Genomic DNA, 42,444 nt, shown 5'->3' with positions numbered 1-42,444 from the left:
TTCTTTTCACGGTAATGGCCACCCAAAGCAGGGTGGCCATTACTCGTTAACAGGAGGAACCAGAGCCGATGGCTGACGACGACGACCGCGAGCGCCCTCGTCGCCCTCGCTACACCTCGAATGACCGGAACACGCCCGCTCGTGGCGATCGGAAGCCGTATCAGAATCGTGATGGCGACCGCTCGTACGGCAAGCGGGATGACCGGAAGCCGTATCAGAAGCGTGATGGCGACCGCTCGTACGGGAACCGGGATGACCGGAAGCCGTATCAGAAGCGCGAGGGCGACCGCTCGTACGGCAAGCGGGATGACCGGAAGCCGTATCAGAGGCGCGATGGCGACCGCTCCTACGGCAAGCGCGAAGACCGTGGTCCTCGCCGTGACGCCGAGCCGCGGGAGCCGCGCGCGCCGCGCCGCGACGTGCCCGAGATCCCCGAGGAGATCACAGCACGCTCGCTGCCGAACGCGGCGCGGAACGACCTGAAGACACTGAGCAAAGAGAACGCCGACGCGGTCGCACGGCACCTCGCCATGGCGGGTCTGCTGATCGACGACGACCCGGCATTGGCTCACCGCCACGCGCTCGAGGCGAGTCACCGTGCCGGTCGGATCGCGGTCGTGCGCGAGACCGTCGCCATCACCGCATACGCCGTCGGCGACTACGCTCTGGCCCTGCGCGAACTGCGCACGTACCGACGAATCAGCGGCAAGGACGACCAGATCGCGCTGCAGGTGGACAGCGAGCGCGGGGTCGGACGCGCCGACCGCGCGCTCGAAGTGGGACGTTCGGTCGATCGCGACAAGCTGCCGACGGCGGCGCGAGTCGAGCTCGCGATCGCGATGTCGGGCGCGCGTCTCGATGTCGGCGAGACGGAGCGCGCGCTCCTCGAACTCGACATCCCCGAACTCGACCCCGACCGTGCGTTCGAGTGGAGCCCGGCGCTGTTCGCGGCCCGCGCGGCCGTTCTGGAGGAACTGGGACGAGCGGAGGAAGCCGAGGAGTGGTACCGCCGTGCCACGATCGCCGCCGAGGCGCTGGACGACGCCAGCGGGTTCGAGGCAGGTGAGACCGTCTGGGTTGACGAGGTCGAAGAGGAAGAGGACGCCGAGGCCTCCGACCGCGCGCAGCCTGCCGGCGATGCGTCTGTCGAACCGGCGACGGGCGACGACCCTCAGGTCTGATCCGGCACGAGCAGGATCTTTCCGTTGGTGCCGCGCTCGACGTCTTCGTGTGCGCGAACGGCATCGCGAAGGGCATAGCGCGGGCCGAGCTCGATCGTGAAACCGCCCGCCGCGATCAGCCCCAGCGCCACGGGAATCGCTTCGCGCCGCCACGCGCGCTGCTGATCGGTGAGGCCGTGCGCTGCGCCGCCGGCATAGGCCTGGATGCCGTAACGGGGTGCATCGGCCCCGCGTACCAGCGTCGCCACGCGTGAGCGGTCGTGCACGACCTCGACCGACGCCGCGAGCGCTTCGTCGGTCCCCGCACAGTCGAGTGCCACATCGATCCCCGTCCCAGCGGCCCGGACTCGCTCCACGAGGCCCGGTCCGTAGACCACCGGAACGGCACCGAGGGCGCGCACGCGGTCGGCGCGTCGCTCCGACGTCGTGGCAAGCACATCCGCGTCCCATCGCACCGCGAACTGGATGACGGCCTGCCCGACCGCACCCGAGCCGCCGTGCACGAGCAGGCGATCACCGGGTCCGACGGCCAGCGAACGAAGCGCTTGATACGCCGTGGCCACCGGGATGCCGATCGCCGCGCCGGTCTCGGCGTCGACGGCGGGCGGGCGGAGGGTCAGCGCGGAGGCGGGCACGATCGCCTCCTCGGCGTAGGTCCCCTGTGCGCCGCTGACCACCACCGGCATGCCGGGGCGGAACCCCGCCACGTCGTCGCCGACGGCCAGCACGATCCCGGTTCCATCGGAGCCCACCCCTCGTCGGCCCTCTATCGGTGTCGATGCCCGCAGTCCGCTGCGGAGTTTGGCGTCGATCGGGTTCACCCCGGCCGCCTCGATGCGGACTGCCACCTCCCCCGCAGCGGGGTCGGCTGACGCCACCTCGGCGTACTCCAGGACCTCGGGGCCGCCGAGCCGGCGGTGGAAGACGGCGTGTGGCATCTGCATCCTCTCGATCGTCACTGCCCGCGGAGGGCTTTGCCGATGCGCTGCGCCGAGACGGGCTCGGCGGTGCCGAGGGCCTGCGCGAACAGGCTCACGCGGTACTCCTCCAGCATCCACCGCACGCGGACGAGGTTGTCGGGGGAGGAGGGGGCGAGGGGGATCGTGCCACCGGCGTCGGCGAAGGCGGCGGCGGACCGCTCGTACTCGCTCTGGCGCTGGCGATCGCGCCCGGGATTGTCGGCGAGCCCCGTCACGCGGTCGCGCGCGCCCTGGAGATAGCGGGGCAGATGCGCCAGCCGGGTGACGCCGACGCGTGAGAGGAATCCGGGGAAGACGAGGCCGGCCAGCTGCGCCTTCACGTCGTTCAGCGCCCCGAGGAGAGTGAGGGAGTTCTGGCCCTTCACGGCCTTCTCGACGTCGCGCGAGAGGCTGATGATGCGGGCGGCGAGCGACACCACCGAGAAGGTCTCATCGACGACGACCGCCGCATACGCGTCGCGCGCCTTCTCGAACGCGGCCTGCGACCGCGGGGCGTCGCGCCCGACCTCGCCGAGTACCCGGTCGGCGACGGCGAGGCGGGCATCCTCGATGAGCGCCTTCGCCGACGGGTAGGGGGAGGCCGCGAGGGCGAGCTTCTCGGTGCTGGTCAGATGGTCGAGCACGTACGACGCGGGAGAGGCGACGGCGCGCAGCAGCAGGCGGCGCGCTCCGCGGTGCGTGGCGACCGCCGCCGCGTCGGCCGAGGTCTCGATGCGGAGCGAGACCGTGTCGCCGTCATCGACGACGGCGGGGTAGCCGCGGACGACACCCCCCGCGACCTTGCTGTCGACGACGGCCGGGAGATCCCCGAAGTCCCAGGATGTTATCCCGCTGCGTTCGGCGAACCCCACTGATGAGGCGCCTGTCGCGCCCGTGCCGTCGGCTCGCGGCGCAGCGGCCGCGACCGACGCGGGTGCGGCGGCACGCTCGACCGAACGGGCGACCGAAGACCGCGCCCGGTCCGCGAGCCGGCGCTGCAGGTCCGCCAGATCGCGACCTGAGCCCGCGGTGCGCGCCCGCGCGTCGACGGCGCGGAAAGACATCAGCAGGTGCGGCGGCACGCGTTCGAGGTCGAAGTCGTCGTCGCTGACGGGCTGGCTCGCGACACGTCGGATGCGGTCGGCCAGCGCCCGCCGCAGCGAGACCGGCGGACGTCCGTCGTTCGATTCCGGCCCGTCGGCGGCGATCTCACCGGCGAACGTCGCCGCCCAGTCCGCGGCAGGCACCACATGGCGCCGGATCGATTTGGGCAGGGATCGGATGAGCGCGGTGATGAGCTCGTCGCGCAGGCCCGGCACCTGCCAATCGAACCCGGTCGGCTCCAGCTGCGCGAGCAGGGCCAGGGGGATCACGACCGTCACCCCGTCGTCGGGCGCGCCCGGCTCGAAGCGGTACGCGAGGGAGAGCACCTGGTCGCCCTGGCGCCACCGTGCGGGGAAGTCCTGCTCGCCGCGGCGACCGGCGTCGTCGCGGAGATCCGCTTCGGTCATGTCGAGCAGACGCGGCGTGCGCGCCGCCGTCTCCTTCCACCACGCCTCGAACGAGCGGGTGTCGAAGACGTCTCGCGGCACCCGGGTGTCGTAGAAGACGTAGACGGCCTCGTCGCCGACGAGGATGTCGCGACGACGCTCGCGCTCCTCGACCTTCTCGAGGCGGCGACGCAGCTCGAGGTTGCGGCGCTCGAAGGCGGTGAGGCGCTTGTCCAGATGGCTCGTCTCCCACTCGCCCTCCACGAGCGCGTGGCGAAGGAACAGCTCCCGAGCCAGCGGTCGGTCGAATCGGGCGAGCTGCACGCGGCGTTTCGGGATGATCTCCACGCCGAAAAGGGTCACCTTCTCGTATGCCGAGGCTGCTCCCTGCGACCTCGACCAGTGCGGCTCGCTCACCTGCCGCCGGGCCAGGTCCCCGGCGAGGGACTCCGCCCAGGCCGGGTCGACCGCGGCGACGGTCCGTGCGAACAGGCGGGAGGTCTCCACCAGCTCCGCCGCCATGACCGCCGTCGGGCGCTTCTTGCGGACGCCCGAACCGGGGAAGATCGAGAAGCGGGTGCCGCGCGCGCCGAGGTACTCGGCCTTCGTCGATGCGCCCCTGGCCGAGCGGCCGCGAGCATCCCGGCCGACGTCGCTGCGCGTGTCGAGGATGCCGAGGTGGGAGAGCAGCCCCGCCAGAATGGCGCGATGCACCGCATCGGGGTCGGCGGCATCGCCGGCGGGACGACCGTGCGAGCGTCCCCGGCCCATGAGGGCGCGCAGCTGACGGTGGACGTCCATCCACTCCCGCACCCGCACGTAGTTCACGAACTCCGCGCGACACATGCGCCGGAACGCGCTCGAGCCCAGCTCGGCCTGTTTCTCCTGGAGGTACTGCCAGAGGTTGAGCAGTGCGAGGAAGTCGCTGGTCGGATCGGCGAAGCGCGCATGGAATCCGTCCGCCTTGGCGCGCTCGGCCTCCGGACGCTCCCGCACATCCTGAATCGACATCCCCGCGACGATGGGGAGGACCTGGTCGAGGACGTCGGTGCGGTCCGCCTCGACGAGCATCCGTGCGAACCGGGGGTCGATCGGCAGTCGCGCGATCCGCTTGCCGATATCGGTCAGGCGGGCGCCGTCATCGCCCCGGCCGGGCCCGCGCACGGCACCGAGCTCGACGAGCAGGTCGAAGGCGGCCTTCACACCGCGGGAATCCGGGGGAGTGAGAAACGGGAAGGCGGAGACGTCTCCGAAGCCGAGGGAGAGCATCTGCAGCACCACCGACGCGAGACTGGTGCGCAGGATCTCGGGCTCGGTGAACTCCGGGCGCGTGGCGAAGTCCTCCTCGGCGTACAGGCGGACCGCGATTCCCGGTGCCGTGCGGCCCGCGCGTCCGGCCCGCTGCTGGGCCGACGCCTGCGACACCGGTTCGATCGGAAGGCGCTGGATCTTGCTGCGAGCGCTGTATCGCGAGATGCGGGCGGTACCGGTGTCGATGACGTACCTGATCCCGGGGACGGTGAGGCTCGTCTCGGCGACGTTCGTCGCCAGGATGACGCGGCGACGGACCCCGGCGACATGCGAGCGCTCGAAGACGCGGTGCTGCTCGGCGGCCGAGAGCCGTCCGTACAGCGGGAGCACCTCGGTCGGGGAGGCGTCCTTCGCGTACATGCCGCGAACCGCATCCATCGCATCCCGGATCTCCGCCTCGCCCGGCAGGAACACGAGCACGTCGCCGGCCGGCTCGCGGTCGAGCTCCCGCAGGGCGCGGGTGAGTCCGTCGATGTCGTCCGACTCGTCGTCTGACGCGTCGGTCCGCGGGCGGTAGCGCACCTCGACCGGATAGGTGCGACCGGACACCTCGACGATCGGTGCCGGATCGCCCTGCCGGTCGGCGAAGTGCTTCGCGAAGCTCTCCGGGTCGATCGTCGCGCTCGTGATCACGACCTTGAGGTCGGGACGCCGGGGGAGGATGCGGGCGAGGTAGCCGAGCAGGAAGTCGACGTTCAGGGACCGCTCGTGGGCCTCGTCGACGATGATCGTGTCGTAGCGGCGCAGCATCCGATCGCGATGGATCTCGTTCAGGAGGATCCCATCGGTCATGAGGGCGATGCGGGTGTCGTCGGAGACCGCGTCGGTGAAGCGCACCTTGTACCCGACCGTGGAGCCGAGCGGCACCTGAAGCTCTTCGCTCACCCGTTCGGCGATCGTCCGCGCGGCGATGCGTCGCGGCTGGGTGTGGGCGATCGAGGTGCGCCCGAGCTCCAGGCAGATCTTCGGCAGCTGCGTCGTCTTGCCCGACCCGGTGGCTCCGGCGACGATCACGACCTGGTGGTCGCGGATGGCCGCGGCGATCTCGTCGCGTGCCGCGCTGACGGGCAGCTCGGACGGATACGAGATGACGGGGTCGGGCGCGGACATAGCCCTCCATCGTACGACGTGAGTGTGCGGGAGGCGGCATGCAGCGGGTACCGTGGAGGGGTAAACCTACGAGGAGGCCGCCGCGTGTTCATCCTGTCCCTTCTGCTGTTCGTCGGCGGCATGGCGCTGCTGGGGCTGGCGATCTCTCTGCCCGTCGCCCCCGGCGTCTTCTTCGCGCTCGGCATCCTGGTGCTCTCCCTCGGCATCGCCCTGCCGATCCACTTCGGCGGCACCCCGGGTGCTGCCGGGCGCTGGTCGATCTCGCGCAAGGATTCCTGACCCCTCGTCGATCGCTTCGTCAAGGGGTGCTCGTCCGGCGCAGGCCCTCCTAGGCTGGGGGGATGGCTAACATTCCCCACATCGAACTCAACGACGGTCACCGCATCCCGCAGCTGGGCTACGGGGTCTTCCAGGTTCCGGCCGATGACACCCAGCGCGCCGTGAGCGAGGCGCTCGAGGTCGGCTACCGTCACATCGACACCGCCGCGATCTACGGCAACGAAGCGGGGGTCGGCGCGGCCATCGCGGCGTCGGGCATCGCTCGCGACGACCTCTTCGTGACCACGAAGCTCTGGAACGACCGACACGACGCGGACGAGCCCGACGCCGCCGTCGCCGAGAGCCTGGAGAAGCTCGGCCTCGAGTCGGTCGACCTCTACCTGGTGCACTGGCCCACGCCCGCGAAGGACAACTTCGTGCACGCGTGGGAGAAGATGATCGGCATCCGCGAGCGCGGGCTCGCCCGCAGCATCGGGGTCTCGAACCACCTCGTCGAGCACCTCGACCGCATCGTCGAGGCGACCTCGGTCGTTCCCGCCGTGAATCAGATCGAGCTCCACCCGGCGTATCAGCAGCGCGAGATCACCGCGTGGGCGGCCGATCACGGAACCGTCATCGAGTCGTGGGGCCCGCTCGGACAGGGCAAGTACGACCTGTTCGGCGCCGAGCCGATCGTCGCGGCGGCCGAGGCGGTCGGAAAGACGCCCGCCCAGGTCGTGCTGCGGTGGCACCTGCAGAAGGGTTTCGTGGTGTTCCCGAAGTCCGTGCGGCGCGCGCGTCTGGAGGAGAACATCGATGTCTTCGGGTTCACGCTCGACGAGCAGCAGATGGCCGCGATCGACGCGATGGACCCGGGCGACGGCAGCGGCCGCGTGAGCGCCCACCCCACCGAGGTCAACTGACTCACCCGGCCCCGCCCCGCTCCCGCGTGGCGGGGCCGGATAAAATGCACCGATGAGCACCGAGAGCGCCTACTGGTACGGCGAGGATCGCGACGACCGCCGCGAGCGTGCCGTCGCCCTGCTCCAGGCGTTCCGGCTCTATCGTGCGGCCGAGGTCGCGATGCGGCGTCGCACGCGTGAAGCGATGTCGATGGGCGAGAACGACCTGCTCGTGCTCCGCTATCTCCTCCGGGCGCAGCGCGAGGGGCGGCGCGTCTCGCCGAGCGAGCTCACGCGATATCTCGGCGTGTCCACCGCGTCGATGACGGCGATCATCGACCGGCTCGAGAAGTCACGCCACGTGCGGCGGGAACGCCACGAGACGGACCGGCGCAGTATCCACGTCATTCCCACCGCCGAGACCGACCACGAGGTGCGCGCGACCCTCGGCAAGATGCACGAGCGGATGCTCGCGGCCGTCATCGACATGACCCCCGAAGAGGACCGGATCGTGACCGAGACGCTCGCCCGCCTGCAGGCGGCGGTCGACCAGGTCGACGCCGAGCCGACGGCGGACTGACTCAGCCTGCGGATGCCGCGCGCAGGTGCGTCACCTGCGCGCGCGCGACCTCGACGCCGAACACCATCTCGAGGGCGGCTTCGAACTCATCCATGCGCCCCGCCGCGGCGAACTCGCGCGCTCGGACCGAGGGTGTGTGCGAGAGCACGCCCGCGAGGTGGCGGAGCGCCGCCTCGGCGCGCGCATCCGACCCGTCGCCCCGGAGCCGACCGAGCTCCGCGTGGAGGATGTCCTGGATGTGGCGGCGCACCGCGACGATCGCCGGGGCCGCATCGCGCTCCGCGGTGAAGGTGGCAACGGCCGAACCGACGACCTCGTGCGCGCCCGCGCCCAGTTCCGGCAGCGCGGCGTGTCGGCCGATGAGCTCGAGGTCCAGGAGCTCCACACCCTCGAGGGCGCCGACCTCCGGGTCGATGTTGCGGGGGAGACCGAGATCGACGAACAGGCGTCGCGAGGTGTCGACGACGTCGTCGGCGGTGATGACATAGCGCGCGGTGCAGGTGATCACGAGTTCCGCGTCGCGGATCGCCGCGCGCAGATCGGTCTCGGCGCGCACACCGTAGCGGGCGGCGAAGCGCTGCGCGCGACCGGTGGCGGAGTAGACCCGCACGTCGCCGGCGCCGCGCGCCTGCAGCGCGGCGATGGTGGTGGCGGCGTAGCTGCCGGTCCCCACCAGGAGGACCGGAACGGACGCCCAGTCGGAGATGCGGCTCTCGGCGAGATCGAGGGCGAGGCGCGCGAGCGAGCGACCGGCCGCACCCATGTCGGCCCTCGCGCGGACTTCGCGGGTGGCGTGTGCCGCCCGCTGGAAGGCCTGTTCCAGTGCCGGGCTCGTGGTCCCCGCGGTGCGCGCGTCGCGAAGCGCCCGCTGCACCTGACCGGTGATCTCCTCCTCGCCGACGACCATCGACTCCAGGCCCGAGCTCACCGAGAAGAGGTGCTGCACGACGTCGTCGCCGGCGAACGACTCCGCGCTCTCGCGCACGCTTCCCGCATCCGCACCGATCGTTTCCGCCAGCGTCTCGAGGACGGCCTCGCGCGCGAGCGCACCGGGCGCGGCGAGCGGTTCGTCGATCTCGAGATACGCCTCGAAGCGGTTGCACGTGGACAACACGACGGCGCCGCGCACGAAGGGGTGCGCGGCGACGAGTTCGGCGCCAGTGGACTCGCCCACACGCGAGATGCGGTCGAGGACGTCGAACTCGGTGTTGCGATGGCTGGCCGTGAGACAGAACAGCACCCCTCCATCGTAACGTCCGATCCTGAGGGTGTGCGCGAGGACGTAGCCTGGAGGGGTGTCATCCGCCCTGTCCCTCCTGCCCGTCGGGCACCCCTTGACAGACGGCAGAACCGCACGTTCGCCCCTCGTTCGGGCCGCACGCGGTGATCGGCCCGAGACGGCCCCGGTCTGGTTCATGCGGCAGGCGGGACGCTCGCTGCCGGAGTACCGGCAGTCGCGCGCCGGCGTCGACATGCTCGAGGCGTGCCTGCGCCCGGAGCTGGCCGCGGAGATCACCCTGCAGCCGGTCCGCCGCCACGGTGTCGATGCCGCGGTCTTCTTCAGCGATATCGTCACGCCCGTGCTGCTCGCCGGCGTCGACGTCTCGATCGTCGCCGGCCGGGGGCCGGTGCTCGCGGAACCGGTGCGCACCGCCTCCGACGTGCTCGCGCTCCGGCCGATCGACCCCGCCGTGCTGCAGCCGATCTCGGAGGCGGTCGCGCTCGTCGTCGCGGAACTCGGAGACACCCCGCTGGTCGGATTCGGCGGTGCCCCGTACACGCTCGCGAGCTATCTCGTCGAGGGAGGCCCGAGCAAGGAGCAGCTGCGCACTCGCGCCCTGATGAAGACCGACCCGCACACGTGGGCCGCGCTGCTGAACTGGTGCGCCGATGTCACCGGCGCCTTCGTGCGTGCGCAGGTGGAGGCTGGCGCGAGCATCGTGCAGCTGTTCGACTCGTGGGCCGGTTCGCTCTCGCGCGCCGACTACCAGCGGCGCGTCGCCCCGCACACGCGCCGCGCATTCGATGCCCTCCGCGGTTTCGACGTGCCGAAGATCCACTTCGGTCTCGGGCTGTCGGAGGTGCTCGATCTCGTGCCGCCGCTGGGAGCGGACGTCGTCGGCGTCGACTGGCGGCTGCCGCTCGATGTCGCCGCGATGCGCATCGGCCGTCCGCTTCCCCTGCAGGGCAACATCGACCCCGCCCTGCTCACGGCGCCGTGGCCCGTGCTCGCCGCCCACATCGACGACGTGCTCGCGCGCGGGGCCGACCTGCCCGGCCACATCCTCAACCTCGGTCACGGCGTGCCGCCGGAGACCGATCCGACCGTCCTGACCCGAATCGTGGAGTACGTGCATGGCCGCTGAGAACACCGCCCCGACCGCCGACCAGAACGAGGCCGGCGAACAGACCCACTACGGCCTGTGGGCGGTCTTCCGCCGCGACCCGCACCCGGCCGAGCCGCTCCCCGGCGCCGTCGCCGCCGTCGACGCCGCCGCGTCGATCGATTCGCTGCGGGCCGTGTACGACGTCTCGGGCCTGCGGGCGGATGCGGACGTGCTCGTGTGGCTGACCGGTCGCGCCGCCGAGGGGCTGCAATCCGATCTGCGCACGCTCCGGCGCTCGCGCGAGTTCGCGCCGCTGCTGCCGACGTGGAATGCGATGGGCGTTCACCGCGACGCCGAGTTCAGTCGCGACCACTCGCCCGCGTTCGCCCGCGGTCTGCCGCCCAAGGAGTGGGTGACGGTGTATCCCTTCGTGCGCAGCTACGAGTGGTACCTGCTGCCGCCCGAGGAGCGCGGCGCGATGCTCGGGGAGCACGGACGCATGGGGCGCGACTTCCCCCAGGTGCAGAGCAACACCGTGGCCTCCTTCGCGCTCGGCGACTACGAGTGGCTGCTCGCCCTCGAAGCCGACGATGTCATCGACCTCGTCGACCTCATGCGCTACCTTCGCAAGACCGAAGCCCGACGCCACGTGCGCGAAGAGGTGCCGTTCTTCACCGGTCGTCGCATCGACGTCGCCGACGTCGCCGACGTCGTGAGCTGATCGCGATGGCGCTGCGCATCGGCACGCGGGCGAGTGCGCTCGCCATGACCCAGGCGGGCACGGTCGCCGACATGCTCGGCGCCGAGCTGGTGCCGATCGTCTCCGAGGGCGACACCTCGACCGCATCGCTCTCATCGCTCGGCGGCACCGGGGTCTTCGCCACGGCCCTGCGCGAGGCGCTGCGGCGCGGCGAGGTGGATGCGGTGGTCCACTCCTACAAGGATCTGCCGACGGCTGCCGAACCCGGACTGGTGATCGCCGCGGTCCCGCCGCGCGCCGATCCGCGCGACGCCCTGTGTGCACGTGACGGCATGACCCTCGAGGAGCTCCCGCCGGGCGCCGCGGTGGGCACCGGCTCGCCGCGTCGTCGCGCTCAGCTGGCGATGCGCCGGCCTGATCTGCATCTCGTCGACATCCGCGGCAACATCGACACCCGGCTCGGTCGCGTCGGACACGAGGATCCGGAGCGCGCGCTCGACGCGGTCATCCTCGCGGCCGCCGGCCTCGAGCGGATCGGTCGCCTGGACGCGGCCACGGAACTGTTCGACCTCGACCGCTGGCCGACCGCGCCGGCTCAGGGCGCGCTCGCCGTCGAGGTGCGCGAGGGCGACGAGCATCTCGTGCGGCGCATCGACCACGCGGCCACGCGCGCGTCCGCCGATGCCGAGCGAGGCGTGCTCGCACGCCTCGAGGCGGGGTGCGCCGCGCCGATCGCCGCGATGGCCTTCGTCGAGGACGGCCTGCTGTTCCTCACCGCCCGCGTCTACCGCCCCGACGGCGGCGAGATGATCGACAGTTCGCGCGCCATGCCGATCGACGCCGAGGCGCCGGCGGAGCTCGCCACCCTCGTGGGCGTCGATCTCATCGAACGAGGCGCCGCCCGGATCGCACCGCTCGATCCGACGGTGCCGAACGCGCCCGACGCCCCATAGCGAAGGAGAAACCGTGACCGCGCCCCGCATCCGACCTCGCCGTCTGCGTGCAACGCCCGCGTGGCGTCGCCTGCAGAGTGAGACGCGCCTGGACGCGTCTCAGCTCGTGCTGCCGATGTTCCTCGCCGAGGGAGCCGCCGAAGCCCGCCCCATCTCCTCGATGCCCGGTGTCGTGCAGCATTCGACCGACACGTTCCGGGCGGCTCTGCACCGCGCCGCCGAGGCCGGCATCGGCGGCGTGATGCTCTTCGGCGTGCCCGAGCACAAGGACGCCGTCGGCTCCGGCGCGACCGATCCGGACGGCATCCTCAATGTCGCGACGCGCATCGCCGTCGCCGAGGTCGGTGACGCCCTGGTCGTGCAGAGTGACCTCTGCCTCGACGAGTTCACCGACCACGGCCACTGCGGCGTGCTCGATGCGCACGGTGGCGTGGACAACGACGCGACGCTGGATCGCTATCGCGACATGGCGCTCGCGCAGGCGGAGGCGGGATCCCACCTCCTCGGGCTGTCCGGCATGATGGACGGCCAGGTTGCGGCGCTTCGCGATGCCCTCGACGGCGCCGACCGCGGCGATGTGGCATTGCTGGCCTACTCCGCCAAGTACGCCTCGGCGTTCTACGGGCCGTTCCGCGAGGCGGTCCAGTCCTCGCTGCAGGGCGACCGTCGCACGTATCAGCTCGACCCGGGCAACCGCCGCGAGGGCGCTCGAGAGGTCGCCCTGGATGTGACCGAGGGAGCCGACGTGGTGATGGTCAAGCCCGCGATGACCTACCTGGATGTGCTCGCCGACGCCGCCGCGGTCTCTCCGGTGCCGGTGTGGGCGTATCAGGTCAGCGGCGAGTACGCGATGATCGAGGCCGCCGCCGCGCACGGGTGGATCGACCGCGAACGCGCGATCGACGAGTCTCTCACCGCCATCGTGCGCGCCGGCGCCGACGCGGTGCTCACGTACTGGGCCGTCGAGGCCGCCGAACGCTGGAAGGACGCATGAGCGCCACCGATTCCGCTCTGACCAACGAGACCGCCGCAGCACGTGCCCGCGCCGTCATCCCGGGAGGGGTGAACTCCCCGGTGCGGGCCTTCGGATCGGTCGGCGGCACGCCGCTGTCGATCGTCGCGGCCCACGGCGCGACGGTCACGGATGTGACCGGGCGCGAGTACGTGGACCTCGTCGCGTCGTGGGGACCCGCCCTGCTGGGGCACGCCCACCCGCGGGTGGTCGACGCCGTGCAGCGCGCGGCCTCTCGCGGTCTGTCGTTCGGCGCCTCCACGCCGGGGGAGACCGAGCTCGCCGAGCTCGTGGTGGAGCGCCTTGCCGTCGACGGCGCCCGCGGGATCGAGCGACTGCGCCTTGTCTCCACGGGCACCGAGGCCACGATGACCGCCATCCGCATCGCGCGGGGTGCGACCGGGCGAGACGTGATCATCAAGTTCGCCGGCCATTACCACGGCCACTCCGACGGGCTGCTCGCCGAATCCGGATCGGGCGTGGCGACGCTCGGCCTTCCGGGCTCCGCCGGCGTCCCCGCGCCGATCGCGGGGCTCACCCTCGTCCTGCCGTACAACAACCGTGCGGCGGTGCGCGACGCGTTCGCCGCGCATCCCGGGCGCATCGCCGCGATCATCGCGGAGGGCGCCGGCGCCAACGCCGGCATCCTCGCGCCCGAAGACGGCTTCAACGACTTCCTCGTGGAGACCGCGCACCGCGAGGGGGCGCTGTTCATCCTCGACGAGGTGCTCACCGGGTTCCGGGTCGACCCCGCCGGATGGTGGGGCCACGAGCGCGCTCGCGGCGCCGGCTACGTGCCCGACCTGCTCACCTTCGGGAAGGTCATCGGGGGCGGGATGCCGCTGGCCGGCATCGGCGGGCGCGCGGACCTCATGGAGCTGCTGGCGCCGCTCGGGCCCGTCTACCAGGCCGGCACCCTCAGCGGGAATCCGCTCGCGGTCGCGGCGGGGGTCGAGACGCTCCGGCTCGCCGACGCCGGTGTCTACGCCGCCGTCGATGCGGCATCCGCTCGCGTCGCGTCGGCGCTCACCGCCGCGCTCGCCGCGGAGGGCGTCGCGCACACGCTGTCGTTCGCCGGGAATCTGTTCTCGGTCGCGTTCCGCGAAGCGCCGGTGCGCGACTACGACGACGCGAAGGATCAGGAGGCGTGGCGATACGGCCCGTTCTTCCACGCCATGCTCGCACACGGCGTGTCGCTTCCGCCGAGCGTGTTCGAGGCGTGGTTCCTCACGGCGGCGCACGACGACGACGCCGTGACCCGCATCGAGGAGGCGCTGCCTCACGCGGCCCGCGCCGCCGCGGCGGCCTGACGGTCGCCGAGCACGCTCGCGCTCCGGGCGCCGGAACACCGTCAGATCCAGCCGGGAAGCCAGTTGTGGAGGCGCCAGAAGTCGTAGGGAACAGTCGTGGCGGTCTGGATGGGGTACCAGAACGCCGTGAGCACCAGCACCGCGATGAGAATCACCCACACCAGGCGCTGCCCGTTCGCACGTCGCACCGCATCGAAGGACGCCGATCCGGAGAGGTCGCGGAGTGCGTATGCGAGGGCGAGCACGACGAAGGGCAGCATGACCACGGTGTAGAACTGGAAGATCGTGCGCTCCGGGTACAGCAGCCACGGCACGTAGGTGGCGGCGATCCCGGTCAGCACGAGGCCGGTCTGCCACCGCGGTCGCACGGCGAAGCGGTAGATCAGCCACAGCGCCGCGGCCATGCCCGCCCACCAGATGAGCGGATTGTTCAGGCTGTAGATGTTCTGCACGCACGACGCCCCGCCGCAGTCCGTGCTCTCGTAGTACATCGACGTCGGACGCAGCAGCAGCGGCCACTGCCAGGCCGGGCTTGCGTAGCCGTGCTCGGTGGTCAGTCCGACGTGGAAGTCGTAGACGGCCTTGTGGAAAAGCCAGAGCGAGCGGAGCGACTCCGGTACCCATCCCCATGCGCCGGGGTCGGTCTCGCCGCCGAGGTTCCGTCCCCATCCGCCCGCTGTGAGCAGCCATCCCGTCCAGGTCGACAGGTAGACGACCACGGCGCCGGGGACGAGCAGCAGGAACGAGACCGGCCCCTGCCGGAGGACGGCGTCCGTCGGCCAGAAGGTGATCCCCGCGCGGCGGCGCGCCCACGCGTCCGTCACGATCAGGTAGACGCCGAGTGCGGCGAGCACATAGAGCCCCGACCATTTGACGGCGCCCGCGCATCCGGCCGCTGCGCCCGCGGCGATGATCCACGGACGGTTCCACAGCACCGGGCCCCATTCGTGGGGGGCGTCGCGGGATGCCGTCCCGGCGGCGATGCGCGCAGCGTGCCCGCGGGCGTCGAGCGCCACGAACCATGCCGCCAGGAGCACGAAGAACGCCAGGAAGGTGTCCAGGAGAGAGACGCGGCTCATCACGATCGCCTGACCGTCCACGGCGAGCAGCAGCGCGGCCACGGTGGCGAAGGCGATCGACCGCGTGAGGGTGCGGGCGAACAGGTAGAGCACGAGCACCATGGCGGTGCCGAACACGGCGGCTGCGATCCGCCAGCCGACGGATGAATCCGCGCCGAACAGGGCCATGCCGACGCCGATGAGGAACTTCCCCAGCGGCGGGTGCACGGAGAAGCTGCCGGTCGCGAGGAAAGTGTCCGTCTCGCCCTGGGCGAAGTCTGCGTCGGCGCCCTCCGGCCAATCCGCCGTGTAGCCGAGCACCCACTGGCTCCATGCGTCCTTGACGTAGTAGGTCTCGTCGAAGATCAGGACGGCGGGGTGCCCCAGATTCCACAGGCGCAGGATGCCCGCCAGCAGCGTCACGATCACGGGTGCGAGCACCGCCCACCGACGCGCCAGCACGGGGTCCGCGCGCAGGCGCGTGGTCACCCGGTCGTACCACGTCGTCCTCGGCGCGGGCCGCGGCGTCACCTCGGCCGTCGCGCTCAGGTGGCCGGTGCCCCGCCCTCGTTCCGCGGCTGCCGCGGACGGATCGGCGGGCTCGGGCTTCGACACGTCGTCCAGCCTATGCTGGGGCGGTGATCATCCTGGCCGCGACCCCGATCGGCAACCTCGGCGACGCGTCGACACGGCTGATCGAGGCTCTCGCGACGGCGCAGACGATCGCCGCCGAGGACACGCGCACCACCCAGCGTCTGCTGGCCGCGCTGGGCATCGACAATCGGCCTCGGCTCATCGCTCTGCACGATCACAACGAGAAAGATCGCGCCCACGACCTCGTGGAGCTCGCGCGCGACGCCGACGTGCTGCTGCTCAGCGACGCCGGCATGCCGACCGTGAGCGACCCGGGGTACGGTGTCGTCGCCGCCGCAGCAGCGGCCGGCGTGACCGTCACCGCGATTCCCGGTCCGAGTGCGGTGGTGACGGCGCTCGCCGTCGCGGGGCTCCCGACGGATCGCTTCACCTTCGAAGGGTTCGTGCCGCGCCGGCCGGGCGAGCGTGCCCGGATGCTCGCGGAGCTCGATGCCGAATCGCGCACGATGGTGTTCTTCGAGGCGCCGTCCCGCACGGCGGCCACGCTGCACGACATGATCGCGGCGTTCGGTGCCGAGCGTCGCGTCGCCGTCTGCCGGGAACTGACGAAGCTGCACGAACAGGTCGTGCGCGGGAGCGTGACCGAGGTCGCCGCATGGGCGGACGAGGGCGTGCGCGGCGAGGTCGTGATCGTCGTCGCCGGCGCGGAGCGGCGAGCCGTCGCCTTCGGCGACGCGGTCGATCAGGTCACCGCGCTCGTCGCCGGCGGCGCACGACTGAAAGAGGCCGCCGCGGAGGTCGCCGAGGCTACGGCGCATTCGCGCCGCGATCTGTACCAAGCTGCGCTCGCCGCGCGAGACTGACGGCGCACGGGTCCGTCACACGGGGACGGGTCACCGGGACGGGCAACTAGAATTCTCGGGTGAGTACCGGCCGATCCTTCTACATCACGACGCCGATCTATTACCCGAGCGATGTGCCGCACATCGGTCACGGTTACACCACCGTCGCCGTCGACACCCTCGCGCGCTGGCACCGCCAGGCCGGGGACGACACCTGGATGCTCACCGGCACCGACGAGCACGGTCAGAAGATGATGCGCGCCGCCGCGGCCAACGGCGCGACGCCGCAGGAGTGGGTGGACCGTCTCGTCACCGAGTCGTGGTTCCCGCTGCTGAAGACCCTCGACGTCGCCAACGACGACTTCATCCGAACCACCCAGGAGCGTCACGAGGAGCGCGTGAAGGCGTTCGTGCAGGCGATCTACGACCGCGGCTACATCTACGCCGGCGAGTTCGAAGCGCTGTACTGCGTCGGCTGCGAGGAGTTCAAGACCGAGGCCGAGATCCTCCCGGGCACCGGGGAGTTCGAGGGACTCAAGGTGTGCGCGATCCACTCCAAGCCGCTGGAGCTGCTGCAGGAGAAGAACTACTTCTTCAAGCTCAGCGAGTTCCAGGACCGGCTGCTGGAGCTCTACGCGTCGCAGCCCGACTTCATCCGCCCGGAGTCGGCCCGCAACGAGGTCGTCTCGTTCGTGCGGAGCGGACTGAAGGACCTGTCGATCTCCCGCTCGACCTTCGACTGGGGCATCGAGGTGCCCTGGGATGACAGCCACGTCATCTACGTGTGGGTGGACGCGCTGCTCAACTACGCCACCGCGGTCGGCTACGGGACCGACCCGGAGCAGTTCGACCGGCGCTGGCCGGCGTACCACGTAGTGGGCAAGGACATCCTGCGCTTCCACGCCGTCATCTGGCCGGCCATGCTCATGGCGGCCGGTCTCGACGTGCCTCGCGGCGTGTTCGCCCACGGCTGGCTGCTCGTCGGCGGCGAGAAGATGTCCAAGTCGAAGCTCACCGGCATCGCCCCGACCGAGATCACGGATGTGTTCGGCTCGGATGCGTACCGGTTCTACTTCCTCTCGGCCATCGCCTTCGGCCAGGACGGCTCGTTCTCATGGGAGGACCTCTCCGCGCGGTATCAGGCCGAGCTCGCGAACGGGTTCGGGAACCTGGCATCGCGCACCGTCGCGATGGTCGGCAAATACTTCGACGGCGCCGTGCCGGCACCCGGGGCCTACACCGAGGCCGATCTCGAGATCCAGCGCGTCGTCGCGGATGCGGCGAGCGCCGCGGATGCGGCCATGGAGCGTTTCCGCATCGACGAGGCGATCGACCGCATCTGGACGATCGTCGACGAGCTCAACGGCTACATCACGATCAACGAGCCGTGGGCGCTGGCCAAGGACGAGGCCAAGCGAGAGCGACTGCAGACGGTGCTCTACACCGTCGCGGAGGGGCTCCGCGCGCTGACCGTGCTGCTGTCGCCGGTGATGCCCGAGGCGACCGCCAAGCTGTGGCTCGCCCTCGGCGTGGGTGAGACGCTCGGATCGCTGGAGGATCAGCCCATCCGCGAGGCCGGCCAGTGGGGGGCGCTGCTCCCCGGCACCTCCGTCAACGGCTTGGCCCCCCTCTTCCCCCGCGTCGAGCAGGCCTGATCCCGCCGGCGCCCCGGCTCCCAGCGGCATCCACCCCTGCCCTGCGGCATCCACCCCTGCCCTGCGGCATCCACCCCTGCCCTGCGGCATCCCCCCCTGCCCTGCGGCATTGACCCCTGCCCTGCGGCATTGACGGCCTGGTGATGTCCCACTTTCTGTCCCTACGGGCGGCTATGGCGACGGAATTTGGGACATGCCCTGTGGAGTGGGCGTGATCGCCGGGTGATGTCCCACTTTCTGTCCCTATGGGGCTGGATGCGAGCGGAAAGTGGGACATGCAGCAGGATGGGGGAGGCTGGGACATGCAGCAGGATGGGGGAGGCTGGGGAAGCAGCAGGATTGGGAGCGCCAGGATGTGGAGCGACCGGATGGAGGGGAGAGGCGAGCGATGAGCGATCCGAGCGCGTACGTGCGAACGCGGGAGAAGGGGACGCGCGACACCCGATATCCGGATGCGCCCGCGCCGCTGGCGGTGCCCGTCTACGACAATCACGCCCACCTCGAGATCGAGGACGGCGATGATCCGCTGAGCCTCACCGACCAGCTCGACCGCGCCGCCGAGGTCGGCGTGGCGGGCGTCGTGCAGGCCGGAGGAGACATCGAGTCCAGCCGCTGGTCGGCCTGGGCGGCTTCGTCGGATCCGCGCGTCCTCGCGGCGGTCGCCATCCACCCCAACGAGGCCCCGCTGTATCGCGACGCGGGACGCCTTGACGAGGCGATCGCGGTCATCGACGAGCTCGCCGCACAGCCGCGCGTGCGTGCGATCGGGGAGACCGGGCTGGACTTCTTCCGCACCGACGAGCCCGGCATCCCCGCGCAGCACGAGTCCTTCGAGGCGCACATCGCGCTGGCGAAGAAGCACGGCATCGCGATGCAGATCCACGACCGCGACGCTCACGATGCGGTGCTCGAGACGCTGTCGCGCGTCGGCGCCCCGGAACGCACGGTGTTCCACTGCTTCTCCGGCGACGAGGCGATGGCCGGCATCGCCGCCGAGCGCGGCTACTGGCTCTCGTTCGCCGGCAACGTCACGTTCAAGAATGCCCAGAACCTGCGTGACGCGTTGCACGTGACGCCGGTCGAGCGCATCCTCGTCGAGACGGATGCGCCGTTCCTCACGCCGACCCCGCATCGCGGACGCCCCAACGCCCCGTACCTGATCCCGGTCACGGTGCGCTTCATGGCCGCGGAGCTCGGGGTCGAGCTCGACGAGCTGTGCGCACAGCTGGCCCGCAACACCCTCGAGGTCTACGGCGCGTTCTGAGCCTTCGCGTTCTTGCGCACGAACAGCGTCTCGGTCTGCTCCAGCTCCATGCCCTTGGTCTCGGGGATCTTCCACGCGACGTAGAAGAACGACAGCGCCGCGAACGTTGCGTACATGCCGTAGGTCAGCGGGAGCGACCAGCCGGACATGACGGGGAAGCTCACCGTGATGAGGAAGTTCGCGATCCATTGCGCTCCCGCGGCGACGCCCAGCGCCTTGCCGCGGATGCGGCTGGGGAAGATCTCGCCGAGGAGCACCCACACGAGCGGACCCCACGACGCGCCGAACCCGATCACGAAGAGGTTCGCGGCCACGAGGGCGATCGGACCCCACGGGTCGGGGAGGGATACGTCGTCCCCGGAGCCGGTGGCGAAGGCGAACGAGATCGCCATCGCTGCGAGCGATACCGTCATCAGCACCGACCCGGTGAGCAGGATCGGCTTGCGTCCGACGCGGTCCACCAGCACGATCGCGACGATGGTCACCAGGACGTTCGTCGCCGACGTGATGACGCTGATCAGCAAGGAGTTCTGCTCGGTGAAGCCGACCGCCCGCCACAGCGTCGTGGAGTAGTAGAAGATCACGTTGATGCCGACGAACTGCTGGAAGACGGACAGGATGATCCCGATCCAGACGATGCCCTGGAGGCCGAAGACCGGACCGCGCAGCGACACCCCCGCGTTCTTGCGGTCGGCCTGGATCTTCTTCTCGAGTTCGTTGACGGTGATCTCGAGATCCTCCGGCGGCATGAGACGGGAGAAGATCTCCCTGGCCTCATCCATGCGTCCGCGTGCGATGAGGTACCGCGGAGACTCCGGCATCGTCAGCGCCAGGATGCCGTACACGAGAGCCGGGATGGCTTCGACCAGCAGCATCCATCGCCATGCGTCGAGTCCGAACCACATCGGCTCGTTCGCGCCGCCGGCGATGTTCGCCAGCAGCGCGTCGGACAGCAGGGCCGCGAAGATGCCGAGGGTGATCGCCAGCTGCTGCAGCGAACCGAGCGTGCCGCGGATCTGACGCGGCGCGACCTCGGCGATGTAGGCAGGGGCGACCACCGATGCGATGCCGATGCCGATGCCGCCGATGAGCCGCCAGAAGGTGAGGTCCCACACCCCGAACGCGAGGCCGGAGCCGAAGGCGCTCGTCAGGAACATGACCGCGCCGATCAGCATGACCTTGAGGCGCCCGAACCGGTCGCTCAGGGTTCCGGCCAGGATCGCACCGAAGGCGCACCCGAGCAGGGCGATCGCGACGACGAAGCCGGTGATCACGTCGTTCAGGGCGAAGTCGGACTCGATGGAGTCGACGGCGCCGTTGATCACCGACGAGTCGAAGCCGAACAGGAAACCGCCGACGGCGGCGGCGATCGACAGGGCGATGGCCCGCCGACCGTACGAGCTGCTCAGGGAGAACCCCGCCGTGGGGGTGGAACCGGATGACATCACAGCCGTCACCCTAGACCCGTGCGCGCCGGCGTGCACAGCGCCATGCTGGGCTTGACTACAGTGAACCCATGCCCGTACAGCTGCTCGGCGCGGGTGAGATCCGCGCCCTCGCCGCCGAGCTCGATGTCACCCCGACGAAGAAACTCGGTCAGAACTTCGTCGTCGACGCCAACACGGTGCGCAAGATCGTGCACGTCGCCGATGTGCGTCCGGGCGAACGCGTGGTCGAGATCGGCCCCGGGCTGGGGTCTCTCACGCTCGCGATCCTGGAGGCGGGGGCGAGCGTGACGGCGGTGGAGATCGACGCGCGCCTCGCGGCACGCCTGCCGGGCACGGCGACCGCTCACGGCGTCGCGGACGGCGCACTGCAGGTCGTCGCCGCGGATGCGCTGCGGGTGTCCGATCTGCCCGGTCGGCCGACGGTGCTCGTGGCGAATCTGCCGTACAACGTCTCGGTCCCGGTGCTGCTGCACTTCCTGGAGACCTTCCCGGAGCTGCAGCGCGGCGTGGTGATGGTGCAGGCGGAAGTGGGAGAGCGCCTCGCAGCGCCCCCCGGCTCGAAGGTCTACGGTGCTCCGAGCGCCAAAGCGGCCTGGTACGGTCCGTGGCGGCTCGCCGGCACGGTGTCGCGCCAGGTCTTCTGGCCCGTGCCGAACGTCGACAGCGTGCTGGTCGCCTTCACGCGCGACGCCTCGCCCCGCGGCACCGAGCGGGAGCGCCTGCGCACCTTCGCGATCGTGGATGCGGCCTTCCGGCAGCGCCGCAAGATGCTGCGGCAGGCCCTCGCGGACGTGCTCGGCGGCTCGTCGTCGTCCGCCTCGGCCGTCCTGGAGCAGGCCGGTGTGCGCGCGACCGCGCGCGGCGAAGAGCTCTCGATCGACGACTTCCAGCGGATCGCGGCCGTCGCCGGAGGCGACCTGCCGGTCAGGTGACGTTTCGTCATCGTTCACCGTGTCCGGCCTCGCGGGCCGAAACATGCCGGTAACATTTCCCGGAACCCCGGCTCGACCCCGGGATGGGAGATGAAGCGATGCACACCGCGGAATACCCGGCACCCGACCGGACCTTGCTCCACCTCAGCGATACTCACCTGCGCGCCCCCGGCGCTCGCCTGTTCGATGTGATCGACGGCGCGGAACGGATGCAGCGCACGCTCGCGAGCATCGTCGATTCCGGCGTGCGACCCGACGCCCTCATCTTCACCGGAGACCTCGCCGACCTCGGCGAGCCCGAGGCGTACACCCGGCTGCGCTCCCTGGTCGAACCGGCCGCCGCCGCGATCGGTGCACGCGTGATGTGGGTCATGGGCAACCACGACGATCGGGTGGCGTTCCGCTCTCGGCTCCTCGACGACGACAGCGGGGACGACGCGCCCTACGACCGCGTCGAGGAGATCGACGGTCTGCGCATCGTGACCCTCGACAGCTCCGTGCCCGGACACCACCACGGCGAGGTGTCCGACGAGCAGCTGGACTGGCTCGCGCAGGTGCTGCGCGAGCCCGCGCCTCTCGGCACCGTCCTCGCGATGCACCACCCGCCGGTTCCCGCGGTGCTCGATCTCGCAGCCAGTGTGGAGCTGCGCGAACAGCGCCGGTTGGCGAAGGTGCTGCGCGGCACCGACGTGCGGGCCGTCATCGCCGGCCACCTGCACTACTCGACCTTCGCGACCTTCGCCGGCATCCCGGTCTCCGTCGCCTCGTCGACCTGTTACGCACAGGACCTCACGGTTCCCGTCGGCGGCACCCGACCGCAGGACGGCGCACAGTCGTACAACCTGGTGCACCTCTACGATGACACCGTCGTGCACTCGGTCGTCCCCGTCGACGTGCCCCGGGTGCTCGAGTACATCGATCCGGCGGAGTCGCAGCGCCGACTCGTCGCGGCCGACGTGCGGCCGTTCAGCTCGCCGTCGCGTGCGGCGTCGCCGTCGGACCGCGTCGCCCTGAGTCGGCGCTGAGCTCGACGCGCTCCCACGGGGCGGGCACCGGGAACATCCTCTCGAGCGTGGTCCGGACCGTGTGGGCCCGCACCTCCTCGGGCACCTCGACCTCGCCGCCGTCGTTGAGGCAGAACATGTCGACCGCCTCACGGCCGGCCAGCCGCTCCATCCGACGCAGGCCGCTGCGCATCGTCGTCTGCACGTAGCGCGTGCGCGGACGGCTGGTCGGCACGGCACGGCCGGTCATCAGCGCGTAGTAGTGGTACAGGCTGTTGGTCACCGAGATGTCCGTCGCTGCGCGGAAGCGCGAGCCGGCCGTACGGGCGAAATCTTCGGGGAACTCCTGCTCGAGCTCGGCCATGACGCTGCGACGCAGCGGGGTCGCGCAGTGCTCGAGGTCGCGTGTGATGGTGCGGCCGAAGCGCTCCTTCAGGAGGGCCCGGTTCACGCGCAGTCCGTTGTCGTGCCCACTGCGGTGCGGCCCCGGGGCGCCTGAGCCGATCCGCACGCCGCACTCGACGAACTTCGTCACCCCTGCCGGCGTGAAGAACATCTCCGGGTGCACGCGCCGTCCGAAGAACATGTCGTCGTTGGAATAGAGGAAGTGCTCGGCGAGCCCGGGGATGCGGTGCAGCTGCGCCTCGACGGCGTGCGAATTGTGCGTGGGAAGCGTCGCCGGGTCGGCGAAGAAGTCCTCGCTGCGCACGATCGTCACCTTCGGGTGGTCGAGCAGCCACGACGGCGCGGGGGAGTCGGTGGCGATGAAGATGCGACGTACCCAGGGTGCATACATGTGCACGCTCCGCAGGGCGTAGCGAAGCTCGTCCACGTGCCGGTACCGCGCCGGGCCGTCGTCGCCGGCGCCGACGACGTATCCCGCCATGCGTGCCGCACGCTGGCGCTGGAAGTCGGTCGAGGAGCCGTCCACCCAGGAGAAGACGATGTCGATCTCGTCGGTGACCTCATCCGGCTGCGGATCGAACATCCCCTCCCACGTCCGCCACGACCGGCCATGGCGCTCGACCGTCGTCGCCACGAGGTCCGTCGCCGCGGTGCGGCGGCGCGAGAAGGTGTTGTCCGACGGCGCTTCCACGACATCGCTCGCGAAGCGCCAGAACTGCACGCGGACGCCGGTGGCGGCACCGTACCGCAGCCCGCCCGTGCGAGCGATCCGCGGACGATAGACGCGCACGGCCGTCGGCGCGTCTGGGAGAGGGGCCGCATCCACCGCGAGCACCGCGGCGCTCTGCTTGAGCTTGACGTGCAGAGGCTCGTGCGCGCAGGCGCCCGCCAGGGCCGCGTGCGCCGCGGCGCGCTCGGCGAGGTCGACCACGAGGGCGAGGGTATGACGGTCGTGCCGGATCAGCCGGACGCCGACGCCGGCATCCTCCAGCACATCGCTCACGAAGATCAGGTCCTCGGCATGCGCCTGGTCGGGTGTGAGGCGATCGTGCACGAGGTGGAGCAGCCCGCGGTCGACGACGACATCGTCACGCTGGAGCAGCGATGACCAGGGGTGCCGATCGAGCGGCAGAGAGGACACGACGGTCATGGTGGTTCCTTCACACTGATGCAGGGGCGCTCTCGCCGCCGGCGGCGCAACCCTACGAGGAAACTATTACAGCACTGTTTCCCCCGTGTTCATGCGGGATGCGCGGCGGCTTCCGTCAGACGCTGTGAACCATCCGAGCGCCGCGCGCGTCGCCGTCCGACGGCGCGCGCTAGCCTCGGATCATGAGCGACGATTCCCGCTTCCGCCCCGACATCCCCGACCTCCACCGTCCGTACGCGGCGGCGCCGGAGCGCTACGACAGACGCGGGTACCGCCAGGTCGGGGCATCGGGTCTGTACCTGCCGGCCATCTCACTCGGACTCTGGTGGAACTTCGGGGACAACATCCCCCTCGACAACCAGCGGGAGCTGCTGCGTCACGCCTTCGATCGCGGTATCACGCACTTCGATCTGGCGAACAACTACGGGCCTCCCTACGGCTCGGCGGAGAAGAACTTCGGGCGCATCTTCGCCGAAGACCTCCGCCCGTACCGCGACGAACTCATCATCTCGTCGAAGGCCGGATGGGACATGTGGCCCGGTCCCTATGGCGACTACGGTTCGCGAAAGTACATCCTCGCCAGTGCCGAGCAGTCGCTGCGGCGCATGGGACTGGACTACGTCGACATCTTCTACTCCCACCGAGCCGACCCCGTGACGCCGGTGGCCGAGACGATCGCGGCGCTGGACACCCTCGTCCGCCAGGGCAAGGCGCTCTACGTGGGCATCTCGTCGTACAGCGCCGAGCGCACCGTCGAGGCCGCGGCGGTCGCGCGCTCGCTCGGGACCCCGCTGGTGATCCACCAGCCGTCCTACTCCATGCTCAACCGATGGGTCGAAGACGGCCTCACCAGGGCGCTGACCCAGGAGGGCATGGGTGCGATCGCCTTCACCCCGCTCGCGCAGGGGCTCCTCACCGACAAGTACCTCGGCGACGGCACCGCGGATCGCGCGCAGCAGCGATCGTCGCTGCCGGGCGGGGCGCTGTCGGAGGACGGGATCGCGACGCTGCGAGGTCTCAACGTGATCGCGACCGAGCGTGGTCAGTCGCTCGCGCAGATGGCCCTGCAGTGGGTGCTGCGCGATCGCGTGGTCGCGTCGGCCCTCATCGGCGCTTCGCGCACCTCGCAGCTCGATGAGAACCTCGCCGCCCTCGACGGTCCCGCCTTCACAATGGAGGAGATCGAGCAGATCGACACCCTCGCCGGCGGGATCGACGTGGATCTCTGGGCGGACTCCGCGAAGCTGTGAGCATCATGGCCGTCTCCGATCGCGTGCACGTGCGCGCGCCGGGCAAGCTGAACCTCTTCTTCGAGGTGGGTGCGGCCCAGGATGACGGCTATCACGACGTCGCTTCCGCCTATCAGGCCGTGTCGCTCTGGGAGGACGTGTACGCCCAGCCCGCCGACGGCTTCACCCTCAGCGTCAGCGGCTCGGTCGACGTCTCGGGGGTGCCCGCCGACGACCGGAACCTCGCCCTGCGCGCGGCCCGCCTCATCGCGCGCCGGCTCGATCACGAGGGTGGCGTGCATCTCGACATCGTCAAGCACGTGCCGGTCGCCGGGGGGATGGGTGGCGGCTCGGCCGACGCCGCTGCCGCGCTCGTCGCGTGCGACGCGCTGTGGGGCGGTGATCTCGGCTCGGCCGAACTGCACCGCATGGCGGCACGTCTCGGCGCAGACGTGCCGTTCGCCCTCATGGGCGGCACGGCCGTCGGAACGGGTCGGGGCGATCAGCTCAGTCCTGCCCTCGCAAAGGGGCGCTTCGACTGGGTGCTCGTCACCGTCGACGGGGGATTGTCGACCCCGGATGTCTACGGTCGTCTCGACGAGATGCGGCGACGCCCCGACATCCGCCCCGCGCCCGGGTCGCCCGCCGTTGAGCCGGGCGTGCTCCACGCGCTTCGCGCGGGGGATCCGGTCGCGCTCGCCGAGCACGCTCGGAACGACCTGCAGGTCGCGGCTCTGAGCCTGCGCCCAGACCTTCGCGACCTGCTGGAGGACGGCGAGAGCGCGGGAGCGCTCACGGGGATGGTGTCGGGCTCCGGTCCGACCGTCGCCTTCCTCGCGGACGGACCCGAGGCCGCGCTCGACCTGCAGGTGACGCTCTCGGCCGCCGGTCACCGCGCGCTTCATGTGCACGGTCCGGTGCACGGGGCCCGCATCGTCTGAGCGGCGCCCTAGCGCATGGGGCCGGGCCGCGCAATGTTCCCGGCCGTCCGCCTTCGTGTCGTTGCCAGCCGCTACGGTGGTGAGCACGTCCTCGGGAGGAATCATGAAGGCACGACTGCACGGCTCGGTGATCGCCGAGGCCGACGAGAGCGACCTCGTCCGCATCGAAGGCAACTGGTACTGGCCGCCCGTCAGCGTCTCCGACGGTGTGCTTGCCGAGAGCCCCACCGCGTACACCTGCCCGTGGAAAGGCGCCGCGCAGTACTACAACGTGACCGCCGCGGGCCAGACGCTGGACGACGGCGCGTGGGCGTACCCGGATCTCCGCCCGGGCGCGGTGGACCGCGTCGGTGTCGACTTCGCCGGCTACATCGCCTTCGACCGGGGCATCGAGATCTCCTGACCCGCGGAGGCCGCCACCCGCGGCCGACGGTTCCCCGGGCGACCGCACGACGACAGAGAGCGACGATGGCCGACACGACTCCCGCAACCTCGGCGGATGCCCCCGGCGGCATCGACTTCCGCGACGTGACCAAGGTCTTTCCCGACGGCACGCGTGCGGTGGGGGAGTTCCGTCTCCACGTTCCTCCGCACAAGACCACGGTCCTGGTCGGTTCGTCGGGTTCCGGCAAGACCACGCTGCTGCGCATGATCAACAGGATGGTCGAGCCCTCTTCGGGCTCGATCTCGATCGACGGCGACGACATCGCCGATCGAGACCCGGTGTCCCTGCGCCGGAGCATCGGCTACGTGATGCAGAACTCGGGCCTGATGCCCCATTTCACCGTGCTCGACAACATCACCACGGTTCCCGTGCTGCGGGGAACCCCGCGACGTGACGCTCGTGCCCGGGCGCTCGACCTCATGGACACCGTCGGCCTGGACCGCTCGATGGCCGACCGCTACCCGAGTCAGCTGTCGGGCGGGCAGCAGCAGCGCGTGGGTGTGGCGCGCGGCCTGGCGGCCGAGCCCAACATCCTCCTGATGGACGAGCCCTTCGGCGCGGTCGACCCGATCGTGCGGGCGGAGCTGCAGGAGGAGCTCCTGCGGCTTCAGCGCGAGATCGGGAAGACGATCGTGTTCGTCACGCACGACATCGACGAGGCGTTCCTGCTGGGCGACCAGGTGGTGATCCTCGAGAAGGGCGCCGAGGTCGCGCAGATCGGCACGCCGAACGAGATCACCGAGAACCCCGCGAGCGCGTTCGTGGAGAGCTTCATCGGGGCAGACAGGGGCAAGCGTGCGCTCCATCTGAAGAAGACCGACCGCGGCACCGTCGTCGTCGACGGCGAGGGGCGCGCGCAGGGGGCGCTCGTCGAGGAAGGCGGGTGACGTGGACTGGGTCCTCGACAACCTCGACCTCATCGGCGAGCTGACACTGATCCACCTGCGGCAGAGCATCCTCGCGATCGTCATCGGATTCGTGCTGTCGGTGCCGCTGGGGTGGGTGGCGTTCCGATTCCGGCTGCTGCGCAGCGGCATCATCACCGTGGTCGGGCTGCTCTACACGATCCCCTCGCTCGCGCTGCTGATGATCCTGCCCACGATCTTCGGGTACAGCGCGATCAGCGAGATCAACCTGATCGTGGCGCTCACCATCTACGCGCTCGCGATCATGGTGCGATCGGTGTCCGACGGTCTGCAGTCGGTCGACTCCGGGGTGCGGCAGGCCTCGACGGCCGTGGGGTTCGGCGGCGCGCGCAGATTCTGGGCCGTCGAGTTCCCCCTGGCCGGTCCCGTGATCCTGGCCGGCCTGCGGGTGACGGCGGTCAGCACGATCTCGCTTGCGACCGTCGGAATCCTGATCGGTGTCACCAACCTCGGGTACCTCTTCACGAACGGACTCCAGCGGCGGATCATCCCCGAGGTGCTCGCGGGGGTCGTCGCCGTGGTCGTCATCGCGCTTCTGATCGACTACCTCCTGGTGCTCACCGGTCGCGCCCTCATGCCGTGGTCACGGCAACCCTCGCGTCGTGAGCGTCGTCGGGCGCGGCGGGTGCTCGCCGGGGCGGAGGCTCCCGCGTGAACCTCATCATCAACGCCTTCGTGTGGCTGGCGAACCCCGAGCGGTGGAGCGGACCCACCGGCATACCGGTGGCACTCGCGCAGCACCTCGGGTTCACGTTCCTCTCGGTGCTCATCGCCGCCGTCGTCGCCGTCCCGGTCGGGTGGGCGATCGGCCATACCGGCCGCGGGCGCGAACTGGCTGTCGCCGTGTCGGGCGCGGCGCGCGCGATCCCGTCTTTCGGTCTCCTCGTGCTTCTCGTGCTGCTCCTCGGGGTGCTGCAGACGGGCCTCGCCGCCGTGGTGACCTTCGTGCTGCTGGGGATACCGTCGATCCTCGCCGGCGCGTACACCGGGTTCGAGGCCGTCGACCGGCGCATCATCGACGCCGGGCGGGCCATGGGCATGACCGAGTGGCAGATCCTCTGGCGGATCGAGGTTCCGCTCGGCCTGCCGCTCCTGGTGTCCGGATTGCGTGCCGCGACCCTTCAGATCGTCGCGACGGTCACCATCGCCGCGTACGTCGGCCTCGGCGGGCTCGGCCAGTACATCATCCAGGGCATCAACCTCAATCGCTTCGACCAGGTGCTCGCCGGGGCGATCCTCGTCGCGGCGCTGGCCCTTCTGCTCGACGCGGTCTTCGCCGTTCTCGAGCGACTCGTCGTGCCGCGAGGCGTGCGCGCCGGTCGCGTGTCGAGCTCGGGTCCGACCGGCCGGCGCTCGCACGCCGCGGCGGCGCCGGCATCCTCCTGACCAACGAACCCCTACCATCCGGAGAAAAGGACAGCAGCATGTTCACAGCAAGCAAGAGATTCGCCTTCGGTGCGGCGCTCGCCACGAGCGCCGCCCTCGTGCTCGCCGCGTGCGGATCGAGCGATCCCCTCGCGGAGGACCCCGCCGACGGCGGGACTGCGGAAGGCGACGACACGATCGTTGTCGGCTCGCAGGCCTACTACTCCAACGAGATCATCGCCGAGATCTACGCGCAGGCCCTGGAAGGGGCCGGCTTCGACGTCGAGCGCCAGTTCAACATCGGCCAGCGCGACGCGTACATGCCCGAGATCGAGTCGGGCAACATCACCGTCTTCCCGGAGTACAGCGGCAACCTGCTGCAGTACTTCGACCCTGAGACCGAGGCGCGCACGGCGGACGACGTGTACGCGGCGCTCGAGGAGGCCCTTCCGGAGAACCTCGCGGTCCTCGATCAGGCCGAGGCGAGCGACCAGGACTCCTACACCGTCACGGCGGAGTTCGCCGAGGAGAACGGACTCACCTCGATCGGTGATCTCGCCGGTGTGTCGGATGCCCTCACGCTCGGCGGACCGCCCGAGCTCGCTGAGCGTCCCTACGGCCCCGACGGACTCGCCGAGACGTACGGCGTGGAGGTCACGTTCTCGCCGACCGGCGACACCACCGTCGAGAGCCTCGTGGCCGGCCAGGTCGACGTGGCGAACGTGTTCACGGCGGATCCGCGCATCCAGACCCAGGATCTCGTCGTGCTGGAAGACCCCGAGGGGCTGTTCCTGGCTTCGAACGTCGTTCCCGTCGTGAGCGCGGATGTCGCCGACGAGATCGCCGAGACGATCGACGCGGTCAGCGCGGCGCTCACCGCCGACGCCCTCGTGGCCCTGAACGTGCAGAGCACCGAGGACCAGATGTCGCCGGAGGACATCGCGACGCAGTTCCTGTCGGAGAACGGTCTCGCCTGATCCGTCCCGCCAGAAAGGGCCTCACCGTCCGTAGACGGTGAGGCCCTTTCGTGCTCCCTCGAACCACCCCGATCTTGTCGAGACGACCCGTTGTCGCCGCGAACAGCGGGGTGGTTCGACGCGAAAGGGGTGGTTCGGTGGAGCGTCAGCGCAGGAACGCGTTCCAGAAGCCCTTCTTCGCGGGCGTGTCGTGGCCGGCGCAGCGCTGAGAGCGGGGGACGCCGGCGAGCGCCTGCTCGACGTGCTGTCCGCATCCGGCCCAGGTCGCCTTTCCGCAGGTCTTGCAGGTGGTCTGTCGGCACATGTGGTGCCCCTTTCTCGGTCGTTTCGTTCAGGCGAGGGTGAGGAAGAGCTTCTCGAGCTCGTCGGTGGTCAGCCCTTCGGCCGCCTCCGCCCCTTCGGGGTCGACGACGCAATCGCGCATCGCGGTCGAGACGATCGCGAATCCGGCGCGATCGAGTGCGCTGGTGACCGCGGCGAGCTGCGTGACGACCTCGCGGCAGCCCGCATCTGATTCGACCGCGGTGATGACCGCGTTCAGCTGACCCTGGGCCCGCCGCAGCCGGTTGAGGATCCTCTTGCGGGCCGCGGCCTGCTCCTCGGGGGTGCCGGTGATCATCATGCGAGTACTCCTTCGGTGACGAGGACGCGGTCGACGTCGGCGCCGAACCACTGACGCAGCGTGCGGGTCCCACCGGAGAGCGACGAGGAGTCGAACCCGTGCGAGACCAGCACGCGGTGGGCGATGTTCGAGCGCACGCCCGCCGCGCAGAGCACCCGCACCGGTCGTCCCGCGGCGGCGTCCCGCACCTCTTCGATGCGATCGCGCAGCTCGGTGTGAGGGATGTTCACGGCGTTGCGCAGGTGCCCGGTGACGAATTCGCCGGGGGTGCGCACATCCACGACGAGCACGTCGGCGTCGTCCGTCGCGTCGGCCGCGTGCCACAGCCGGAGGCGTCCGGTGAGAAGGTTCTCGGCGATCATGCCGAGCATGTTCGCCGCGTCCTTCGCCGAGCCGTAGGGCGGGGAATAGCTGAGGTCGAGATCGATGAGGTCGGGGGCGACGAGCCCGCCGCGGATCGCGGTGGCGATCACGTCGATGCGCTTGTCCACACCTTCGACACCGGCCGCCTGGGCGCCGAGGATCGTGCCGTCGACCGGATCGATGTGCGCGATGAGGTGAATCGGCGCGGCGCCCGGGAAGTAGCCGGCGTGCTGGTTGGGATGCAGGTGGATCGTCTCGTACGCGAAGCCCGCCTCGTCGAGGCTTCGCCGGTTCGCTCCGGTCATCGCCACGGTGAGGGATCCGACGCGCACGATCGCGGTGCCGAGGGTGCGGGGGATGCGGCGAGCGGCTTCGTCGCCCCCGACGATGTCGTCCGCGATGAGGCGTCCGGCACGGTTCGCGGGGCCGGCGAGAGCCACCGGCCGGACGGTGCCCGTGATCGCATCGACGCTGACCGTCGCGTCGCCGGCGGCCCAGATGCCGGGCGCGGAGGTGCGGCCGCGGTCGTCGACGACGATCGCACCGCGAGCCGTCTCGATGCCGGCACCTGCGGCGAACGCGGTGTCGGCACGCACGCCGACGGAGAGAACCACGAGGTCGGCGTCGATGACCGTGCCGTCGCCGAGACGAACGCGGTCGACGTCGGTGCCGGCCTCGATCGCCTCGGCGGCGACCCCGGCGTGCATCGCGATGCCGAGGGTCTGCAGCTCCTCGTGCACGAGCGTGGCGAGTTCGCGCTCGAGCGGGGGGAGGGCGTGCGGCGCGAGTTCGACGACGTCGACGGACAGTCCGGCGTGGCGCAGCGCCTCGGCTGCTTCGATCCCGATGAAGCCGGCACCGAGCACGACCGCGCGGCGAGCGCCCGAGGAGACTTCGTCGCGGAGCGCCACGGCGTCGGCGACGGTGCGGAGGGTGCGCACCCGGGCGGAGTCGAGCCCCGGCAGGGGCGGGCGGAGCGCCGCGGCACCGGGTGTGAGGACGAGAGCGTCGTAGGACAGCTCGATGACGCCGTCCGGTGTGTCGACGACGACGATCCGTGCCGCGGTGTCGATATCCGTCACCTCGTGATGCAGGCGCACGTCGAGGTCGAGTGCGGCGCGCAGCGACGACGGCGAGTGCAGCAGCAGGTCGGCTGCCTCGGAGATCTCTCCGCTGACGTGGTACGGAAGGCCGCAGTTGGCGAACGACACCTCGGAGCCCTTCTCGAGCACGATGATCTCGGCCGTCTCATCCAGGCGACGGGCACGGGCGGCGGCGCTCATCCCCGCTGCGACGCCTCCGACGATCACGATTCGCATGACGACTCCTCTCCGATACCCCAGGGGGTATCAACATCAATATCGATCGTAACATACCCCCTGGGGTATCTCTGAAGACGCGACGGTGTCGCGGGGTCGGATGCGCGTAGCCTGGAACGCCTATGGCGCATCTGCTCGGGGCCGAGGCCCTGCACCTGGAGTTCCCGACCCGCGTGGTCTTCGACGCCGTCTCGCTCGGGATCGACGAGGGGGATCGGATCGGCATCGTCGGGCGGAACGGCGACGGCAAGTCGAGCCTGCTCGCGATGCTCGCCGGACGCCTCGAGCCGGACGGGGGACGCGTGACCGTGCGCGGCGGGGTGCGCGTGGGAGTCCTGGATCAGGCGGACACCCTCGACGACGATCTCACCATCGCCGAGGTCGTCGTCGGCTCCCGGCCCGAGCACGAGTGGGCCGGAGATGCCCGCGTTCGCGATGTCATCGGCGGGCTGCTGGGCGGGTTGTCGTGGGATGCGCCGCTGCGGGACCTCTCCGGCGGCCAGCGACGTCGCGTCGCCCTGGCGAAGCTGCTCTCCGAGGACTACGACGTGCTGTTCCTGGATGAGCCCACCAACCACCTGGACGTGGAGGCGATCTCCTGGCTCGCCGATCACGTCAAGCGACGCTGGGGGGTCGGCTCGGGCGCACTGCTGGTCGTCACGCACGACCGGTGGTTCCTCGACGAGGTGTGCACGAAGACCTGGGAGGTGCACGATCGCGTCGTCGAACCCTTCGAGGGCGGATACGCCGCCTACATCCTGCAGCGGGTCGAGCGCGACCGGCAGGCCGCCGCCATCGAGCAGCGCCGCCGCAATCTCGCGCGCAAGGAACTCGCCTGGCTGCGACGCGGCGCGCCCGCCCGCACATCCAAGCCGAAGTTCCGCATCGACGCCGCCAACGCGCTCATCGAAGACGTTCCCGAGATCCGTGACGCGCTCTCGCTGCAATCGCTGGCCGTCTCGCGCCTGGGGAAGGATGTCGTCGACCTGCTGGATGCCTCGGTGTCGTATCCCGATGTCGTGACGGGCGCCGACCGAACGGTGCTGCATCCCGTCGAGTGGCGCATCGCCCCTGGCGAGCGCACCGGGATCCTCGGTGTGAACGGCGCCGGCAAGTCGACGCTGCTCGGCCTCGTCTCCGGAGATGTCGAGGCGACCTCGGGCCGGATGAAGCGCGGCAAGACCGTTCAGGTCGCCACGCTCACCCAGCGCCTCGACGAGCTGGAGGAGTACCTCGACGAGCCCGTGCGGGTGGTCGTCGGCCGACTGCGGACGACCTACACGCTGGGCTCGGGCTCCAAGGCGCAGGAGCTCACTCCCGGCCAGCTGCTGGAGCGCATGGGCTTCTCCAGCGCACAGCTGTCGACGCCCGTGAAGGACCTCTCGGGAGGGCAGAAGCGCCGGCTGCAGCTGCTGCTGATCCTGCTCGAGCAGCCGAACGTGCTGATTCTGGACGAGCCCAACACTCAGGAACCGTATGTGGTTCGGACACCTCCATTCTACCGCTCCGAGGGACGTTCGTGGGGTTCGTGCCGCACCCGCGGCGCACATCGCGTCGAACGGCTGAGGCATCCTGGCCGAACTTCGGGGAAGGTCGGTGCGCGGTAGTGGCGGCGCCGTTGGTGGTGGGGGAAGCCCTGCACTTGGAGTATCCGACGCGAGTGGTGTTCGACTCGGTGACTGTCGGCGTCGAGGAAGGCGATCGTGTCGGGATCGTAGGCCGCAACGGTGACGGCAAGTCGAGCCTGCTGGGAATGCTCAGCGGCCTGATCGAGCCGCAGGCCGGCCGGATGACGCGGCGAGGCGGGGTGCGCTTCGGGGTGCTGTCGCAGTCTGACGACCTCGACCCCGCTGCGACGGTCGGCGGGTCGATCGTCGGCGACCGGCCGGAGCACGAGTGGGCCGGCGACGCGAAGGTCCGCGACGTGATCGGCGGGCTCGTCGCCGATCTGCCGTGGGAAGCGAGGATCGGCGAACTGAGCGGCGGGCAACGTCGCCGGGTCGCGCTGGCCGCGTTGCTGATCGGCGAGTGGGATGTCATCGCTCTCGATGAGCCGACGAACCATCTCGACGTCGAGGGCATCGCCTGGCTGGCCGGGCACCTGCGGAACCGCTGGGCCAAGAACTCGGGCGGCCTGCTGGTCGTGACGCACGACCGCTGGTTCCTCGATGAGGTCTGCACCGAGACCTGGGAGGTCCACGACGGGACCGTGGAGCCGTTCGAGGGCGGCTACGCCGCCTACGTGCTGCAACGGGTCGAACGGGACCGGATCAACGCCGCCACCGAGGCCAAACGCCAGAACCTGATGCGCAAGGAACTGGCATGGCTGCGCCGCGGAGCGCCGGCCCGCACGTCCAAGCCGAAGTTCCGCATCGACGCGGCCAACCAACTGATCGAGGACGTGCCGCCGGTTCGCAATCCGATCGAGCTGCAACGCCTCGCCGTCGCCCGCCTGGGCAAGCAGGTGGTCGATCTGGAAGGCGCGGGCGTCCGGTACGGTGACCGCGACGTGCTGCGCGAGGTGACGTGGCGGCTCGCCCCCGGTGAGCGGACCGGGATACTCGGAGCGAACGGGAGCGGCAAGTCAACGCTGCTGGGCTTGATCGCCGGAACCGTGCAGCCCACGTCGGGCCGGGTCAAGACGGGCAAGACGGTGCGGCTCGGGCTGCTCGACCAGCAGTTCTCCCAGCTCGCGGACATCGGCGGCGACCGGGTGCGCGAAGTGCTGGCCCGCACGCAGACGACCTTCCAGGTCGACGGCAAAGACCTCACACCGGCCCAACTGCTGGAACGCCTCGGCTTCGCCCGCGCACACCTCTCCACGAGGGTCGCCGAGCTGTCCGGCGGTCAGAAGCGGCGGCTACAACTCCTGCTCCTGCTGCTGAACGAACCTAACCTCATCGCTCTCGATGAACCTGCGAACGATGTTGACGCCGACATGCTGGCCGCGATGGAGGACCTGCTGGACTCGTGGCCGGGAACTCTGATCGTCGTCTCCCATGATCGCTACATGCTGGAACGGATCACCGACCAGCAGTACGCCATCCTCGACGGACGCTTGCGCCACCTGCCCGGCGGAGTGGACGAGTACCTGCGGCTGCGGCGCGAACAGCCGACATCGCCCACGAGTAGCCCGATCACTCCGACGACCGATGACGCGGAAGCAGGCAGGTCCGGGCTCTCCGGTGCCGAACGACGCACCGCGCAGAAGGAAATCGCCTCGACCGAACGCCGTCTCGACAAACTCCACGCCGAGGTGAAGACCCTGCACCAGCACATGGCCGACCACGACCAGGCCGACTACGAAGGGCTACAGAAGCTCGCAGACAGGCTACGCGCCGTCGACGACGAGACAACCGAACTCGAAGAACGCTGGCTGGAACTCTCCGACCTCATCGACTAGGCCAGTCTCTCGGCGGAGTCCTCGGGGAGCACGGCGGCGTGCCTGGACTCCCGTCGCTGACGTCGCTCCTGTGCGCGGACGGTGAGAAGCACGATGAGGCTGACCGGCCCGATCCAGAAGAACTTGAGGGTATTCCAGCCGAACAGTAGGACCAGCAGGTAGAGCGGGCCGGGGCCTTCCTGCTCAATGATCGTGTAGCAGATCGCCGTGGCGAAGTAGTAGCCCCCGCCCAGGATCAGCATGGCGGGGATGCCCCACTTCAAGCCTCGACGGCGGTAGCGAATCGCACCGAGCAGCAGGTTCGTGGGCGCGTATCGGAACAGCCCGTAGCCTCGTTCGCTCAGGTTCATGGATGTGCGGAGCATGGCAGGTCTCTTTCCTCGTCATAGCGCGACGGGTGTCCGTCGTGGAGGCGGCTATGAACCGAGTGCCCGCGAGGGGCCGTCCCGAAGGACCCGCGTAGTTTGCTGAACCTGCCTCTCGATCCAGTCTACGACCGTCCTGTGACAGAAGGAACCCCATCTGCTGGTGGGCGCGTACCTCGTCGGTGACCGTGGAGCGAGAGGACACCGATCATGGCGACGTTGGCGGAGCAGGTGCAGGGTGAGCGGATGGCGCGGATCGCGTTGTCGATGATCGCCGAACCGAACGACCCGGCCACCGGCCACGTCCTCGCCCGTCACGGCGGGGTCGAGACGCTGCGGCTGATCGAGTCCGACGATGAGGTGCCCGGCCTGGCCCGCGCCGACGCACTGATGTGGCGCGAACGACTGACGGTGCGGGTCACGCCCGGTCTGCTGGATCAGATGGCTCAGGCGGAGCGCCACGGGTTCGGCACGCTCATCCCGGCGGACAAGGAATGGCCCACCGGCCTGAACGACCTGGGCGAGCGTGCGCCGTACCTGCTGTGGACGCGCGGCGCGGCCTCGTTCCTGACGACGCCGCTGAGTGATCGGGCCACGATCACCGGCGCTCGCGCCGCGACCGCCTATGGCGAGCAGGTCGCGGGCGAGCTGGCGACGGGTCTGGCCGATGAGGAACGGGTCGTCGTCTCCGGTGGCGCCTACGGGATCGAAGGTGCCGCGCACAAGAGCGTGCTGGCCGCGAGCGGTCAGACGATCGCGGTCCTGGCCGGCGGGCTGGATCGTCCCTATCCGGCCGGACACAGCGAGTTGCTGAGCCAGATCGGGGATGTCGGGTTGCTGGTGAGCGAGATGCCGCCGGGCGCCGCGCCGACCAGGCACAGGTTCCTGGCCCGCAACCGTCTAATGGCGGCACTCTCCGGTGCGACCGTGATCCCTGAGGCTGGTCCGCGGTCCGGGTCGATGACGACCGTTCTCGCTGCACGCGAACTCGGCCGGGGCGTGGGCGCGGTGCCTGGTCCGGTGACCAGCGTCGCGAGCGCAGGGCCGAACGAACTCATCAAGCAAGGCTTCGCCTCCACCGTCACCCAGCCCAGCGACGTGATCGACCTGCTCGACGACGACCCGAGCCCAGGGCGGGCCGCGACCCGACCCGAGGCCGGGCGCGAGTTTGGGCACCGACACCCGTCACAGGGCACGCCCGGACGCTCTCTCTGACTGCCAGTCTCGCGGCGGCGTTCGTTCACAAGCTCGGCGCGGGGCGAGCCGCGGCGCTCTGCCGCGCGGGCTTGGTCATCGTGGGCTCGGTGGTGGCGGCTTGGGCGCGGTTGAGGGCGGCGCGGGCGCGGATGGCGTCGATCTTCTGGCTGGTGCTTTCCGGCGTCGGGCCGAGTGGGGTCCGGTCGTCGGTGATGCCGTAGCGGTCGCGGTAGGCGGCGACGGTGCGGGCGGCGCGCCACCATGCCGCCTTCTGCTTCTCGTCCCTCGGTGCCGTGCCGAGGTCGACCGTCCACGGTTCCTCATCGGTGAGGGAGCCACGGAGTACGGCGTCGGCGCGGGCCTCGATCAGGTCGCGGCGCTCGTCCAGTGCTTGCCGCATGTCGCCTGACATCTGCCCGCCGGCGTGCGGGACCAGGCCGACGATCAGCCTCGGGGGTTTGCGGGTGCGGCCTGATCCGGCGGGTCGGGCGGTGGCGCGGGCTACGCGTGCGTGGAGGACGGAGGCGATGTCGTCGGCATCGTCCAGGCTCCGTGCGGCGACCAGCCGCGGGAGCAGCGTGTCGAGGTCGTGGTGGTTGGCTTCGGCGTGACGCAGCTCGGCCGACAGGGCACCGTAGGCGTCGGAGCCGAGCACGTCTTCGATCTGCTCGACGGTGAGTCCGGACGCGGCGAGCAAGGTTGCCCAGCGGTCGTGCTGGGCGGCTTGGGCGATGGTGTCGTACTCGGCCGCGAGTTGGGCGATCGAGCCCCAGCGGTCTTGCTCGGCGGTGATCGTCTCGTGCGCGGACAGCTCGGCGCCGATGTGCTGGAGCACGCCGTAGAGGATCGAGCGGGCGGTGACGTTCGGGTTGCCGCCGGGATGCGGCACCGCGTGTTCGGCGTCTTCCCGGTCGACGGCGACGTAGGCGTGGTTGCTGTGGGCGCCGCGGGTCATGGAGACGTAGAAGTTCTCTCGCGTGGTGGTGGCGGTGACGACCGCGTGCGCGGTGTCGGTGGTGACGCCCTGGGCGCGGTGCGCGGTGATCGCGTAGCCGAGTTCCAGGTGCTCGGCCACGTAGTCGGCCGGCAGGACGATCCCGCCGCCGAACCTGCGGCCGGCAGGGCGGATGCTGACCGACCCGTCCTCCCTCACCGCGGTGACGATCCAGCGGGCGCCGTTGCGGACCCAGGTTCGGCCGTTGCGGAGCCGTCGGTCGTTCTCGCGGGTGATGACCAGATCGCCCTCCGAGACCGCGGTGCCGTCGTGCAGGGCGAGTTCGCGGGTGGGGTTCACGGTGCCGTGGATGATCCGATCCGCGCGCGCTCTGGTGTTCAGCTCGGTGACGGTCGCCTGGGTTTCGGTGACCAGGATCGACGCGCGCCCGGCGGCAAGATCGGCCCGCCACCCGGTGTAGGCGGCGTCGATCATCGCGTCCTCGTCGCCGCCGGTGATCCGGCCGTGCTCGATCAGGGTGTCGATCGCCTCGGTGCGGCCGTGGCGGAGCTGGAGCGAGGTGGTCTTCTCCCACTCGTTGGTGAAGCGGTGCAGATCGGTCAGCTCGGGGGCGTCGGCGCGGGCGTGCACGAGCATGGCGAAACTGCCGCCGGCGCCGGGTGATTGGAGCTGGCCCCAGTCGCCGACCAGGAGGACTTTCGCGCCGGCCTTCTCGGCTTCGCGGGTGAGCCGATCCAACGACATCGTGCCGGCCAGCGAGGCTTCGTCGACGATGACGAGCTGCCCGGCCGTGAACGTGGTCCCGTACATGAGGTGGTTCTGCCACCACTTCGCCGTGTTCTCCGTGGCGATGCCGAGGTCATCGGCAAGGACCTGCGCGGCGACCGCCGACGGCGCGAGCCCGATCACCGAGCCGGTTCCGTGCTCCTTCTCCCATGCCCGCCGGAGCCCGTTCATCGCCGTCGTCTTGCCAGCCCCGGCCGGACCGACCAGCACGTCCACAACCCGGCCGGAGACCGCGATCGCGGCCAGCGCCGCGGCCTGATCCTCGCCGAGCACCCGGCCGCGTGCGTCGGGCTTGCGGGCGATCCGCTCGACCGTCTCCAACGGCACGGTCGGTCCTGTCGTGGCGGCGGCGCGGGCCAGGAGGTGGTCTTCGGCGGCCAGCAGGGCTTCGGATGAGAACAGGGTCGAGGCGTGCGGCCGGAACCGGGAGGTGCCGTCCACGCGGCGGAACTGCAACGGGCTCGATGCCAGTTCCGGCGGCGTCAGCCGCAGCGAGGCGTGCTCGGCGGCATCGACCACGAGCCCGGTGATCGCCTCCCGGTCCTGGATGCTGGCGAACCGCCACCCCATCAACTGACGGGATGCCTCGGCGTGCAGGTTCCAGCGCGTCCAGGTCGAACGCTTCTCGCCCACCGTCTCCATCACGGTCTGCCCGACCTCGCGCACCACATCCAGCGGCACGTCATCGGCGCGCAGCACCCGCCGCGGCGCCTGCGCGTTGGTCGTGGTGAGCGTGCGCGCCCAGTCGTTCGCGTCGCGTCGCAGCACTCGGCTGGCGCGCTGGCGCCACTCGCGGGTGAGGTCGGCCAGCGACCGGACCTGCTTCTCCGGCCTCGTGGCGAGCGTGGCCTGCGCTCGGAATTTCAGCACCGTTCGGGCGGAGGGCTGCCTGCCGTGCTTGGCGACGTACTCCGCGATCAGGCGGTCCTTCTCGGCCTCGATGTGCCGGGACCGGGTGGAGAACTCGGTCACCAGCTCGTCGGGCACGCCCTCGATTTCCCAGGCCGGGTTCCGATCCCTGCTTCGCTCGCGCGCCTCCCACTCCACGCCAAGGACGCGGGTGAGCTGGTCGGCCAGAGCGGCGTTGTAGAGCTCGGAGACGGCGACGACCACCGCGTGCATCGGCCGGCCGGCAAGGGTCCGCCACCTGCCGTCCTGCACGGTCAGCACCTTGTTGCTGATGACGACGTGCGTGTGCAACTGCGGGTCGCCGGCGCGGCTGTCGTAGTGATCGAACGCCGCCGCCACGACGCCGGCGACATCGACGTGTGCAACCGCGCCGTCCGGGCCGGTTGCACCGACCCGGGTTGTTGCAACCTCGCGTTCGAGGAACGCAACCAGCTCTGCAACCGCCGCATGATGGGCGTCCGCGATCAGGGCTTGGGTGCCGGCGTCCGCAACCGCCCAGATCGTGGAGACCGACTTCGGCACGCTGAACGTGAAGTCATAGCCCGCTACCGCGCGGCGGGTGCCGCGCTCGGCTTCTTCCGCCTCGATCGCGGCCACTTCCTGCGCTCGAGCGGCCGGCCCCAGCTCGGGATCGAGGGCGTCGACGCGCTGCTTGATCCGCTCACCGATCGAGGCGAACTGCTGGTAGGCACGGCCCAGCGGATCGCCCGTGATCGGGTCATGGCCCATCCCGATCAACAGCGCGAGCTGGGCTTCTGAGACCTGCGCCCCCTCGACCAGCTCGCCATGCCCAAGACGGCCCAGCCCCGAGCCCATCCAGAAGCCCGGCGGCGTTCCTGCCTCGGCGTAGTAGCGGGTCAGCGGCGTGCTCAGGCTCCGGTCGCCGTCTCCGGCGGCGACGGACTTCAACAGGTACTTGTACCCATCGCCTGCGCTCATCACGCGCATCGAAACCGTCACCTGGCCCGCTCCTTCCGCCGCTGTACGGAGGGCAGGTGAGCCCGCGAGCTCGGTCGCATCCGATGCGACTCGGGACGACTCGCGCCTCGTCTGAAAGACGTGTGATGGCTCGGTGGGCCGGCGAACGAGAGCTGGCGGCGCCGCCTGAGTCACGGATTCCGAAGTACGCGGGGGTGGTGCGCCGCGCGCGGGTCACGGCATCGGCGACGAGGCAAGCGGTGGCGGTTCGAGTGGTCGCGCACCTGGTCGCTGACCAGCCCGGTGGTGACCTCATGCGTGAAGTCCGACCGGGATCACCCGTCAACCGGAGCCCTCATGCACGACCCTCACGACCGGACTCGCCCACTCAGGGTCGGATCACTGTTCTCCGGGTACGGCGGTCTCGACCTCGCCGTCGAACACGCCTTGGATGGCGAGACGATCTGGTTCTCCGAGAACAACGAACACGTCTCCCGCATCTTCGCCCACCACTGACCCGACGCCCCCAACCTGGGCGACATCACCACCATCGACTGGCGCACCGTCGAGCCGGTCGATGTTCTCTGTGGAGGCTTCCCCTGCCAGGACGTCTCGACCGTGGGCAAGCGCGCCGGCCTCGCGCCCGGCACCCGCTCCGGGCTCTGGTCGTACATGGCCGCCGCGATCGACGCGCTGCAACCCCAGCTCGTCGTCATCGAGAACGTGCGCGGCCTGCTGTCCTCACCCGCCGTCCGCGCACCCCTAGAAGAAGACGACGATGCGCAAAGCAATCCCGACCACGCAACCCCCGGCGATGCAGCCCTTCGCGAAGTGGAACCCGACCCGTGGGGTCTGGGAGACCTCGCAGCTCGACCTCTCCGGGCAGTCGGCGCCGTACTCGGCGATCTGGCCGACCTGCGGTATGACACGCAATGGATCGGCCTACCAGCGTCCCTTGTCGGCGCTCCTCATCCCAGGCTTCGCGTCTTCATCCTCGCCCGCAGCCGGGGCACTGTTCAGGACGCCGCTCGCCACGGACTCGACTCGTGGCGGCGAGTCACTGGAACAGGTGAGGGCGAGGCGGGGGACGATCGCGCTCTCGCATCAGATCATCGACCTCGCGCTAAACGGGCCGGCTGGCTTGCAGAGCAAGAGCAGCGAACCCGAGATGCTGTGGTTCCTGATCGAGGACATCTTCGCCGCTGGGGACGCTACGCCCGCGCCATCGCCCGATGGGAGCATGTGACAGGACGAATCGCGCCAGCGCTGCTAGACAGGA

At 70.3% G+C, this 42,444-nt stretch carries 36 protein-coding genes and 2 pseudogenes; 27 read left to right on the top strand and 11 right to left on the bottom strand.

Annotation, left to right across the window (positions count from 1 at the left end):
• The first annotated feature begins 68 nt into the window (after positions 1–68).
• A complete protein-coding gene (locus ACGG9C_RS15675) occupies positions 69–1,181 on the top strand; it encodes a hypothetical protein (protein WP_390178871.1) in 1,113 nt (370 codons plus the stop codon).
• On the opposite strand, the gene ACGG9C_RS15670 is transcribed toward ACGG9C_RS15675, so the two are convergent.
• Both ACGG9C_RS15670 and hrpA read right to left on the bottom strand, forming a co-directional pair.
• Positions 1,172–2,119, bottom strand: coding sequence for a zinc-binding alcohol dehydrogenase family protein (locus ACGG9C_RS15670; protein WP_390178870.1), 948 nt, complete (start codon positions 2,117–2,119; stop codon positions 1,172–1,174). The two genes, ACGG9C_RS15675 and ACGG9C_RS15670, sit on opposite strands and share 10 nt — an antisense overlap.
• 17 nt (positions 2,120–2,136) lie before the next feature.
• The gene (hrpA, locus tag ACGG9C_RS15665) at positions 2,137–6,051 is read right to left on the bottom strand and encodes an ATP-dependent RNA helicase HrpA (protein WP_390178869.1); all 3,915 of its coding nucleotides are present in this window, start codon (positions 6,049–6,051) and stop codon (positions 2,137–2,139) included.
• 84 nt (positions 6,052–6,135) lie between these two features.
• Here hrpA and ACGG9C_RS15660 point away from each other — a divergent pair, with 84 nt between their 5' ends.
• The 3 genes from ACGG9C_RS15660 (at position 6,136) to ACGG9C_RS15650 (ending at position 7,791) form a co-directional block, all read left to right on the top strand.
• The gene (locus tag ACGG9C_RS15660) at positions 6,136–6,330 is read left to right on the top strand and encodes a hypothetical protein (protein WP_071042811.1); all 195 of its coding nucleotides are present in this window, start codon (positions 6,136–6,138) and stop codon (positions 6,328–6,330) included.
• 62 nt (positions 6,331–6,392) lie between these two features.
• On the top strand, positions 6,393–7,232 hold the full coding sequence (locus ACGG9C_RS15655) for an aldo/keto reductase (protein WP_071042812.1): 840 nt from the start codon (positions 6,393–6,395) through the stop codon (positions 7,230–7,232).
• Between the two features lie 52 nt (positions 7,233–7,284).
• Entirely contained in the window at positions 7,285–7,791 is a 507-nt protein-coding gene (locus ACGG9C_RS15650; protein ID WP_071042813.1) for a MarR family winged helix-turn-helix transcriptional regulator, read from the top strand.
• 1 nt (position 7,792) lies between these two features.
• Here ACGG9C_RS15650 and ACGG9C_RS15645 read toward each other — a convergent pair whose 3' ends face one another.
• The gene (locus ACGG9C_RS15645; protein ID WP_390178868.1) at positions 7,793–9,031 is read right to left on the bottom strand and encodes a glutamyl-tRNA reductase; all 1,239 of its coding nucleotides are present in this window, start codon (positions 9,029–9,031) and stop codon (positions 7,793–7,795) included.
• A 55-nt stretch (positions 9,032–9,086) separates the two neighbouring features.
• On the opposite strand from ACGG9C_RS15645, the gene hemE reads away from it, so the two are divergent.
• The 5 genes from hemE to ACGG9C_RS15620 are packed head-to-tail and all read left to right on the top strand — an operon-like array spanning position 9,087 to position 14,093.
• Entirely contained in the window at positions 9,087–10,157 is a 1,071-nt protein-coding gene (hemE, locus tag ACGG9C_RS15640) for a uroporphyrinogen decarboxylase (RefSeq protein WP_390178867.1), read from the top strand.
• A complete protein-coding gene (gene hemQ / locus ACGG9C_RS15635; protein ID WP_390178866.1) occupies positions 10,147–10,839 on the top strand; it encodes a hydrogen peroxide-dependent heme synthase in 693 nt (230 codons plus the stop codon). Before hemE ends, hemQ begins: the two co-directional genes overlap by 11 nt.
• A 5-nt stretch (positions 10,840–10,844) precedes the next feature.
• Positions 10,845–11,771 carry a hydroxymethylbilane synthase gene (gene hemC, locus ACGG9C_RS15630; protein ID WP_390178865.1) on the top strand — a complete coding sequence of 309 codons (927 nt, stop codon included), beginning with the start codon at positions 10,845–10,847 and terminating at the stop codon, positions 11,769–11,771.
• Between the two features lie 13 nt (positions 11,772–11,784).
• Complete coding sequence (gene hemB / locus ACGG9C_RS15625; protein WP_390178864.1) at positions 11,785–12,765, top strand: porphobilinogen synthase; 981 nt, start codon at positions 11,785–11,787, stop codon at positions 12,763–12,765.
• Positions 12,762–14,093, top strand: coding sequence for a glutamate-1-semialdehyde 2,1-aminomutase (locus ACGG9C_RS15620; protein WP_390178863.1), 1,332 nt, complete (start codon positions 12,762–12,764; stop codon positions 14,091–14,093). Before hemB ends, ACGG9C_RS15620 begins: the two co-directional genes overlap by 4 nt.
• A gap of 41 nt (positions 14,094–14,134) precedes the next feature.
• Here the strand turns inward: ACGG9C_RS15620 and ACGG9C_RS15615 are convergent, their stop codons facing one another.
• A complete protein-coding gene (locus tag ACGG9C_RS15615) occupies positions 14,135–15,766 on the bottom strand; it encodes a dolichyl-phosphate-mannose--protein mannosyltransferase (RefSeq protein ID WP_390178862.1) in 1,632 nt (543 codons plus the stop codon).
• Positions 15,767–15,789: 23 nt separating this feature from the next.
• Between ACGG9C_RS15615 and rsmI the strand changes: the two genes are divergently transcribed.
• From rsmI to ACGG9C_RS15600, 3 genes are all read left to right on the top strand, one after another.
• On the top strand, positions 15,790–16,608 hold the full coding sequence (gene rsmI / locus ACGG9C_RS15610) for a 16S rRNA (cytidine(1402)-2'-O)-methyltransferase (RefSeq protein ID WP_071042820.1): 819 nt from the start codon (positions 15,790–15,792) through the stop codon (positions 16,606–16,608).
• A 59-nt stretch (positions 16,609–16,667) separates the two neighbouring features.
• The gene (metG, locus tag ACGG9C_RS15605) at positions 16,668–18,242 is read left to right on the top strand and encodes a methionine--tRNA ligase (RefSeq protein ID WP_390178861.1); all 1,575 of its coding nucleotides are present in this window, start codon (positions 16,668–16,670) and stop codon (positions 18,240–18,242) included.
• A gap of 388 nt (positions 18,243–18,630) precedes the next feature.
• The gene (locus tag ACGG9C_RS15600) at positions 18,631–19,506 is read left to right on the top strand and encodes a TatD family hydrolase (RefSeq protein ID WP_390178860.1); all 876 of its coding nucleotides are present in this window, start codon (positions 18,631–18,633) and stop codon (positions 19,504–19,506) included.
• Here the strand turns inward: ACGG9C_RS15600 and ACGG9C_RS15595 are convergent.
• Complete coding sequence (locus ACGG9C_RS15595; RefSeq protein ID WP_390178859.1) at positions 19,491–20,951, bottom strand: sugar porter family MFS transporter; 1,461 nt, start codon at positions 20,949–20,951, stop codon at positions 19,491–19,493. The genes ACGG9C_RS15600 and ACGG9C_RS15595 overlap by 16 nt on opposite strands.
• Positions 20,952–21,022: 71 nt before the next feature.
• On the opposite strand from ACGG9C_RS15595, the gene rsmA reads away from it, so the two are divergent.
• Both rsmA and ACGG9C_RS15585 read left to right on the top strand, forming a co-directional pair.
• Positions 21,023–21,886 (top strand): 16S rRNA (adenine(1518)-N(6)/adenine(1519)-N(6))-dimethyltransferase RsmA, encoded by an 864-nt coding sequence (gene rsmA, locus ACGG9C_RS15590; protein ID WP_194384894.1) that lies wholly within the window; start codon positions 21,023–21,025, stop codon positions 21,884–21,886.
• A gap of 98 nt (positions 21,887–21,984) precedes the next feature.
• Complete coding sequence (locus ACGG9C_RS15585; RefSeq protein WP_071043341.1) at positions 21,985–22,911, top strand: phosphodiesterase; 927 nt, start codon at positions 21,985–21,987, stop codon at positions 22,909–22,911.
• On the opposite strand, the gene ACGG9C_RS15580 is transcribed toward ACGG9C_RS15585, so the two are convergent.
• Positions 22,853–24,445 carry a stealth family protein gene (locus ACGG9C_RS15580; RefSeq protein WP_390178858.1) on the bottom strand — a complete coding sequence of 531 codons (1,593 nt, stop codon included), beginning with the start codon at positions 24,443–24,445 and terminating at the stop codon, positions 22,853–22,855. The genes ACGG9C_RS15585 and ACGG9C_RS15580 overlap by 59 nt on opposite strands.
• Before the next feature lie 182 nt (positions 24,446–24,627).
• Here ACGG9C_RS15580 and ACGG9C_RS15575 point away from each other — a divergent pair, with 182 nt between their 5' ends.
• The 7 genes from ACGG9C_RS15575 (at position 24,628) to ACGG9C_RS15545 (ending at position 30,328) form a co-directional block, all read left to right on the top strand.
• On the top strand, positions 24,628–25,695 hold the full coding sequence (locus tag ACGG9C_RS15575; RefSeq protein WP_286717718.1) for an aldo/keto reductase: 1,068 nt from the start codon (positions 24,628–24,630) through the stop codon (positions 25,693–25,695).
• Positions 25,696–25,700: 5 nt separating this feature from the next.
• Entirely contained in the window at positions 25,701–26,615 is a 915-nt protein-coding gene (locus ACGG9C_RS15570; protein ID WP_071043342.1) for a 4-(cytidine 5'-diphospho)-2-C-methyl-D-erythritol kinase, read from the top strand.
• A 103-nt stretch (positions 26,616–26,718) separates the two neighbouring features.
• Positions 26,719–27,018: a DUF427 domain-containing protein gene (locus ACGG9C_RS15565; protein WP_071042826.1), complete on the top strand. Its 300-nt coding sequence runs from the start codon at positions 26,719–26,721 to the stop codon at positions 27,016–27,018.
• A gap of 65 nt (positions 27,019–27,083) precedes the next feature.
• Positions 27,084–27,947 (top strand): ABC transporter ATP-binding protein, encoded by an 864-nt coding sequence (locus ACGG9C_RS15560; RefSeq protein ID WP_390178857.1) that lies wholly within the window; start codon positions 27,084–27,086, stop codon positions 27,945–27,947.
• Between the two features lies 1 nt (position 27,948).
• The gene (locus ACGG9C_RS15555; protein WP_071042828.1) at positions 27,949–28,641 is read left to right on the top strand and encodes an ABC transporter permease; all 693 of its coding nucleotides are present in this window, start codon (positions 27,949–27,951) and stop codon (positions 28,639–28,641) included.
• Entirely contained in the window at positions 28,638–29,372 is a 735-nt protein-coding gene (locus ACGG9C_RS15550) for an ABC transporter permease (RefSeq protein ID WP_071042829.1), read from the top strand. The genes ACGG9C_RS15555 and ACGG9C_RS15550 overlap by 4 nt, the downstream gene beginning before the upstream one ends.
• A gap of 38 nt (positions 29,373–29,410) precedes the next feature.
• Positions 29,411–30,328, top strand: coding sequence for a glycine betaine ABC transporter substrate-binding protein (locus tag ACGG9C_RS15545; RefSeq protein ID WP_390178856.1), 918 nt, complete (start codon positions 29,411–29,413; stop codon positions 30,326–30,328).
• 145 nt (positions 30,329–30,473) lie between these two features.
• On the opposite strand, the gene ACGG9C_RS15540 is transcribed toward ACGG9C_RS15545, so the two are convergent.
• The 3 genes from ACGG9C_RS15540 to ACGG9C_RS15530 are packed head-to-tail and all read right to left on the bottom strand — an operon-like array spanning position 30,474 to position 32,632.
• Positions 30,474–30,632, bottom strand: a complete 159-nt coding sequence (locus ACGG9C_RS15540) for a hypothetical protein (protein WP_176759351.1) — start codon at positions 30,630–30,632, stop codon at positions 30,474–30,476.
• Positions 30,633–30,659: 27 nt separating this feature from the next.
• Entirely contained in the window at positions 30,660–30,950 is a 291-nt protein-coding gene (locus ACGG9C_RS15535) for a metal-sensitive transcriptional regulator (protein ID WP_075807062.1), read from the bottom strand.
• Positions 30,947–32,632 carry an FAD-dependent oxidoreductase gene (locus ACGG9C_RS15530; RefSeq protein WP_071042831.1) on the bottom strand — a complete coding sequence of 562 codons (1,686 nt, stop codon included), beginning with the start codon at positions 32,630–32,632 and terminating at the stop codon, positions 30,947–30,949. Before ACGG9C_RS15530 ends, ACGG9C_RS15535 begins: the two co-directional genes overlap by 4 nt.
• A 122-nt stretch (positions 32,633–32,754) precedes the next feature.
• On the opposite strand from ACGG9C_RS15530, the pseudogene ACGG9C_RS15525 reads away from it, so the two are divergent.
• Both ACGG9C_RS15525 and ACGG9C_RS15520 read left to right on the top strand, forming a co-directional pair.
• Positions 32,755–34,092, top strand: a pseudogene (locus tag ACGG9C_RS15525) (ABC-F family ATP-binding cassette domain-containing protein); the annotation flags it as partial.
• Positions 34,093–34,238: 146 nt separating this feature from the next.
• On the top strand, positions 34,239–36,035 hold the full coding sequence (locus ACGG9C_RS15520; protein ID WP_194384896.1) for an ABC-F family ATP-binding cassette domain-containing protein: 1,797 nt from the start codon (positions 34,239–34,241) through the stop codon (positions 36,033–36,035).
• Here ACGG9C_RS15520 and ACGG9C_RS15515 read toward each other — a convergent pair.
• Entirely contained in the window at positions 36,032–36,400 is a 369-nt protein-coding gene (locus ACGG9C_RS15515) for a sulfate permease (protein WP_194384897.1), read from the bottom strand. The genes ACGG9C_RS15520 and ACGG9C_RS15515 overlap by 4 nt on opposite strands.
• Positions 36,401–36,610: 210 nt before the next feature.
• On the opposite strand from ACGG9C_RS15515, the gene dprA reads away from it, so the two are divergent.
• Positions 36,611–37,615, top strand: coding sequence for a DNA-processing protein DprA (gene dprA, locus ACGG9C_RS15510; protein WP_194384898.1), 1,005 nt, complete (start codon positions 36,611–36,613; stop codon positions 37,613–37,615).
• A 25-nt stretch (positions 37,616–37,640) separates the two neighbouring features.
• Here dprA and mobF read toward each other — a convergent pair whose 3' ends face one another.
• A complete protein-coding gene (gene mobF / locus ACGG9C_RS15505) occupies positions 37,641–41,186 on the bottom strand; it encodes a MobF family relaxase (protein WP_228480967.1) in 3,546 nt (1,181 codons plus the stop codon).
• Positions 41,187–41,522: 336 nt separating this feature from the next.
• Between mobF and ACGG9C_RS15500 the strand changes: the two genes are divergently transcribed.
• The 3 genes and pseudogenes from ACGG9C_RS15500 to ACGG9C_RS15490 all read left to right on the top strand — a co-directional run bounded on the left by ACGG9C_RS15500 (position 41,523) and on the right by ACGG9C_RS15490 (position 42,411).
• On the top strand, positions 41,523–41,681 hold the full coding sequence (locus ACGG9C_RS15500; protein ID WP_187326294.1) for a DNA cytosine methyltransferase: 159 nt from the start codon (positions 41,523–41,525) through the stop codon (positions 41,679–41,681).
• A gap of 15 nt (positions 41,682–41,696) precedes the next feature.
• Positions 41,697–41,849, top strand: a pseudogene (locus ACGG9C_RS15495) (DNA cytosine methyltransferase); the annotation flags it as partial.
• Positions 41,850–41,943: 94 nt separating this feature from the next.
• Complete coding sequence (locus ACGG9C_RS15490; RefSeq protein WP_187326295.1) at positions 41,944–42,411, top strand: hypothetical protein; 468 nt, start codon at positions 41,944–41,946, stop codon at positions 42,409–42,411.
• The last annotated feature ends 33 nt before the right edge of the window (positions 42,412–42,444 follow it).

It is taken from the genome of Microbacterium sp. MTN4-26 (assembly GCF_042846595.1).
Classification (GTDB): domain Bacteria; phylum Actinomycetota; class Actinomycetes; order Actinomycetales; family Microbacteriaceae; genus Microbacterium; species Microbacterium luteum.
The sequence above is the reverse complement of the archived record's forward strand: the minus strand, read 5'-3'. Positions and strand labels throughout refer to the sequence as shown.

Bases quoted from the DNA above. Each gene is read 5' to 3' on its own strand.
- ACGG9C_RS15565 (WP_071042826.1), top strand. From the start codon at position 26,719: ATGAAGGCACGACTGCACGGCTCGGTGATCGCCGAGGCCGACGAGAGC.
- ACGG9C_RS15535 (WP_075807062.1), bottom strand. From the start codon at position 30,950: ATGATGATCACCGGCACCCCCGAGGAGCAGGCCGCGGCCCGCAAGAGG.
- ACGG9C_RS15580 (WP_390178858.1), bottom strand. From the start codon at position 24,445: ATGACCGTCGTGTCCTCTCTGCCGCTCGATCGGCACCCCTGGTCATCG.
- ACGG9C_RS15600 (WP_390178860.1), top strand. From the start codon at position 18,631: ATGAGCGATCCGAGCGCGTACGTGCGAACGCGGGAGAAGGGGACGCGC.
- ACGG9C_RS15650 (WP_071042813.1), top strand. From the start codon at position 7,285: ATGAGCACCGAGAGCGCCTACTGGTACGGCGAGGATCGCGACGACCGC.
- hemC (WP_390178865.1), top strand. From the start codon at position 10,845: ATGGCGCTGCGCATCGGCACGCGGGCGAGTGCGCTCGCCATGACCCAG.
- hemQ (WP_390178866.1), top strand. From the start codon at position 10,147: ATGGCCGCTGAGAACACCGCCCCGACCGCCGACCAGAACGAGGCCGGC.
- ACGG9C_RS15545 (WP_390178856.1), top strand. From the start codon at position 29,411: ATGTTCACAGCAAGCAAGAGATTCGCCTTCGGTGCGGCGCTCGCCACG.
- dprA (WP_194384898.1), top strand. From the start codon at position 36,611: ATGGCGACGTTGGCGGAGCAGGTGCAGGGTGAGCGGATGGCGCGGATC.
- ACGG9C_RS15655 (WP_071042812.1), top strand. From the start codon at position 6,393: ATGGCTAACATTCCCCACATCGAACTCAACGACGGTCACCGCATCCCG.
- ACGG9C_RS15675 (WP_390178871.1), top strand. From the start codon at position 69: ATGGCTGACGACGACGACCGCGAGCGCCCTCGTCGCCCTCGCTACACC.
- mobF (WP_228480967.1), bottom strand. From the start codon at position 41,186: ATGAGCGCAGGCGATGGGTACAAGTACCTGTTGAAGTCCGTCGCCGCC.
- ACGG9C_RS15585 (WP_071043341.1), top strand. From the start codon at position 21,985: ATGCACACCGCGGAATACCCGGCACCCGACCGGACCTTGCTCCACCTC.
- ACGG9C_RS15500 (WP_187326294.1), top strand. From the start codon at position 41,523: ATGCACGACCCTCACGACCGGACTCGCCCACTCAGGGTCGGATCACTG.
- ACGG9C_RS15575 (WP_286717718.1), top strand. From the start codon at position 24,628: ATGAGCGACGATTCCCGCTTCCGCCCCGACATCCCCGACCTCCACCGT.
- ACGG9C_RS15670 (WP_390178870.1), bottom strand. From the start codon at position 2,119: ATGCCACACGCCGTCTTCCACCGCCGGCTCGGCGGCCCCGAGGTCCTG.
- ACGG9C_RS15530 (WP_071042831.1), bottom strand. From the start codon at position 32,632: ATGCGAATCGTGATCGTCGGAGGCGTCGCAGCGGGGATGAGCGCCGCC.
- ACGG9C_RS15490 (WP_187326295.1), top strand. From the start codon at position 41,944: ATGCGCAAAGCAATCCCGACCACGCAACCCCCGGCGATGCAGCCCTTC.
- ACGG9C_RS15560 (WP_390178857.1), top strand. From the start codon at position 27,084: ATGGCCGACACGACTCCCGCAACCTCGGCGGATGCCCCCGGCGGCATC.
- ACGG9C_RS15540 (WP_176759351.1), bottom strand. From the start codon at position 30,632: ATGTGCCGACAGACCACCTGCAAGACCTGCGGAAAGGCGACCTGGGCC.
- rsmA (WP_194384894.1), top strand. From the start codon at position 21,023: ATGCCCGTACAGCTGCTCGGCGCGGGTGAGATCCGCGCCCTCGCCGCC.
- ACGG9C_RS15570 (WP_071043342.1), top strand. From the start codon at position 25,701: ATGGCCGTCTCCGATCGCGTGCACGTGCGCGCGCCGGGCAAGCTGAAC.
- ACGG9C_RS15620 (WP_390178863.1), top strand. From the start codon at position 12,762: ATGAGCGCCACCGATTCCGCTCTGACCAACGAGACCGCCGCAGCACGT.
- ACGG9C_RS15515 (WP_194384897.1), bottom strand. From the start codon at position 36,400: ATGCTCCGCACATCCATGAACCTGAGCGAACGAGGCTACGGGCTGTTC.
- ACGG9C_RS15595 (WP_390178859.1), bottom strand. From the start codon at position 20,951: ATGTCATCCGGTTCCACCCCCACGGCGGGGTTCTCCCTGAGCAGCTCG.
- hrpA (WP_390178869.1), bottom strand. From the start codon at position 6,051: ATGTCCGCGCCCGACCCCGTCATCTCGTATCCGTCCGAGCTGCCCGTC.